Origin of the sequence: Flavobacterium sp. LC2016-23 (assembly GCF_009674775.1) — a bacterium.
GTDB lineage: Bacteria > Bacteroidota > Bacteroidia > Flavobacteriales > Flavobacteriaceae > Flavobacterium.
The window spans coordinates 57,672-115,342 of sequence record NZ_WKKE01000005.1 but is presented as its reverse complement, the minus strand read 5'-3'; the positions used below and the strand labels follow the sequence as shown (position 1 = coordinate 115,342).

General features: G+C 33.1%; 57 protein-coding genes (2 of these 57 cut by a window edge). 55 read left to right on the top strand and 2 right to left on the bottom strand.

What is annotated here, in order from left to right; genetic code table 11:
* From pseB to GJU43_RS05440, 53 genes are all read left to right on the top strand, one after another.
* Positions 1-808 carry the 3' portion of a UDP-N-acetylglucosamine 4,6-dehydratase (inverting) gene (gene pseB, locus GJU43_RS05700; protein ID WP_154339856.1) on the top strand. 203 nt of this gene lie to the left of the window's left edge, so only the last 808 of its 1,011 coding nucleotides appear in the window; its start codon lies beyond the left edge, outside the window; its stop codon occupies positions 806-808.
* Complete coding sequence (gene pseC / locus GJU43_RS05695) at positions 808-1,959, top strand: UDP-4-amino-4,6-dideoxy-N-acetyl-beta-L-altrosamine transaminase (protein WP_154339855.1); 1,152 nt, start codon at positions 808-810, stop codon at positions 1,957-1,959. Before pseB ends, pseC begins: the two co-directional genes overlap by 1 nt.
* Positions 1,952-2,644, top strand: a complete 693-nt coding sequence (gene pseF, locus GJU43_RS05690; RefSeq protein ID WP_154339854.1) for a pseudaminic acid cytidylyltransferase — start codon at positions 1,952-1,954, stop codon at positions 2,642-2,644. Before pseC ends, pseF begins: the two co-directional genes overlap by 8 nt.
* Positions 2,619-3,176, top strand: a complete 558-nt coding sequence (locus GJU43_RS05685; RefSeq protein ID WP_154339853.1) for a GNAT family N-acetyltransferase — start codon at positions 2,619-2,621, stop codon at positions 3,174-3,176. Before pseF ends, GJU43_RS05685 begins: the two co-directional genes overlap by 26 nt.
* Positions 3,173-4,039: a formyltransferase family protein gene (locus GJU43_RS05680; RefSeq protein ID WP_154339852.1), complete on the top strand. Its 867-nt coding sequence runs from the start codon at positions 3,173-3,175 to the stop codon at positions 4,037-4,039. Before GJU43_RS05685 ends, GJU43_RS05680 begins: the two co-directional genes overlap by 4 nt.
* Positions 4,036-5,076, top strand: a complete 1,041-nt coding sequence (pseI, locus tag GJU43_RS05675; protein ID WP_154339851.1) for a pseudaminic acid synthase — start codon at positions 4,036-4,038, stop codon at positions 5,074-5,076. The genes GJU43_RS05680 and pseI overlap by 4 nt, the downstream gene beginning before the upstream one ends.
* A 1-nt stretch (position 5,077) precedes the next feature.
* Positions 5,078-6,112: a hypothetical protein gene (locus tag GJU43_RS05670; RefSeq protein ID WP_154339850.1), complete on the top strand. Its 1,035-nt coding sequence runs from the start codon at positions 5,078-5,080 to the stop codon at positions 6,110-6,112.
* A 94-nt stretch (positions 6,113-6,206) separates the two neighbouring features.
* The gene (locus GJU43_RS05665) at positions 6,207-7,721 is read left to right on the top strand and encodes an oligosaccharide flippase family protein (protein ID WP_154339849.1); all 1,515 of its coding nucleotides are present in this window, start codon (positions 6,207-6,209) and stop codon (positions 7,719-7,721) included.
* 163 nt (positions 7,722-7,884) lie between these two features.
* On the top strand, positions 7,885-8,742 hold the full coding sequence (locus GJU43_RS05660) for a hypothetical protein (RefSeq protein WP_154339848.1): 858 nt from the start codon (positions 7,885-7,887) through the stop codon (positions 8,740-8,742).
* The gene (locus tag GJU43_RS05655) at positions 8,739-9,584 is read left to right on the top strand and encodes a hypothetical protein (RefSeq protein WP_154339847.1); all 846 of its coding nucleotides are present in this window, start codon (positions 8,739-8,741) and stop codon (positions 9,582-9,584) included. The genes GJU43_RS05660 and GJU43_RS05655 overlap by 4 nt, the downstream gene beginning before the upstream one ends.
* Positions 9,581-10,720, top strand: a complete 1,140-nt coding sequence (locus tag GJU43_RS05650) for a hypothetical protein (RefSeq protein ID WP_154339846.1) — start codon at positions 9,581-9,583, stop codon at positions 10,718-10,720. The genes GJU43_RS05655 and GJU43_RS05650 overlap by 4 nt, the downstream gene beginning before the upstream one ends.
* Positions 10,721-10,833: 113 nt before the next feature.
* Complete coding sequence (locus GJU43_RS05645) at positions 10,834-11,808, top strand: EpsG family protein (RefSeq protein ID WP_195760023.1); 975 nt, start codon at positions 10,834-10,836, stop codon at positions 11,806-11,808.
* A 31-nt stretch (positions 11,809-11,839) separates the two neighbouring features.
* Positions 11,840-12,919, top strand: a complete 1,080-nt coding sequence (locus tag GJU43_RS05640; RefSeq protein WP_154339844.1) for a hypothetical protein — start codon at positions 11,840-11,842, stop codon at positions 12,917-12,919.
* A 29-nt stretch (positions 12,920-12,948) separates the two neighbouring features.
* Positions 12,949-13,692, top strand: a complete 744-nt coding sequence (locus tag GJU43_RS05635) for a glycosyltransferase family 2 protein (RefSeq protein ID WP_154339843.1) — start codon at positions 12,949-12,951, stop codon at positions 13,690-13,692.
* On the top strand, positions 13,662-14,591 hold the full coding sequence (locus GJU43_RS05630) for an NAD-dependent epimerase/dehydratase family protein (protein ID WP_370455507.1): 930 nt from the start codon (positions 13,662-13,664) through the stop codon (positions 14,589-14,591). The genes GJU43_RS05635 and GJU43_RS05630 overlap by 31 nt, the downstream gene beginning before the upstream one ends.
* 30 nt (positions 14,592-14,621) lie before the next feature.
* Positions 14,622-15,740 (top strand): GDP-mannose 4,6-dehydratase, encoded by a 1,119-nt coding sequence (gmd, locus tag GJU43_RS05625; protein ID WP_154339842.1) that lies wholly within the window; start codon positions 14,622-14,624, stop codon positions 15,738-15,740.
* A 46-nt stretch (positions 15,741-15,786) separates the two neighbouring features.
* Complete coding sequence (locus GJU43_RS05620) at positions 15,787-16,719, top strand: GDP-L-fucose synthase (RefSeq protein WP_154339841.1); 933 nt, start codon at positions 15,787-15,789, stop codon at positions 16,717-16,719.
* Positions 16,720-16,799: 80 nt separating this feature from the next.
* Entirely contained in the window at positions 16,800-17,348 is a 549-nt protein-coding gene (gene rfbC, locus GJU43_RS05615; RefSeq protein WP_154339840.1) for a dTDP-4-dehydrorhamnose 3,5-epimerase, read from the top strand.
* Positions 17,348-18,196, top strand: a complete 849-nt coding sequence (gene rfbD / locus GJU43_RS05610; protein WP_154339839.1) for a dTDP-4-dehydrorhamnose reductase — start codon at positions 17,348-17,350, stop codon at positions 18,194-18,196. The genes rfbC and rfbD overlap by 1 nt, the downstream gene beginning before the upstream one ends.
* A gap of 29 nt (positions 18,197-18,225) precedes the next feature.
* Positions 18,226-19,095: a glucose-1-phosphate thymidylyltransferase RfbA gene (gene rfbA / locus GJU43_RS05605; protein WP_154339838.1), complete on the top strand. Its 870-nt coding sequence runs from the start codon at positions 18,226-18,228 to the stop codon at positions 19,093-19,095.
* A gap of 38 nt (positions 19,096-19,133) precedes the next feature.
* Positions 19,134-20,096, top strand: a complete 963-nt coding sequence (locus GJU43_RS05600; RefSeq protein ID WP_154339837.1) for a glycosyltransferase family 4 protein — start codon at positions 19,134-19,136, stop codon at positions 20,094-20,096.
* Positions 20,096-20,521, top strand: coding sequence for a WxcM-like domain-containing protein (locus GJU43_RS05595; RefSeq protein WP_154339836.1), 426 nt, complete (start codon positions 20,096-20,098; stop codon positions 20,519-20,521). Before GJU43_RS05600 ends, GJU43_RS05595 begins: the two co-directional genes overlap by 1 nt.
* A complete protein-coding gene (locus tag GJU43_RS05590) occupies positions 20,514-21,650 on the top strand; it encodes a DegT/DnrJ/EryC1/StrS aminotransferase family protein (RefSeq protein ID WP_154339835.1) in 1,137 nt (378 codons plus the stop codon). The genes GJU43_RS05595 and GJU43_RS05590 overlap by 8 nt, the downstream gene beginning before the upstream one ends.
* A gap of 192 nt (positions 21,651-21,842) precedes the next feature.
* Entirely contained in the window at positions 21,843-23,810 is a 1,968-nt protein-coding gene (locus tag GJU43_RS05585) for a nucleoside-diphosphate sugar epimerase/dehydratase (protein ID WP_154339834.1), read from the top strand.
* Between the two features lie 175 nt (positions 23,811-23,985).
* Positions 23,986-24,852, top strand: coding sequence for an ABC transporter permease (locus GJU43_RS05580; protein ID WP_154339833.1), 867 nt, complete (start codon positions 23,986-23,988; stop codon positions 24,850-24,852).
* Positions 24,853-24,885: 33 nt separating this feature from the next.
* Positions 24,886-26,160, top strand: a complete 1,275-nt coding sequence (locus GJU43_RS05575) for an ABC transporter ATP-binding protein (protein WP_154339832.1) — start codon at positions 24,886-24,888, stop codon at positions 26,158-26,160.
* A gap of 56 nt (positions 26,161-26,216) precedes the next feature.
* Positions 26,217-27,167 carry a glycosyltransferase gene (locus tag GJU43_RS05570; protein WP_154339831.1) on the top strand — a complete coding sequence of 317 codons (951 nt, stop codon included), beginning with the start codon at positions 26,217-26,219 and terminating at the stop codon, positions 27,165-27,167.
* The gene (locus GJU43_RS05565; protein WP_154339830.1) at positions 27,168-28,019 is read left to right on the top strand and encodes a glycosyltransferase; all 852 of its coding nucleotides are present in this window, start codon (positions 27,168-27,170) and stop codon (positions 28,017-28,019) included.
* A 1-nt stretch (position 28,020) separates the two neighbouring features.
* Positions 28,021-28,962, top strand: a complete 942-nt coding sequence (locus GJU43_RS05560) for a glycosyltransferase family 2 protein (RefSeq protein WP_154339829.1) — start codon at positions 28,021-28,023, stop codon at positions 28,960-28,962.
* Positions 28,938-29,993 carry a hypothetical protein gene (locus tag GJU43_RS05555; protein WP_154339828.1) on the top strand — a complete coding sequence of 352 codons (1,056 nt, stop codon included), beginning with the start codon at positions 28,938-28,940 and terminating at the stop codon, positions 29,991-29,993. The genes GJU43_RS05560 and GJU43_RS05555 overlap by 25 nt, the downstream gene beginning before the upstream one ends.
* Positions 29,990-30,907, top strand: a complete 918-nt coding sequence (locus GJU43_RS05550) for a glycosyltransferase family 2 protein (RefSeq protein ID WP_154339827.1) — start codon at positions 29,990-29,992, stop codon at positions 30,905-30,907. Before GJU43_RS05555 ends, GJU43_RS05550 begins: the two co-directional genes overlap by 4 nt.
* A complete protein-coding gene (locus tag GJU43_RS05545) occupies positions 30,908-31,831 on the top strand; it encodes a glycosyltransferase family 2 protein (protein ID WP_154339826.1) in 924 nt (307 codons plus the stop codon).
* The gene (locus GJU43_RS05540; protein WP_154339825.1) at positions 31,828-32,703 is read left to right on the top strand and encodes a glycosyltransferase; all 876 of its coding nucleotides are present in this window, start codon (positions 31,828-31,830) and stop codon (positions 32,701-32,703) included. Before GJU43_RS05545 ends, GJU43_RS05540 begins: the two co-directional genes overlap by 4 nt.
* Positions 32,696-33,379 (top strand): acyltransferase, encoded by a 684-nt coding sequence (locus tag GJU43_RS05535; protein WP_154339824.1) that lies wholly within the window; start codon positions 32,696-32,698, stop codon positions 33,377-33,379. Before GJU43_RS05540 ends, GJU43_RS05535 begins: the two co-directional genes overlap by 8 nt.
* A 26-nt stretch (positions 33,380-33,405) precedes the next feature.
* Positions 33,406-34,440: a glycosyltransferase family A protein gene (locus GJU43_RS05530; protein WP_154339823.1), complete on the top strand. Its 1,035-nt coding sequence runs from the start codon at positions 33,406-33,408 to the stop codon at positions 34,438-34,440.
* A complete protein-coding gene (locus tag GJU43_RS05525; RefSeq protein WP_154339822.1) occupies positions 34,433-35,542 on the top strand; it encodes a glycosyltransferase family 4 protein in 1,110 nt (369 codons plus the stop codon). The genes GJU43_RS05530 and GJU43_RS05525 overlap by 8 nt, the downstream gene beginning before the upstream one ends.
* A gap of 3 nt (positions 35,543-35,545) precedes the next feature.
* Complete coding sequence (locus tag GJU43_RS05520) at positions 35,546-36,601, top strand: acyltransferase (protein ID WP_154339821.1); 1,056 nt, start codon at positions 35,546-35,548, stop codon at positions 36,599-36,601.
* Between the two features lie 35 nt (positions 36,602-36,636).
* Positions 36,637-37,704, top strand: a complete 1,068-nt coding sequence (locus tag GJU43_RS05515; protein WP_154339820.1) for an acyltransferase — start codon at positions 36,637-36,639, stop codon at positions 37,702-37,704.
* Positions 37,705-37,718: 14 nt separating this feature from the next.
* Positions 37,719-38,384, top strand: a complete 666-nt coding sequence (locus GJU43_RS05510) for a cytidylyltransferase domain-containing protein (protein ID WP_154339819.1) — start codon at positions 37,719-37,721, stop codon at positions 38,382-38,384.
* A gap of 21 nt (positions 38,385-38,405) precedes the next feature.
* Entirely contained in the window at positions 38,406-39,446 is a 1,041-nt protein-coding gene (locus tag GJU43_RS05505) for an N-acetylneuraminate synthase family protein (RefSeq protein ID WP_154339818.1), read from the top strand.
* A 12-nt stretch (positions 39,447-39,458) separates the two neighbouring features.
* Positions 39,459-40,250, top strand: coding sequence for a glycosyltransferase family 2 protein (locus GJU43_RS05500; protein WP_154339817.1), 792 nt, complete (start codon positions 39,459-39,461; stop codon positions 40,248-40,250).
* A complete protein-coding gene (gene neuC, locus GJU43_RS05495; protein WP_154339816.1) occupies positions 40,250-41,371 on the top strand; it encodes a UDP-N-acetylglucosamine 2-epimerase in 1,122 nt (373 codons plus the stop codon). Before GJU43_RS05500 ends, neuC begins: the two co-directional genes overlap by 1 nt.
* A 35-nt stretch (positions 41,372-41,406) precedes the next feature.
* On the top strand, positions 41,407-42,048 hold the full coding sequence (locus GJU43_RS23200) for a CatB-related O-acetyltransferase (RefSeq protein WP_154339815.1): 642 nt from the start codon (positions 41,407-41,409) through the stop codon (positions 42,046-42,048).
* Between the two features lie 54 nt (positions 42,049-42,102).
* Positions 42,103-43,536, top strand: coding sequence for an MBOAT family protein (locus GJU43_RS05485; RefSeq protein ID WP_154339814.1), 1,434 nt, complete (start codon positions 42,103-42,105; stop codon positions 43,534-43,536).
* Entirely contained in the window at positions 43,536-44,420 is an 885-nt protein-coding gene (locus GJU43_RS05480; protein WP_154339813.1) for a hypothetical protein, read from the top strand. Before GJU43_RS05485 ends, GJU43_RS05480 begins: the two co-directional genes overlap by 1 nt.
* A gap of 65 nt (positions 44,421-44,485) precedes the next feature.
* Complete coding sequence (locus GJU43_RS05475) at positions 44,486-45,865, top strand: hypothetical protein (protein ID WP_154339812.1); 1,380 nt, start codon at positions 44,486-44,488, stop codon at positions 45,863-45,865.
* Between the two features lies 1 nt (position 45,866).
* On the top strand, positions 45,867-47,015 hold the full coding sequence (locus GJU43_RS05470; protein WP_154339811.1) for a glycosyltransferase family 4 protein: 1,149 nt from the start codon (positions 45,867-45,869) through the stop codon (positions 47,013-47,015).
* Between the two features lie 57 nt (positions 47,016-47,072).
* Positions 47,073-48,077 carry a hypothetical protein gene (locus GJU43_RS05465; RefSeq protein WP_154339810.1) on the top strand — a complete coding sequence of 335 codons (1,005 nt, stop codon included), beginning with the start codon at positions 47,073-47,075 and terminating at the stop codon, positions 48,075-48,077.
* Positions 48,078-48,088: 11 nt separating this feature from the next.
* Complete coding sequence (locus tag GJU43_RS05460; protein WP_154339809.1) at positions 48,089-49,213, top strand: glycosyltransferase family 4 protein; 1,125 nt, start codon at positions 48,089-48,091, stop codon at positions 49,211-49,213.
* The gene (locus tag GJU43_RS05455) at positions 49,203-50,066 is read left to right on the top strand and encodes a hypothetical protein (RefSeq protein WP_154339808.1); all 864 of its coding nucleotides are present in this window, start codon (positions 49,203-49,205) and stop codon (positions 50,064-50,066) included. The genes GJU43_RS05460 and GJU43_RS05455 overlap by 11 nt, the downstream gene beginning before the upstream one ends.
* Positions 50,067-51,137 carry a glycosyltransferase gene (locus GJU43_RS05450; protein WP_154339807.1) on the top strand — a complete coding sequence of 357 codons (1,071 nt, stop codon included), beginning with the start codon at positions 50,067-50,069 and terminating at the stop codon, positions 51,135-51,137. It begins immediately after the preceding gene.
* A 4-nt stretch (positions 51,138-51,141) separates the two neighbouring features.
* On the top strand, positions 51,142-52,491 hold the full coding sequence (locus GJU43_RS05445) for an O-antigen ligase (protein WP_154339806.1): 1,350 nt from the start codon (positions 51,142-51,144) through the stop codon (positions 52,489-52,491).
* A gap of 61 nt (positions 52,492-52,552) precedes the next feature.
* Positions 52,553-53,947: a sugar transferase gene (locus GJU43_RS05440; RefSeq protein WP_154339805.1), complete on the top strand. Its 1,395-nt coding sequence runs from the start codon at positions 52,553-52,555 to the stop codon at positions 53,945-53,947.
* 2 nt (positions 53,948-53,949) lie between these two features.
* Here GJU43_RS05440 and GJU43_RS05435 read toward each other — a convergent pair whose 3' ends face one another.
* Positions 53,950-55,083, bottom strand: coding sequence for a DUF4105 domain-containing protein (locus tag GJU43_RS05435; protein ID WP_154339804.1), 1,134 nt, complete (start codon positions 55,081-55,083; stop codon positions 53,950-53,952).
* 37 nt (positions 55,084-55,120) lie between these two features.
* Positions 55,121-56,188 (bottom strand): PorV/PorQ family protein, encoded by a 1,068-nt coding sequence (locus GJU43_RS05430; RefSeq protein ID WP_255473784.1) that lies wholly within the window; start codon positions 56,186-56,188, stop codon positions 55,121-55,123.
* Positions 56,189-56,379: 191 nt separating this feature from the next.
* Between GJU43_RS05430 and GJU43_RS05425 the strand changes: the two genes are divergently transcribed.
* Both GJU43_RS05425 and GJU43_RS05420 read left to right on the top strand, forming a co-directional pair.
* Positions 56,380-57,090: a phosphatidylcholine/phosphatidylserine synthase gene (locus GJU43_RS05425; RefSeq protein ID WP_154339803.1), complete on the top strand. Its 711-nt coding sequence runs from the start codon at positions 56,380-56,382 to the stop codon at positions 57,088-57,090.
* 11 nt (positions 57,091-57,101) lie between these two features.
* On the top strand, positions 57,102-57,671 hold the 5' portion of the coding sequence (locus tag GJU43_RS05420; RefSeq protein ID WP_154339802.1) for a glycoside hydrolase family 25 protein. Its footprint extends 288 nt past the window's final position; only the first 570 of its 858 coding nucleotides appear in the window; the start codon lies at positions 57,102-57,104; its stop codon lies off the right edge, out of view.

Below are 57,671 nucleotides of genomic sequence, written 5' to 3'. Positions count from 1 at the left end.
TGAGCAAAGGTTAATCAGAGCTTTTCAGGGTGTTGATTATGTGATTCATGCAGCCGCCATGAAACATGTTCACTTAGCAGAGTATAATCCTGATGAATGTATAAAAACAAACATTGGAGGTGCACAAAATGTTATTCATGCAGCAATGCAAACAAATGTTAAAAATGTGGTTGCCTTATCAACTGATAAAGCATGTGCTCCAATCAATCTTTATGGAGCAACTAAATTAACTTCAGATAAATTATTTGTTGCTGCAAACAATATCAAAGGATTTAATCCAATCAAATTTTCAGTAGTTAGATACGGTAATGTGATGGGCTCTAACGGGTCCGTAATTCCTTTTTTTATCAATAAAAAGAAAGAAGGTAAATTGCCAATTACAGATATTTCAATGACACGTTTCAATATATCGCTTCAAGGAGGTGTCGATATGGTAATGCATGCAATGGAACATGCATGGGGAGGTGAGATTTTTATTCCGAAAATTCCTTCATACAAAATTAGCGACGTAGCACAAGCAGTTGCGCCTGATTGTCCGATTGAAGTTGTAGGAATAAGACCAGGAGAAAAAATACATGAAGAAATGATTACAGCTTCTGATTCATTTTATACTTATGATTTAGGTAAGTACTATACAATTTTACCTTCTGTACCTAATTTTAAATTAGAGGATTTTTTAAAGCATTTTAACGCTAAAAAAGTAAATGAAGGGTTTAATTATAATTCTGGATCTAATGAAGAGTGGGAAACAGTAGATACTTTAAGAAAATTGATAAAAGAGCATGTTGATGTTAATTTTGAAATATAATGGAGAATAAAATTATTCCTTACGGTCGTCAAGATATTACAGAAGAAGATATTAATGCTGTTATTGAAACATTACAATCTGATTTTTTGACGCAGGGACCTAAAGTAAAAGAATTCGAAGAGAAATTTGCAAAATCAGTTGATGCTAAATATGCAATTGCAGTAAATAATGCGACAGCAGGTCTTCACATTAGTGTTATGGCATTAGGTTTAAGAAAAGGAGATAGAATAATCACAACTCCAATAACTTTTGCGGCCTCGGCAAATTGTGCCCGGTATGTTGGAGCTGAAGTATGGTTTGCTGATATTGATAGAGATACTTATTTGTTGTCACTAGATAAAACAAGAGAGCTGATAGAAAGTAAACCTAAAGGTTTTTTTAAAGGAATTATTCCGGTTGATTTTGGTGGCTTGCCAGTAAATTTGGAGGCATTTAAAAAATTAGCAGATGATCATGGCCTTTGGATTTTAGAAGATGCTTGCCATGCACCTGGAGGTTATTTTCTAGATTCAAAAAATCAGAAGCAATTTTGTGGAAATGGTGTTTATGCTGATGCAGCTGTTTTTTCATTTCATCCGGTAAAACATATTGCTTGTGGTGAAGGAGGGATGATAACAACTAATTCTGAGGAGATTTATAGAAAATTACTTCTTTTGAGATCTCACGGAATTACAAAAGAGAATATGGTTGAAAATCATGGAGGATGGTTCTACGAAATGCAAACGCTAGGATTTAACTATAGAATAACAGATTTTCAAGCAGCTTTAGGAATATCTCAATTAGCTAGAAACAACAAAGGTGTTGTAAAAAGAAATGAAATTGCACAGCAATATAAAGAAGCTTTTAAAAGTAAATTTAAGTTTCAGGTTTTACCAGATAACTCTTTGAATGCACATCACCTTTTTATTATTGAAGTTGAAGATCGTAAAGGATTATATGATTATTTGCATGCAAATAAAATCTATGCACAAATTCATTATATTCCTGTTCATCAATTACCCTATTATAAAAATATTGGATATAGTGACGTAAATTTGAGTAATTCGGAAGATTATTATTCTAAATGTATCAGTTTACCAATGTATCCGACTTTGACCGCAGAGGAACAAAATTTTGTAATCAAAAAAACCCTTGAATTTCTACATGACTAATCTTTGTATTATTCCTGCAAGGGGAGGAAGTAAAAGAATTCCTAGAAAAAATATTAAATTATTTCTGGGAAAACCAATTATAGCTTATTCAATAGAAGCAGCAATTAGTTCTGGTTTATTTGAAGAAGTTATGGTATCTACCGATGATAGTGAAATAGCTGAAGTAGCAAAAAAATATGGGGCAATAGTACCATTCTTACGATCAGATAAAACTTCGAATGATTTTGCAACAACTTTTGATGTAATTGAAGAAGTTTTAGAAAACTACAAGAAAATAGACAAGTGCTTTACAGTAGTTTGTTGTCTTTATGCATGCGCACCATTTGTTACATCGCAAAAGCTTTCAGAAAGTTTAGAGATTCTTGACAGTAATAGCTATGATAGTGTGTTTCCAGTAATTCCTTTTGGATTTCCTATTCAAAGGAGTTTAAAATTTGAAGGTAACAAAATTAATTTTTTTTATCCTGAATTTAGTTTGTCAAGATCTCAGGACTTAGAAAAAAGTTATCATGATGCAGGACAGTTTTATTGGATGAAAATTGATAAATGTTTGAAACAAAAAAAAATATTGACAGAAAATACCGGAAGTATAATCATTTCTGAGATGGAAGGTCAGGATATTGATAATGAAGTCGATTGGAAACTAGCTGAATTAAAATATGAATTGTTACAAAATATTACATAGTCAAAAATTTTCTCAAGGAGATTTTTCGATCGTTCCAATCCGCTATGAAGATCGCTTAGATATAATGAAATGGCGAAATGAGCAAATTTATCATTTACGTCAGGATAAACCCTTAACTTTAGAAAATCAAGAATATTATTTTACGTCAGTTATTAATAATCTTTTTGATCAGGAACAACCAAATCAAATATTATTTTCGTTTTTAGAAAACGATAAATGTATTGGATATGGTGGTTTAGTTCATATTAATTGGATTGATATGAATGCCGAAATTTCTTTTATAATGAATACGGAATTAGAAGAAGAATATTTTCAGTCACATTGGCTAACATATTTAGGTCTGATTGAACAATTAGCTTTTAATGAATTGAATTTTCATAAAATTTACATTTATGCTTTTGATCTTAGACCACACCTATATACTGCCGTTGAGAAAGCTTCTTTTATAAAAGAAGCAGTACTTAAAGAACACTGTAAATTTCAAAATAATTTTATAGATGTTGTAATTCATTCTAAAATAAAACAAAAGTGAAAATAGGTTTATTAGTATCCGGCGGCCTTGGATATACTATTTTGCAAGAAATGTATAAGGCTTACGAATTATCATTTGTTATGACTGATAAAGGATCTGTTTTAATTCAGGACTTTTGCGAAATTAATCGAATACCCAAATTTATTGGTAATCCGAGAAATGGAAACTCTGATAAGTTTGTATCAGAAGTATCATGTGACGTTTTGGTTTCTGTAAATTATTTATTTTTAATTGAGCAAAATGTAATCCAAATTCCAAAAATTTTAGCTTTTAATATACACGGATCTTTGCTTCCCAAATATAGAGGGCGAACTCCACATGTATGGTCAATAATTAATAATGAAACAGTCACTGGTATTACCGCTCATTTGATAGATTCAGGATGTGATACAGGAGATGTAATTGAACAGATTGAAATTAAAATAGATTCAAAAGATACAGGTGCTACAATTTTAAAAAAATATGAGTCTCAATATTTTTCTTTAGTTTCTTTAGTTTTAAAAAATATTGAAAGCAATAATTTTACAACAATTCCTCAAAACAATTCTATTGCGACTTATTTTGGAAAAAGGACTCCCGAAGATGGCTTGATTAATTGGTCATGGCAGCGAGAGCGAATTTATAATTGGACCAGAGCTCAAGCTTTTCCTTATCCAGGTGCTTTTACTTTTTATTTGAAAAGAAAAATTATAATAGATTGGATTGATTTTGATGATTATGGTTTCGATTCTGATGTTCCTGATGGTACAATTATTACAATTAATCCAGTCAGAGTTAAAACTCCTAATGGAGTAGTTAAAATAACAAAGTTTCGAGATGATATCGATGATATAAATATTAATAATAAATTTGATGATATATGAAAATTGGTTCGTTTGAAATAAATAATTCCAGTCCTGTTTTTATTATAGCTGAACTTTCAGCTAATCATAATGGAAGTATTGAAGTTGCAATAGAAACTATTAAAGCGGCTAAAAGGGCAGGTGCAAATTGTATTAAACTGCAGACCTATACCGCAGATACTCTTACTATTGATAGTAGTAAAGATGATTTTTTAATAAAAGGAACTATTTGGGAAGGTAAAAATTATTATCAATTATATAAAGAAGCATATACTCCTTGGGAATGGCATGCGGAATTATTTAAAGTAGCAAAAGAAGAAGGATTAATTTGTTTTTCTTCACCATTTGATAAAACAGCTGTTGACTTTTTAGAGAATCTTGATGTACCGGCTTATAAAATAGCCTCTTTTGAAATTACAGATATTCCTTTAATCGAATATGTAGCTTCTAAAGGAAAACCAATTATTTTATCAACGGGAATAGCTGAGGAGGAAGATATACTTCTAGCCTTAGAAGCATGCAAAAAAGTTGGTAATAATGATATTGCTTTACTAAAATGTACTTCAAGTTATCCGGCACCAATTGAAGAGGCTAATATGAGTATGGTTAAGGACCTCGCAGAGAGATACAATGTTATAAGTGGATTGTCTGATCATACAATGGGGGCAACGGTTCCAATCGTTGCGACTGCTTTTGGTGCAAAAATAATTGAAAAACACTTCATTTTAGACCGCTCCATTGGTGGTCCCGATGCATCTTTCTCTATGAATGAAGTAGAGTTTACTGCTATGGTAAAAGCAGTTCGTGAAGCTGAAAGTGCAATTGGAATTGTTAATTATTCCTTAACCGAAAAGCAAATAAAGGGTAAAGATTTTTCAAGATCTTTATACGTTGTTGAAGATATAAAAGAAGGTGAAATACTGACGGAAAAAAATGTCCGTTCCATTAGACCTGGTTTTGGAATGCATCCTAAATATTTTAATGAAATTTTAGGAAAAAAAGTTACAGTTAATTTAGAGAAAGGAGATGCATTAAAATGGGACTACATTAATAAATAATATGAAAAGAAAATTACTAAGTTTAACGTTTGCTTTATTTTTTTGTCTTTCATGTGCTTCAGAGGATATAAAGAATATTTTCCTTGGGGAAAAAATATTAATTACAAAAATTACATCAAATCAATTGCATAATGCTTTTACTGATTTAGTTTTTTTTAATAATCAATTTTTTCTTGCTTTTAGAGAATCTGATTTGCATGTTGGAGGAAAAGATGGTGTTATTAAAGTTTATAATAGTCCAGACGGGATCAATTTTAATATAATTAAAACGATTAATGTAGATGGCATAGATCTACGAGATCCAAAATTTTCAGTTAATGAAGAAAAAAATGAATTGATGCTGTATATTCATGGAGCACAGTTTAAAAATTCTAACTTTTTGGGTAGATCGGATTATGTTTTGAAATATTTGGGTGAAGATGTTTGGTCCGATTCTAAAAATGTTTTGCTCGATAATTTGAAAAAGAATACTGAAAAACTGAAAGGAAATGAAGCTTGGCCATGGAGAATTACGTGGCATAAGAATAAAGCTTATAGTGTTGGTTATGCACCTGATATTTTTGATCTATATCAAAGTGAAGATGGTCTTTTTTTTAAAGGTTTGAATGCATTTGAAAAAAGACCTGGATTTCCAAATGAAACAACCTTAAGGTTTAGAGATGATGGTGATATGTATGCCTTATATAGAAATAGTAAAGGAAATTCATTTCTCGGAAAATCTTCTTCATATACAAATAATTGGGATTGGTTTCAAGAAATTCCAATCATTAATTTTGGTGGGCCAAATTTTATATTTTTAGATCATAATAGAATCCTGATTACGGGTAGGGAATCTGATCAGGTAACTTTAAGTTTATATGATCTTATGACTCTTGAATATAAAAAACTAATAACTTTAGAAAGTGGTGGAGACTGTGGATATGCCGGAATGGTTGTAAAAGACGGCTACTTATTCCTTAGTTATTATTCTTCTCATGCAACACCTGGTGGTAGTTCAGTTTATGTAGCCAAGATGAATATCAATAATTTAAAATAATAGAATTAATAGTTATTTGAAATAGTTGTTTTTCAAATACTAAACTTCTATTTTTTTAGTTTTCTAATAATTTTTCAAAATAACAATATCAATAGTGAAAATTTTTACCTCAATCTTAACAAGTAATAAATCTCGTAAATTTATAAAGGGAGGTGTAATTCCGAAAGTTTCTAAAATTACTTCGAATAAGGTGTTGAATTACACCATTTCTACCTATTTAATATATGTGTTATATTTTGTAAATTCTATATTTATCGCTATTTACTTAGGGCCCTATTATTTAGGTGTTTGGGGGTTTATTAACTTAGTTATACAATATCTTGCGCAGCTTAATTTTGGAATAACACACTCTGTAAATTCCATAGTTTCTATTTCAAAGGATGATAAAGATTATATCACAAGAATATTAGGGATTTCTCTGACTTTACTTAGTTTATTGTCAATTTTTTTATTGTTTTTTTTCCTCTTTAGTGTAGTGTTTAATTTTGATATTGGTAATAAATTTCATTTCTATAACTATCTTCCTTTAGTTTTAATAGTAGCTATTTTGGCATTTTATAATAGTTTGATTTCTAATGTTTACCGAGCATACGGAAAGTTAAATGAAATAATTTTTAATCAGATTTTTTATCCTTTAATATCGCTATTATGTATTTTTTTTTATAGAGGAGTCGATTTGTTGTGGGCATTAGTAATTAGTAATGCAATTTCGTCGATTATTATTTTTATCGTTTTAATTGTTAGATGTCCCATTAGTATAAGACCTAATTTAGATATGAATTTGGCAAAAATGGTCGTAAAAAGAGGGTTGTATTTGTTTTTGTATAATACTTCTTTCTATCTTATTATAATAACAACCAGATCATTTGTAAGTGCTTATTTTTTAGTGACTGAATTTGGTTATTTTACATTTGCTTTTACTCTTGCAAATGCTGTTTTGCTATTACTACAATCATTTTCGTTCTTAATTTACCCTAAACTATTAAACCGATTTTCTAAGTTCTCAAACGAACAAAGTTATTTGTTATTAAAAGAAGTAAGAAGCGCTTATTTAACAGTTTCTCATTTTATTATCCATTTTGCAATTTTGCTAGTACCCGTTTTTTTATTGTTTTTTCCTAAATATGAATCAGCCCAAAAGGCTTATCCCATTATTGCACTAACAGTTGTATTGTTTTCAAATTCTTTTGGTTATCAAGAACTTTTGATTTCAAAAAGCAATGAAAAAAAACTTGGTTTTTTAGCGTTTTGCTGTTTAGGATTAAATCTTGTTTTATGTTACATCATGATAAAGGTTTTTAATGTTCCTTATTACTTACTTTCTATAGGTACTATGATTACTTATATGGTTTATGTTTTCTTTGTAGGAAAAAGCGGAATTAGGTTGCTGGATCTGGATTCCAACTTTAAAACAATAATAAAAGACATTTACCCAGCAAGGATTATGATTCCTTATTTTATAAGCATATTAATTTTCTTTACTTATAATGAAAGTATTTATTTAATCATACCCATAGTAGTTTTTTTAATTCTCAATTATAAAACGATATTAGGATTTAAGAAAATAATTAAATTGATTTTGTTCAAGCCGGATATAATAAATATTTAAAGTATTTAGTAAACGAATTAATAATTTTTTGGATATAACAATGATAATAAATGTATTAAGAAAAACAAGGCTATATTTTATTTTATCAGTTATAAAATCGGCAATAATTTATTATTACTATTTTATAGTTAATAGGAATATATCTTATTTCGATTATAAAAAATTGGCTAAATCTTATCCCATTTTTTCTACGTCTAAAAATCCTGGAGTGATAGGAAATAAATGCTACGGGAATTTATGGGCAGTAAAAAATGCTATGTCTAATGGATTTACTGAAAATTGTATAATTGAGCATGGCTTATATTTTGGTGAATATGTCTTATTGGAGGATTTGAGGTTAAACAAACCTGAGGTTATATATACGTATGGAGATTATCGAAAAAATGTTTTAGAAAATTGTGATCACGAGTTTTTAAAAAATGTTAGAATCGAAACAGTTGGACCATATATTAATTATGTACCAAATTTTGCTAAAAAAGATACTCTAGGACAGATCAAAAAAAAGTATGGAAGCATATTGCTTGTTTTTCCTACTCATGCTTCTCCTGAGGTAGATTTAAATTATAAAGAAGATGACTTCTTAGAAGAAATAAAAGCAGTGTCAAAAAATTATGACACTGTTTTTATTTCCTTATTTTGGCTGGATATATTAAAAGATAAGCATTTGATTTACGAAAAACTGGGGTATAAAGTTGTTACTGCCGGGACAAGGAATGATCCAAGATTTTTAAATAGATTAAGAGATTTAATTGAATTGTCTTCTATGACCATGTCAAATGATATTGGTACACATATAGGTTATTGCATATCTCTAAAAAGGCCTCATTATTATTACTACCAAAAAATAGAAATGAAAATTATACAGCCATTTTTTAGTAGTAATATCGATGTAAATCGTCAAGTTTTGATTCAAGAAGAAAAGAAAATGTTTTGTAATATATTTTCCTCCAAAGAACAAATAATAACCGAAGAACAAATAAAATTAGTTGAAAATTATTGGGGAAAAGAAATTTATGTATGATTGTAGCAATTAATTATTCTAACGAAACTTTTAAAAAAGCAGCAAAATTAAATGCGTTTACAGCAAAACATTTTGGAAAAGTTGATAAAGTAATATCTTATTCTCCTAATGATGTAGATGAATATTTTAAAATAAAAAATTCCAAAATATTTGAGAATAAACGAGGTGATGGTTGTTGGTTATGGAAACCTTACTTTATAAGTAAAACTCTTTCAGAGCTAAATGAGTTTGATTATCTTGTTTATGTAGATTCAGGTATTTGTTATTTAAATAAGATTGATTATTTGATAGATAAAATGAATGGGGTCAAGCAAGATATTTTTTATACTCAAACGCCCCTTTTAGAAGTACAATACACTCACCCAGAGGTTATAAAAGCACTTAATGCAGAACCATATAAATTTACAAATCAGGCACAGGCTGGTTTAATGGTTATAAGAAAAACTGATTTTAGTGTGAAGTTTATTCAAGATTGGTTAGACTTGTGTCAAGATTCTAATCTTTTGACTGGTAATTTTGATGATTGCAGCTCTGAACCATTTTATATTTCACATCGTGAGGATCAATCTTTGTTTAGTGTTTTGACTAAAAAGCATGATTTGAAACCATTTATGGATTGTACAGACTATGGACGATTTCCTGTAAATTATCTACATAACGATATTCTGTTTAAAATTACTCACTATGAATCAAATTATAAATTAGATAAGACAGTTTTTCTACTTTTTAGAAAAGCAAATCCTTTTATTTATTTTTTAAAGTTTATACTTAAAAAAATATTTGCTTCGATTGGTTTTACCAGGCATAAATTTTTAACGGATTTAGCTAATTTAAAAATATGAATAAAGTAACTATTGTTTTTGATTATTCTGTGGATGGACATCACTTAGAATACCTTAATCATATTTATAATGATTGCATAAATAAAGAATCAGAAAAATTTATTTTTATAGTTCCAGAAGCATTCAAATTAGTTTCAAATAAATTAGTTTGGCCCACATCTCAAAATGTAAAAATTGTTTTTATAGATAGTGTGAACTTTCAAAAGTTCAAAGAAAATGGCATTAAAAGGTCTTTTTACCTTTGTCAGTATCTTAAAACTCAAATAAAAAAATATGACGCTACGGATGTTTTTTTAATTTCCTTAATGGAATTTATGCCTTTTTTATCAATATTAATTAATAAAAAAACTAAGATTTCAGGAATAATTTACTTAATTTATTTATATCGATGGAAGGGCTCAACAATGCTTTCAAAAATAAGTGATGCTTTTAAATATATTTTATTTTCTAGATCAGGTGTTTTTAAAAATATTTTTTTACTAAATGATACCGTTGCCCCCATTTATTTAAATAGAAAATTTAAAACTTCAAAATTTAAGTACTTACCAGATCCTTTTATGCCTCTCTCAAATACAGGGGCAGTAGATTTGCGCAATGAGTTGAATATTAGTAAAGAAAAAATAGTTTGTTTGCATTTTGGGGCATTAACAGAAAGAAAAGGAACCTTAGGGATTTTGCAAAGTATTCTAGAAATGAATCCCGAAAAAGCAAAGAGATATTCTTTTATTTTTGCAGGTAAAGTTAGTCATGATATCAAAGATGTTTTTTATTCTTTAGTAGATGATACTTCTAAACTAACAGAAATAATTATATATGATGAATATGTAGATTATGATTTTTTAGGGTCATTATGCTTAATCAGTAATTATATATTAATACCGTATAAAAATACAGAACAAAGTAGTGGTGTGATTTCTTATGCGGCACAGTTTAAAGTTCCTGTTGTAGCTCCTAGATTAGGATTATTAGGAAAAATTATAAAACGCAATAAATTAGGAATTTTACTAGATAATAGTTCCTCTGAAAGTATAAAAGAGTTTCTTAATAATTCTGAAGATTATAATTTTTTTATGAATACCAATTATCTCGAGAATAATCAGGTTTCTAAGTTTGTCAATTTAATTTTTAAGGAATAATTTTCATGAGATATGTCTTTTCTTTCGTCGACTTATGGCCTTATTTATTAATTGCTTTTGTTTTTCTATTATGTTTATTTCTAGAATCGAAAAATAATTCCAGAATAATTTTTTTGACATTATTCATCTTTTGTGCACTTCGATATGATGTAGGCTGGGATTATATGTCATATATAGAAGATTTGGACACAGGTTTTGATGAGCTTTTAGATTCGAGGTATGAATTTTTAAGTAAATGCGTTTTTTTGCTTGGAAGTTTTTTGAATTTTTACCCTCTTGTTTTTATTATTTTTGCATACTTAACATTGAAAATAGTTTATGATGGAATTAAACAATATTCAATAAATCCATTATTGTCGTGGGTAGTTTATTACTCTATGCCACTTTTCTTTTTTTCTGCTTTATCTACAATAAGACAATCTCTAGCAACCGTTATTGTATTTTATTCTTATCGATTTGCTAAAGAGAAAAAGTATCTATTTTTTTTATTGACAATTTTTATTGGAAGTTTATTTCATATTTCGTCAATTATTGGACTTCTGATTTTACCATTGGTACTATGGCCATTAAATAGAACAAAAAATATTATATTCTTTATTTCGTCATTCTTTATTTCAACATTGCTGTATAATTACCTGATAAACTTAAATGCAGGAATTAGTAGTTTGACAAGATTGCAAAGTTATATTTTAAATGATGAGAATGTTAAGCCTAATATGATAACTTATTTGTATTATGCTATTGGATTATTTAATCTTTTGTTTTATGAAAAATTAGTAAGTTTTAATGCTCGTAATAAAGACTTTATAACACTTTTTAATTTTGGTTTAATAATGCTTAATTTACTATCATTCGAGCCTATTAGTTCTTTAAGAATTAGCGCATTTTTTATGTTGTATTTAATATATCTAGTGCCATATTATGTTAAGTTCTTTATTTCAAGCGACCGAATGATTGTACAATTTTCAATTATTACAGGCTTTCTTTTGTTGTCTTTTTTTTATATTTATTTATATATTAAATCTTACAATGAATTTTTATTGGCAAAAACTTCTTTTGTGCCCTATAAATTTTGGTTTTTACAATAAATACATAAATTTTTTTAAATCACGTTAGTTTATGAAAATTGGCATTATACTGTCAGGAAATATTGAATCTCAGCCATATCTAAGTTATTATACAGATGTTTTTGATGAAATGAATATTGATTATGATTATATTGGATGGGACCGAGATAATGAAAATCCGCAAACATATAATAATCATAAAGTAATTTCGATTAACGTAAAGGGATCAATTAAAAACAATAATTTTAGAAAAATATATGATTATTGGATTTTTGCAAAAAGAGTAAAAGAGCATTTGAATAAAAATAATTATGATTTTTTATTAGTGCATACAATTGTTAATGCTGTTTTTCTAAAAAACTATTTGTTGAAAAAATTTAGCAGCAAATTTATTTACGATATTAGAGATTACTCACCTATATATCCTTTTGTTAAAAAAAGCGTAAAGAAACTAATTAATAAAAGTCTTTTCACCGTCGTCTCATCTGAAGGTTTTTTGGAATGGCTTCCAATAAATAGTCAGATAATTTTAAGCCATAATGTTGCGAAAAACAATCTTTTTGTACCTGTAGAAGAGTGGAAATCACTAAATAAAAATTCGTTAAAAATTCTAACAATTGGAAAAATTAGAGATTTTTATTCAAATCAAAGGGTTATTTGTGATCTAGGTAATAAAAATGGTCTTGAAATGATATTTTCAGGAGCAGGAATTGAAAGCGAAAAATTAAAGACTTTTGCTCTGGAGAATTATAACAATGTGGTTTTTACTGGAAGTTATGAAAAAAAAAATGAAACAGATATAGTAAAACCTGCTAATATGATAAATATAGTATTGCCAATAAATATTTTAAGTAATACATTAATAAGTAATAGATTTTATTTAGCAATAACTCATAAAAAACCCATTATAGTAAATGAAGAAAGTTTCCAGTCAACTTTCATTGAGAAATATAATTTAGGCTTAATTGTAAAATCTCAAGAAAATATCTACGAGAAAATAGAAGAATATATTGATCATTTTGATTACAAATCATTTAATAAAGGTTGTGAGGATCTCATTTTAATAGTCAAAAAAGATATTGAAATTTTTGAAAATACAATTAAAGAAAAATTAATTCAAAATAAAAAATAAGAATATTTAAAAATAGTAATTAAACTTAAATGAAAATATCAATAATTACAGTTTGTTACAATAGTGCCGCAACCATAGAAAAAACAATTCTTTCCGTTGCAGAGCAGACTAATAAAAATGTAGAATATATAATTGTAGATGGTAATTCTAAAGATAATACTTTAGAAATTATAAAGAAACATGAGAATAAAGTAACCAAATGGATATCGGAGAGAGATAAGGGGCTTTATGATGCAATGAATAAAGGGATTGAGATGGCAACCGGTGATTTGATTGGTATTTTAAATTCTGATGATGTGTTTAATAATGAGTTGGTTTTGGAACAAATAGCAGCATTTCATAAAAATAATGAAATAGATGCTTCTGTTGGAAATATTCTTCAGCATAAAGAAAATGGTAAAATTTTAAGGCTATACTCGTCTAAATTTTGGAGTCCAGAGAAATTAAGAATTGGTTTTATGCCGCCTCATCCTTCTATTTTTTTTAAAAAAGACCTCTTTAATAAATTTGGAAATTATGAGTTAGGATTTAAAATTGGAGCCGACTATGAGCTTATTACCCGATTCTTTTTGAAAAATAATATAACTTGGAAATACTCTGGAATTACTACTACAGCAATGTTGGTTGGAGGATTAAGTAGTTCCGGATCATCATCATATTCGTTGATTACAAAGGAAATTCAAAAGGCGCTAAGCATGAATAACATTCGGTTTTCTCCTATAAAAATAAAAGGGCGTTTTTTATGGAAAATAATCGGATTTTTGAGGAAATGAAGGTAGCAATTACAGGAGCCTCAGGTTTTGTCGGTTTAAATCTTCAGGATTATTTAAAAGAAAATTACGAAATAAAACCTTTAAGTGTTCGTTTTTTGCCTGATCAGGAATTTAGGTTAGAATCAGATGCTATAGTTCATTTGGCTGGTAAGGCACATGATTTAAAAAAAGTTTCAAAACCAAAGGATTATTATGATGCTAATTTTGAGTTAACAAAACAATTATTTGATGGTTTTTTAAATTCAGATGCTCAGGTTTTTATTTTTATGAGTAGCGTTAAGGCTTGTGCAGATAAAGTTGAGGGGGTTTTAATAGAAAATACTAATTCTGATCCTAAAACACATTATGGGATTTCTAAATTGCAGGCAGAACAATATATTCTAGATAAGAAATTGCCTGACGGAAAAAGAGTTTATATAATTAGACCTTGTATGATTCATGGCCCTGGAAATAAGGGAAACTTAAATCTTTTGTATACACTTGTTTCACAAGGAATACCTTGGCCATTAGGAGCTTTTTCAAATCAAAGATCTTTTTTAAGTATTGAAAATCTTTGCTTTGTAATCAAAGAGCTGATAGAAAATGAAGGCATTGATTCAGGTGTCTATCAAGTTGCAGATGATGAAGCAATTTCTACCAATGATTTAATTCTGACATTAAACAAGGCTTTGAATAAAAAGACTATTGCCTTGCAAATTCCAGTGACGGTAATAAAAAGAATATCAAAACTTGGAGATTTTTTACACTTGCCTCTTAATTCAGAAAGACTTCAAAAGCTTACAGAAAATTATGTGGTAAGTAATGAAAAAATTAAGAATGCAATTGGAAAACCACTTCCAGTTTCTGTTTATGAAGGATTATTAAAGACCTTCAAGTCTTTTAGTACACTAAAAAAATAAATTAAAGTAAATAATATTAAAGAAGATAAAATGAAAGTAGCGCTTATAACAGGTATTACAGGACAAGATGGTTCGTACCTGGCAGAATTATTATTAGAGAAAGGTTATATGGTTCATGGTGTTAAAAGAAGAGCATCTTCCTTTAATACACAACGTATTGACCATATTTATCAGGATCTGCATGAAGTGCATGTGAATTTTAAATTGCACTATGGTGATTTAACGGACTCTACTAATATTATTCGAATTATTCAAGAGATACAGCCAGATGAAATTTACAACTTAGGAGCAATGAGCCATGTAAAAGTTTCTTTTGACTCACCGGAATATGTTGCAAATGTTGATGGTATTGGTACATTAAGAATTTTAGAGGCGGTGCGTATTTTGGGTCTGGAAAAGAAAACGCGTATTTATCAGGCGTCAACGTCTGAATTGTATGGTGGTTTGGCTGAAAACAAAAACGAGAAAGGATTTTATGACGAGAGTTCTCCTTTTTATCCGCGTTCGCCTTATGGAGTGGCAAAAATTTATGGTTTCTGGATTACGAAAAACTATCGAGAAGCTTATAATATGTTTGCCTGTAATGGAATTTTATTTAACCACGAATCGCCGCGTCGAGGAGAAACTTTTGTAACTCGTAAAATAACTATGGCGACAGCAGCTATAGCTTTGGGCGAACAAGATTGTATATACTTAGGAAATTTAGATGCACAACGTGATTGGGGACATGCTAAAGATTATGTAGAAGCCATGTGGCGTATTCTGCAACAAGATGTTGCTGAAGATTATGTGATTGCTATGGGAGAAACTACCTATGTCCGTGATTTTGTTAAAATGTCATTTGGAGAAGTAGGAATAGAAATCGAATTCAGAGGAGAGGGAGTAAATGAAAAAGGATTTGTTGCTTCTTGTAGTAATCCGGACTATCAGATTGAAGTAGGTAAACAGATTATTGCTGTTGACCCTCAATATTTCCGTCCAACAGAAGTAGACTTGCTTATTGGAGATCCTACGAAATCAAAAACACAGTTAGGCTGGGTTCCAAAATATGATTTGGCAGGATTAGTAAAAGAAATGATGGCATGTGATCTTGACAATGTTAGAAGAGAAAAAATGCTAAAAGAAGTACGGTCATCAATTAGATATTAATTTAGATTGATCAAAAAAAATATTCTTACATTAGAAAGCAACAATTATGAATTTAAATGATAAAATATATATAGCTGGGCACCGCGGAATGGTGGGGTCAGCTATTTTACGGCAATTAAAAGCGGAAGGATATACGAATTTTGTTTTAAAGACTTCATCTGAATTAGATTTGCGAAACCAGCAAGCGGTAGCAGATTTCTTTGAAAATGAAAAACCAGAATATGTTTTTTTAGCAGCAGCAAAAGTGGGGGGAATTATTGCCAATAATACCTATAGAGGAGATTTTATTTACGAAAATTTGATGATACAAAATAATATTATTCATCAGTCTTATTTAAATAAAGTAAAAAAATTAATGTTTTTGGGATCTTCTTGTATTTATCCAAAAATGGCCCCTCAACCATTAAAGGAAGAATATATGCTTACGGGTGAATTAGAACCTACAAATGAACCTTATGCAATCGCTAAAATTGCAGGTATAAAAATGTGTGATGCTTACAGAGATCAATATGGTTGTAATTTTATCTCGGTAATGCCTACTAATTTGTATGGACCAAATGATAATTATGATTTAAAAAATTCTCACGTATTACCTGCAATGCTCAGAAAATTCATTATAGCCAAACGCAATGGAGATTCATCGGTAACAATATGGGGAACAGGAAGCCCTAAAAGAGAGTTTTTACATGCAGATGATCTTGCTGAGGCATGTTTGTTTCTAATGAAAAATTATAATGATTCCGGTTTGGTAAATATTGGTGTTGGTGAAGATATTTCTATCTTGGATTTAGCGATTTTAGTAAAAAAGATTGTTGGATTTGAAGGTGAAATTGTAACCGATACTACAAAACCAGATGGTACACCGCGCAAATTAATGGATGTTTCTAAATTAAATGGTTTTGGATGGAAAGCTAAAACAACTTTAGAAGAAGGTATTCAGAGAGTTTATGAAGAAATAAAAGATAATGTTTGGGATTAATGAAAGGAGTATTTGATTATGTAAAAATGCAGAGAGTTAATTATTAATGTGTTTTTAATAATTTAAATATAAAAATGATTATGAAAGTTGAAAAAACATTTATAAAAGATTTAGTAGTAGTGGAACCAACAGTTTTTGGGGACGAAAGAGGTTATTTTTTTGAATCCTACAGCAAAACTAAATTTGAAGATTTAGATATTAATATTGAATTTGTACAAGACAATCAGTCTTTTTCAAAAAAAGGAACTTTAAGAGGCCTTCACTACCAGAATCCTCCTTTTGCACAAACCAAATTAGTACGTGTGTTGGAAGGCGAAATTATTGATGTTGCGGTAGATCTTAGAAAAGATTCACCCACTTATGGCAAAGCGTTTAGTGTTTTGTTATCGGCAGAAAATAAAAAACAGTTATTAGTTCCGCAAGGTTTTGCACATGGTTTTTCAGTAATAAGCGAAACGGCCTCTGTCATGTATAAATGCGATCAGTTTTATAATAAAGCTTCTGAGGGTGGAATTAAATTTGATGATCCCTCTCTAAATATTGATTGGGGAATGGATTTGGAGAGCGCCATTGTTTCTGAAAAAGATCAGATACTTCCTTTTATTGAGAACTGTAATAGCTTATTCTAATGGAAAAAATTTTAGTAACAGGTTCAAATGGCCAATTAGGTTCTGAATTAAGATTGTTATCTGCAAATTATCCTCAATTTGAATGGATTTTTGCAGACAGAAATCAGATTTCTTTAGATAATTTATCCGCTTTAGAAAAACAGTTAGAACAAATTCATCCAAATGTAATTATTAATTGTGGCGCTTATACAGCTGTAGATAAAGCAGAGTCTGAAAAAGAACTTGCAGATACTATTAATCATTTAGCGGTTGGTATTCTGGCAGGCTGGTCTTCAAAAAATAATTCGAAATTAATACATGTGTCTACTGATTATGTGTTTGATGGAACATCATCTACAGCTTTGACAGAGAATGCACCAACAAATCCCATAAATGTTTACGGAGAAACCAAACTGGCAGGGGAACATTTGTGTATGCAAAATAATCCGGAAGCCATAATCCTGAGAACATCATGGGTATATTCAGGTTTTGGAAACAATTTTGTAAAAACCATGTCGCGATTAATGAGTGAAAGAGATACGATTAGTGTGGTAAATGATCAGACAGGAAGTCCTACTTATGCTGCTGATCTGGCACAAGCTATTATAACAATAATTACACATTCGAATTGGACGGGTGGAATTTATAATTTTTCAAATGAAGGAGAAATTAGCTGGTACGAATTTGCATTGGCAATAAAGGAAATTGGAGGTTATACGTGTGAAGTAAGTGGAATACCTTCGGCATCTTATCCAACTCCGGCAAAAAGACCGGCATTTTCTTTGCTAAATAAGTCAAAAATCAAACAAATTTATAATGTTGATGTTCCGGAGTACAAAGAAAGTTTGAAAAAAATGATGAGTTTGTAAATGGCAGATGTCACAATAAAAATAAAAATATGAAAGGAATTATTTTAGCTGGTGGATCAGGAACGAGATTACATCCTTTAACTTTAGCAGTGAGCAAGCAATTAATGCCGGTCTATGATAAACCGATGATTTATTATCCACTCTCCACTTTGATGATGGCAGGGATTAATGAGATTTTAATTATTTCGACACCTCATGATCTTCCTCACTTCAAAAAGTTATTAGGAGATGGGAAATCTATTGGATGTAAATTCAGCTATGCTGAACAGCCTAATCCAAATGGACTAGCTCAGGCATTTGTAATTGGTGAAGAATTTATTGGTAACGATAAAGTAGCATTAGTTTTAGGCGATAATATCTTTTTCGGAACTCATATACAGCAATTATTGAAAGAAAATGTGAATCCGGAAGGTGGAGTTGTTTTTGCATACCATGTGGCAGACCCTGAACGTTACGGAGTTGTGGAGTTTGACGATAATAAAAATGCAATTTCTATTGAAGAAAAGCCACTAGAACCAAAATCAAATTTTGCAGTACCTGGACTTTATTTTTATGACAACTCTGTTGTTGAAATCGCAAAAAATATAAAGCCAAGCGCGAGAGGTGAATATGAGATTACAGATGTAAATAAAGTATATCTTGAACAAGGGAAATTAAAAGTTGGAATACTAAGCAGAGGTACCGCCTGGCTGGATACAGGAACTTTTAACAGCTTAATGCAGGCCGGGCAATTTGTTCAGGTTTTAGAAGAACGTCAGGGACTAAAAGTAGGCTGTATCGAAGAAATTGCCTGGAGACAAGGTTTTATAACTTCTGAGGAGTTAAGAAGTTTAGCTGAACCTTTAAAAAAATCTGGTTACGGTGAATACCTTTTGAATATTTTAAAATTTAAAATTTAATCTGCGAAATTCAATTTTTTGAAGTTCTTTTTTAGCTTATGATTTATACCATAATATTTCTTATCTTATTTATAATTGAATTGTTATATTTTAAAGTGGCCGATCGCTTTAATATTATTGATAAACCAAACTTAAGAAGTTCTCATAGCGAAATTACATTACGGGGCGGTGGCATCATTTTCTGGTTTGCAGCATTGCTCTATTTTGTTCAAAATATATCCTACAACTATTTTTTCTTTACGGGAATTACACTGGTAACCCTGGTAAGCTTTTGGGATGACATTCAGAGTTTGTCCACTAAAATCAGAATATCGGTTCACTTTCTGGCTATTAGCTTAATTTTTTATGATTTAGGGGTGTTTATTAATTTACCTCCAATCGCCATTGTTTTGGCCTATATTTTTGCTATCGGGATTATCAATGCGTACAATTTCATGGATGGTATCAATGGCATAACAGGTTTGTATACGTTAGTGGTTATGGGATCTTTATGGTATGTAAATAAAAATGTGCAGCTTTTTACAGATGCAAGTTTCATAATCTATGCCATGCTGGCTAGTCTTGTTTTCTTATTTTTTAATTATAGAAAAAGAGCAAAATGTTTTGCCGGTGATGTTGGGAGTATTGCCATCGCTTTTTGGGTTATTTTCCTCATCCTGAAATTGATATTAATTACGAATTCAATTATTTGGCTTTTGTTTTTAGCAGTTTACGGGGTTGATGCAATTTGTACAATTTTACATAGATTACACCTGAAACAAAATATTTTTGAAGCACACAGGCTGCATTTTTACCAGATATTAAGCAACGAATATAAAATCCAGCATCGTATTGTATCTTTAATTTACGCCATAACCCAAAGTGTTATTTCAGCCATAGTTATATTATTCTATGATAAACTGGAAACAGTTACACTTTTTGTTGTAATTATCGTACCACTCATTTTGGTGTATTCATTGAAATTCTACCTGATTCGTAAAGCAAGTTTAAAAATTAGCTAATGGAACCCAAAATAATTCAGGGAGGAAATTTTTCAGACCATAGAGGAACTATTTCATATGTAAATGATTTTAGTTTCAAAGACATTGAAAGATTTTACATAATAAGTAATTCTGATGCAAATCCTTTAAGGGCCTGGCAGGGACATAAGCTGGATGCTAAAAACTTCTATTGCCTAAGCGGATCTTTTAAAATCCATTTTGTAAAAATTGATAATTGGGAAGAACCGTCAAAGGACTTGGTTATTGAAACGGTATTTGCAAGTGCTTCAGATAGTAAAATTATTCATATTCCCGCAGGATATGCGAATGCTATAGAGTCTTTGGAAAGTGACTCTAAATTAATTTCATTTTCGACTTTACCTTTATCAAATGTGAGCGAAGATGATGTTAGATATGATTCAAATTATTGGAAAATTAATGACTGATAAAAGAATTTTTTTGTCATTGCCACAATTAAGCGGAGAAGAATTAAAGTATATTCAGAAAGCTTTAGATGATAATTGGATTACCTCCGGTGGCCCAAATGTGAATGATTTTGAAAATGATTTGCAGGAATTTCTACAGGATGATGTTTCGGTAGCGGCTTTAAATTCAGGAACGTCTGCGATTCATTTAGCATTAATTCTACTCGGTGTTAAAGCAGAAGATGAGGTAATTTGTCAAAGTATGACATTTTCGGCATCTGCAAACCCTATTTTATATCAGAAAGCAACTCCTGTTTTTGTAGACAGTGAAGCGGAGACCTGGAATATTTGTCCGCAAAACCTCGAAATTGCAATTAAAGACAGAATAGCCAAAGGCAAAAAACCAAAAGCCATTATAGCAGTTCATTTATACGGAATGCCTTATAAGGTGGATGAAATTCATGCTATTGCAGATAAATATGAAATTCCTGTTATTGAGGACAGTGCTGAAGCACTGGGAAGTTATTACAAAGGTAAAAAATGCGGTACTTTTGGAATCTTTGGAATTTTTTCCTTTAACGGAAATAAAATTATAACTACCTCCAGCGGCGGAGCCCTTATTACACACTCTAAGGCTTTCAAAGAAAAAGCAATTTTTTATGCGACCCAATCGAGAGATGAGGCTATTCATTACCAACACAGCGAAATTGGATATAACTATCGGATGAGTAATGTTTGTGCCGGAATCGGAATCGGGCAAATGAAGATTTTGAACTCTAATTTAAAAGTTAAAAAACAAATTCACGATTTTTACGTTAATGTATTTAAAGATATAAATGGAATAACTGTTTTTGAAAATTTAAATGCCGACTATGATTCAAACTATTGGCTGACCACTGTTTTAATAGAACCTGGTTCAAATATAAACAGAACGATCTTATTGCAGGCCTTTGAGGAAAATAATATAGAATCAAGACCTTTGTGGAAGCCTATGCATTTACAGCCCCTGTTTTCTCAATATCCTTATTATGGTACGACCGTTTCTGAAGATTTATTTGAAAAAGGTTTGTGTCTTCCATCAGGCACCAGTTTAACTATTGGTGAACAAGCAAGAATTAAAGAGGTAATAAATCAATTATTTCAGATCTAAGAATAGAATTGACTGAATTTTCATAATATATCAATAGTATTTACTTTTAATTATGAAAATACACTTTAATTCAATTTTTATAACATATGAGTAGGGACTACGCATGTTATTTTTAAAGGAAAAGAAATTTTTAATATCTTTAATTTGTATTTTTGTAATAAGTACAATTAAAGATTATCAAAGCAAACCACGTTGAATACAGATAAACAAACCAAAGTCACTGATTTACTGCATACTTTTTTTTCGCCAAGAAATTTAAGAGCCAATATTAATAACCTTAGTTATTTGCCAAGGTGGATTATTGTTGGAATAGATGTAATGGTCCTGATTTTTTCTTTTACGTTTACCTATATGTTGTTTGAAGGTACGGCATTAGGCTATATTATAACTTCACATCATTCTTATTTCGTTGGCAGTCTCATTTTTGTAAATGTATTTTTCTTTTGGTTGTTTAGAACCTATTCGGGTATTATCAGACATTCTTCTTACATTGATGCGATAAAGCTATTGTTTTCGCAGATGTCGGTTTTAGTGTTTTTCTTATTTATAAATTTAGTTTTTGAATTATATGTCGGGCACAAGGCCTTCTTGAATACAGCCCTGTTCATTAATTTGGTGTTGTCATTTTGTGGATTGTTTTTGTATCGTGTAATTGTAAAACAGACTTTTGAATTATATTTCTCGGAGAAAACAAATTCTAAACTAATCAGAACCGTTATTTACGGAACGGATGCTAATGCTATTTCCGTAGCGAATGCTTTGAAATTTGAAACGCCGTCAAGATTTAAAATTGTTGGTTTTGTAGATAAAAACAATCAGAATGCCTCTAAGCGAATGCTCGATCTTCCAATTCTGATCTTACGAAAAAAATTGCCTGCATTAATGCGATCTGTAGCTGCAGAGGGTGTCATTATAGCAGATAAAAGTTTGTCTAAAGAGGAACAATTAATTATTGTTGACCAATGCTTAGAGTTTAACTACAGAGTTTATACAGTACCATTGATCTCCGACTGGGAAAATCAAAAAGAGATTTCCCAAAAAGTAAAAAACATACAAATTGAAGATTTATTGGAAAGAAAGCCAATAGTTTTAGATAGTAAGTCAATTTCAAAACAATTAAAAGACAAAACAGTACTAATTACAGGAGCAGCAGGATCAATAGGAAGCGAAATAGTAAGACAGGTGTTAGGATTCAATCCTAGAAGGATTATTATTTTAGATCATGCCGAAACACCGCTTCATAATTTATGCCTGGAAATTTTAAGTGTCGATTCTGAAACTAAAATTGTGGCCGTAATTGCAGATGTGAGAAGTAAAAAAGCACTGGAAAAGGTTTTCAAAACTTACAGTCCTCATGTTGTTTATCATGCAGCAGCCTACAAACACGTTCCTTTGATGGAAGAAAATCCGGCACAAGCTATCCTGACCAATATTAAAGGTACCAAAAACTTAGCCGATTTATCCTGCAAATACAATGTTCGAAAATTTGTGATGGTATCCACTGATAAAGCAGTTAATCCCAGCAATGTCATGGGAGCCAGTAAAAGGATTGCAGAGAAATACGTTCAGTCTTTATTCTTAAAAAATCAACAGGAGAATTTTGAGGTAGTAACTAAGTTTATTACCACCCGTTTCGGTAACGTTTTAGGTTCGAACGGATCAGTGGTTCCTTTGTTTACCAAACAAATTGCTGCCGGAGGACCTGTTACCATAACGCATCAGGACATTATTCGTTATTTTATGACTATCCCGGAGGCATGCCAGTTGGTACTGGAAGCAGGAGCAATGGGTAACGGAGGAGAGATTTATATTTTCGATATGGGGAAACCGGTAAAGATTATTGACTTAGCCAAAAAGATGATCAAACTGGCAGGTTTTATTCCTGACAAAGAAATAAAAATAAAAATTGTCGGATTAAGACCGGGAGAAAAATTATATGAAGAATTATTAAATGATACTTCTAAAACATTACCAACCTATCATAATAAAATTATGATCGCTCAGGAGATACAGGACGAGTATGAAAACCTGCACGTTGAGATTGATGAACTCATCGGGATTGCAGATTTCTATGATAATGACGATATTGTGGCCAAAATGAAAAAAATTGTTCCGGAATTCAAAAGTATGAATTCGGCTTTTGAAGTTTTGGATAATTAATTTTGAATAGTAAGTTTTGATTGAAATAAGATAAAAGGGTGTTTTTTAAAACGCCTTTTTGCTTTTTAAATAATTTTTAAAAGACTAAAAATCTTGTTAATTGCGTGTGATAGTAAGGAAGCCCCCTCTCTATTTTAAATAATATTATTGCAATTTAATTGTAATACAACTGAAAATGAACAATACAAATACTACAAATGACTGGTTGTTTGAAATAACACCAAAGAATAAATTCTTCTCCCTAAATCTTAAAGAAGTCTGGCAATATCGGGATTTACTATTCCTGTTTGTAAAACGAGATGTTATTACTGTTTATAAACAAACCGTATTAGGACCCTTATGGTATCTTATTCAGCCTTTGTTTACAGCAATAACCTTTACCATAATATTTAATAATGTTGCCGGAATCAATACCGGTAATGTACCTCCGTTCCTGTTCAATCTGGCAGGAATAACGGTTTGGAATTATTTTACAGCTTGTCTTAACGGTACTTCTGATACTTTCAAAGCAAATGCCGGGATATTTGGCAAAGTCTATTTCCCCAGAATTATAACGCCTCTTTCAGTTGTCATTTCTAATCTGATTAAATTCGGGATACAGTTTTTTATTTTCATTGCCTTTTATTGTTACTATTATATTCAGGGGAAAGACCTGAGTTTAAATGGTTCCGTATTGCTTTTTCCACTTCTTATTTTGGTGATGGGAATTCTGGGTTTGGGACTGGGAATGTTTATTTCTTCCCTGGTTACAAAATACCGTGATTTTAGCTACCTGATTGGTTTCGGAATACAGCTGCTTATGTATTTATCAGCAGTAATGTATCCAATGGAATTAATTAAACAAAAACTACCGGGTTATGGCTGGATTGTAGAATATAATCCCCTGGCTTACATTATAGAAACCTCCAGATATATGCTTTTAAATGTAGGCCAAATATCTATTTTAGGACTGTGTTACACTACGATTATTACCATAGTAGTATTTTTTCTTGGTCTTTTAGTTTTCAATAAAACGGAAAAAAGCTTTATTGACACTGTTTAAATTTTTACAAATACAAAACTTATAATTTTTCAATTGGAAAAAGATATCATATTAAAGGCCGAAAATATTTCTAAACAATATCGTTTAGGTCAGGTTGGTACCGGAACATTAAGTCACGATTTAAACAGATGGTGGCATCAGGTGCGCGGAAAAGAAGATCCTTATCTTAAAATTGGGGATACAAACGACCGTTCTACCAAAGCAGTTTCCGAATATGTCTGGGCATTGCAGGATATAAATTTTGAAGTGGAGCGTGGACAGGTATTGGGTATTATCGGTAAAAACGGAGCAGGAAAATCGACACTTCTAAAGATATTATCAAAGGTAACCGCTCCAACCACAGGGAGTATAAAATCACGTGGACGTATTGCTTCACTTCTTGAAGTGGGTACTGGTTTCCATGGCGAAATGACCGGTCGTGAGAACATTTTCCTAAATGGTGCCATTTTGGGGATGACCAAAAAAGAAATTGCTTCAAAGCTGGATGAAATTATAGAATTCTCCGGTTGCGAACGTTATATAGACACGCCTGTAAAAAGATACAGTTCCGGAATGACCGTTCGCCTGGCTTTTGCGGTAGCAGCTTTCCTGGAACCTGAAATTTTAGTAATTGATGAGGTTTTAGCGGTAGGTGATGCAGAATTCCAAAAGAAAGCTATCGGAAAAATGCAGGACATTTCGAAAGGACAGGGACGCACCGTTTTGTTTGTGAGCCATAATATGGCAGCAGTAAAGAGCTTATGTAACAAGGGAATTATTCTAGAGCATGGAAAAGTAGTTTTTGAAGGGGATATAGAAAATGCCGTAAGTTATTATCTTGGGGGCGATCCTGAGGCAATGAATTTAAAAACGTTCGGAAAAGAACATGATTTTCCCATCTTTAAACTAAATGAAATTTCCTTAAATAATCCCGGCAGAACTTCGCATGAACTACTGCAGGAAAAAGAAATAATCACCCTTACCACGAAATTAGACTTAAAAGTTAAAGATGCAGAACGCTATCATATAACCTATCATTTATATAATGAAATGGGCGAGGCGATGTTTTCCTTTTCGAATGCCGGATCATTTTCTTTGGAAACCGGAGTAAACAACATCAGCTGTAATTTTCCGGCCTCTTTTTTTCAATCGGGACAATATTTTTTATCGCTTTTTATCATTGAAGATTCAAGACAATTACTTTTTACCGAAAGTGATATCATTTCCTTTACAGTTGTGGATTCCGGAAGGGAATTAGGAACGTATATGGGCAGGGAACCGGGCTACATTAAACCGCAATTTGAATGGAAAAATGAAGTCGAAAAATAAGCTTAGTCTTATTGAATGTCTAATTTGTGTTATGATAAAATTTAACTCTTGTAGCAATGGAAAATAATGAATTGACTGTTTCAGTCAATATGATTACGTTTAAGCATGAACTTTATATAAAGCAAGCTATAGAAGGAGTTTTAATGCAGCAGACGAATTTTGATTTTGAATTAATTATTGCGGATGACTGCTCACCCGACAGCACACCGGAAATAATTAATGACATCATCAAAAACCATTCTCAGGGCCATAGAATCAAATATTTCAGGCAGGAGGCAAACATCGGAATGCAGGAAAACGGTATTTTTGCTTTTAATCAATGCCTGGGAAAATACATTGCCCTGTGTGAAGGAGACGATTATTGGACAGACCCGTTAAAACTACAAAAACAGGTTGATTTTTTAGAAGCAAATCCGGATTATGTCCTGTGCTTTCATCCCATAAAAATTTTAAGACCAGACGGAACAATTGACGATGATTTTATTACAAAGGTTCCGGAAAACCATGAAACCATAGAAACTTTAGCAAGACTTGGGAATTATATCCACACGCCTTCTGTAGTTTTTAGAAATGTATTCAGAACTCTTCCTTTTGAGTTTCGATTATCTCCAATAGGGGATTATTTCCTTTATATTATTCTTGCGGGTTATGGTAAACTGAAATATTTAGAAGATAAAATGGCGGTCTACAGATTTAACGTTGGAGTGATTTCCAGAATGTCAGCTTTAGATATTGCTAATAATAACGTCAAAATGTATTCCTGCATGATTGGATACCTTAAGGATGAAAATATTAAGAGAATTATTTTAGAGAAACAAATACGGGTTGTGACCGAGCATTACAATATGATGGAGTCCTATTATCAGGAAAAGATCGAATCAAATTACAAAGATGCTTTTGTTTCCCGTCATTTTATTTTCATGAAAATAAAAAGGCTTGGTTTTTATTATAAAAATCCCGGGAAGTTTTTAAAAAGAATAAAAAAGACACTTTCAAAGCTAAAATAAATGCTGTCAATAATCATTTGTTCCCGGACAAAACAAATCGCTCGGGAGTTTCAGGAGAATATAAAAAATACAATTGATTCTGAATGTGAGTTACTTGTAATCGATAACTCGGAAAACAACTATTCTATTTTTGAAGCTTATAATTTAGGGATCCAAAAAAGTTCCGGAGCTTACCTGTGTTTTATTCATGATGATATTGTATTCCGTACTCCGGGTTGGGGAAAGGTGATTGAAACTATTTTTAAATCTGACGAAACAATAGGACTAATTGGTATTGCGGGAGCTACAGTAAAAACCAAAATGCCTTCTGCCTGGTGGGATTGTCCTCTGGAAAACAGGATCATCAATATAAGACAGCATCTTACTAGCGGGGAAATCGAAAATTGGCAGGTTGGCTGGAAAGATAAAGCTGTAGAAGAAGTGGTAGCCATTGATGGTGTTTTTATGGCGATGCGTAAAGCTGATGCATTTTTGTTCAATGAAAAGCTGGGCGGTTTCCATAACTATGATTTAGATCTTTCGTTTAATGTGAAACGGAACAATAAAAAGATTGTCGTTACCAACCAATTTTTAGTAGAACATTTATCCGAAGGCCAACTAAGCGGCGATTGGGTACAATCAACTTTGAAAATACATCGTTTATATAATAGGATATTGCCTCTTGGAGTCGGTAATATACAAAAAGAAGAACAGAAGGTTCTTGAGATTGAAAATGCTAAGAAAATAATTTACCTGTCTTTTAGGTATAAAAGGCCTTTCCTTGCCCTAAAAGTCTGGCTTAAACTATTTTTAATAGCTCCCAAAAATAAATATCACACCGTTTTTTGGAAAGAATTCCTAAACTTAAAATAGCATGCTGGCCATCATAATTCCGTATTACAAACTTACTTTTTTTGAGGCTGCCTTAGAATCACTGGCCAATCAAACGGATAAGCGTTTTAGGGTTTATATCGGTGATGATGCCAGTACAGAAGATTGTTCGGTTTTATTAGAACGATACAGACCTAAAATTGATTTGGTTTACCATCGTTTTGAGGATAACCTGGGCAGTATTTCGTTAACCCGACAATGGGAACGCTGCATTGCACTTGCAACAGAAGAAAAATGGCTGATACTGTTAGGAGATGATGATGTTTTAGGGACTAATGTAGTTGAAGAATTTTATGCTTTCTTAGAGCTGAAAAAAGAAAAAGTCGATTTAATCCGATTTAATCTTAGCATTATAGACAAGGACGGACAATTGCAGGGCACAAATTTTGAGCATGAAGTTCATGAAAAAGCAGAACAATTACTGGATCAGATGCTCCTCATGAAAGAAACGATCACCGCAAGTGAATTTATCTTTAGCCGAAATATTTATAATGATAATAAGGGCTTTGTAGATTTTCCGCTCGCCTGGTTCTCGGATTATGCGACCTGGCTTGTTTTTAGCAAAAATAATGGAATCCATTATATCAAATCGGCAAGTGTTTACTGGAGACTCAGCGGAATCAATATATCTTCTGAACCTTCGAATCTAAAAAACATAAGGCTAAAAGTAAAGAGCCTTTTTCTATTCCTGTATTTCGTACAGGTTAATTTTAAGGTTGAAAACAAAAGACTAAAACAATATGCTCATTCGCAGCTAATCAATATTTTTGGCAATATTTCTGACTTCACTAAAATAAATTTTTTAAGTAAAGAATGTTTTAAATTCAAATTTAAATCAACAGAAATAATTATAATCGAGTTTATTTACAGCAGAATTAAACGAAAAAAAATTAAAAATTTATGGAAGTATTTGTTCCCCATCTAAAGGATAGAAATATTTACCTGGATGAAATTATTTTTTTTTCAGCATGTAATTTTATTTTTGGTGATTTTAAGGAGTATAAAAACACTTACGAAATTGTAAATATCCAATTTCCGGAAGCGATCTTTAATTGGGTTATTCCAACAGAAGAACAATTAACAGATTTTGAAAAAACGATACTAGTATGGAAACAGCATTCAAAAATTGTTTTCACTTTAAATGACATAGAATCGCACTACGACGAAGAGAATCAATTCATCGATTTGTTCAAACTGATTCAAAAACATGCCGATGGCATCATTCATTTAGGAAATTATTCTTTAGAAAAATACAAAACTCTCTTTTCTGTTAATTGCAGACACACCGTCATATATCATCCCTTATATAAGAGTCTTACGGGAGACTACCAAACGGCAGATTTTAAAGCCAGGTTTCAGTTAAATTTAGAAGATAAATATATAGTTTCAGTTATTGGAGCCATCAGATCTGATGAAGAAGCCAGGTTGATTTTAAAAATTTTCAGGAAAATCCCTCTAAAAAATAAATTTCTGATTGTTCCGAATATGTTTCAATTTGTAAACAGGCCGTCTTATTTTCCGTATCGTTTCCGAAAAATATACAAAAGGATTGCTGAAAAAATATATTGTTACCCGCTTCGTAAAAATCAATACTTTTTTGGATATAAATTTTTAGACTACGATTATATGGTTGATCTCATAAAAGACTCTTCCCTGATTGTAATACCCAGAATCAGAAATCTGAATTCGGGAAATTTATATCTGGGGCTCACTTTTGATAAACCAATGATCATTCCTAAAGTGGGTAATCTCACAGAAGTGGCTCGTTTTTTCGATTTTCCGCTATTAGATCTGGAGAAAAAAAATTACGATGAGGTGATTAAAAGTGTTTTAGATTCCAAAAAAAAAGCCTTCTTTAAGACGAAAGAATATACAGAAAAGAAGAATTTATACCAACCGGAAAAGATTGCCAAAGAATACGATCTTTTCTTTAATCAATTGAAAACTAATCAATGAATCCATTAGTTTCTATTATTGTTCCCTGCTATAATCAGGGGCAGTATCTGGGTGAAGCGCTAGAGTCTGTCAGTAATCAGACGTTCTCCAATTGGGAATGTTTAATCATTGACGACGGAAGTATCGATAATACTGCAGCAGTTGCAAAAACCTTTGCGGCCAAAGATTCCCGTTTTGTTTATTTATTTAAAGAAAACGGAGGGGTCAGCAGTACCAGAAATTTCGGAATTGAAGCGGCGAAAGGAGCTTTCATCCAATTTTTGGATTCAGATGATATTTTAGAAAAGACAAAACTGGAATTATCATTACTTCAATTAGAAGTACCCGAAAATAAGGATGTCAGAATTGTTATCTCCAATTTCAGAATGATTGTTGACAACCAGGAGGCTTCCTTACCGCCATTTTGTGTTTTGGATGAATCCTTTTTCAATGTGGAAGGCTTTTTATTTCAGTGGAATGTTTCTTTTTCGCTTCAGATGCAATGCGGTTTTTTTGATGCAGCTTTATTTAAAACCATTCGTTTTCCCGAAAATCTGTCGGCACAAGAAGATTGGGTCGTTTGGGTCAGTCTTTTTAAAGCGTCAAATAAAGCCGTTTTTATAGACAAACCTTTAGCATTTTACAGAATTAATCCTTCGAGCAGGATGATGACGCTTGGAATTGACGATAATAAAATAAAGGTGTTGGAGTCTTTTAAAGCAATATTGAGTTACGACGAATATTACAGGTTTTCTTTTGATCTAATTTCAAGATGTTACGATTCAAATGAAAAATTCAGGATTAAATTAAATGAAATCAAAAAGTCAAACAGCTACCAGACCGGTTTAATGATAAAAAAGGGACTAAAAAAAATAGGCCTTTTAAAACCGGCCAGGTCTTTTTTTAAACTAATAGTACGACTTAAGGCAAAATAAATGGCAAAGCTTTCCATCATACTACCAAGTTATAATCACGCTGCGTTTTTAAAGGACCGTTTAGAAAGTATCTCTAATCAAACCTACAAAGACTGGGAAGCGATTATAATTGACGATAAATCGACCGATAATAGTGTTCAGATCATCACTGATTTCCTGAACAGCAATCCGGATTTTAAAGTCAGGCATTTTATTGTAAATGAATCAAACTCGTGCAGTGGCTATTTTTCCTGGCAAAAAGGAATTGAACTGGCCAAAACACCATACATCTGGATTGCCGAAACCGATGATTATTCCGAACCCAATTTTCTGGAAGAATTAGTGAACATTTTAGAGGTGAATGATACTGCCTCATTGGCCTTTTGCAGTAGTAAATATGTTGAAAATGGGGCTGTAATTTACGATTCAGCAAACAGAACAAAAGACCTGAATACACCGGAAGGAGAATATAGAATCATAGACAAGGAAGTTTTTTTAAAACAAATGCCTTTTGATACTTATATTACCAATGGAAGCTCCGTTGTTTTCAGAAAGCCTGAAACTGAAATTCCGGCCGTACTTTTTCAGAACAGATTGTGTTCCGATATTTTTTTATGGTCCTATTTAGTACAAAACAGTTCCTTCGCTTTTTTAAATAAGAACTTAAATTTTTTCAGAAGACATGAAGGATCAACCTCGTCTTATTTGCAAAAAAATAAATTAGAAAGCGTTTACCATGAAAAAGCCGGATATTTAAATTATTTCGGGCAAACGGAAAAGTATGGCCAGTTTATAGACCATTATATAAAAAATTATATCCGGACCAATAAGAAAGAATTTTTAAATATTTCAAGTATTCAGAAGATTCAGTCAGGCAAAAAATTAAGAGGACTATATTTTTATAAATTAGCTCAGTTTATCATTTCAAAAATTTTAAACAAATGACTCCTTTAGTAACTGTTATTATACCGACGTACAACCGTAGCGAATATCTTAAAAATGCGATTCAGTCTGTAGTCAGTCAATCCTATAAAAATATTGAAATTCTGGTAATTGATGACGGATCTTCTTCGAATTATGCGGAAGCAATCTGCGCCGAATTCCCGAATTGTATTTACCATTTCAAAGAAAACGGAGGGTTATCATCAGCAAGAAATTTTGGGATTAAGTTGTCAAAAGGAGCATATATAGCCTTCCTGGACGATGATGATTTTTGGGAAACTTCTAAAATTGAAAAGCAGGTCAGCGTACTATTAGAGAACTCTTCCATTGATTGTGTGCATTCTTCTGTTGCTGTCGTGGATGAAAAAGGAAAAGTAACAGGAAAATATTTTGGGGCTTCACAGAATAAAATCCATAAACGTTCCGGTGATGTTTTCTGGAATGCATTAGGAGTTTGGGTGGTTAAATCGCCTACTCCTTTAATCAGAAAGACGGTATTTCAGCCGGATTTATTATTTGACGAGAGCATAAAAATAGGAGAAGATGTTGATTTTTACCAGCGTATGTTTTACAGACATAAAGTGCATTACATCAATGAACCATTAGCCTATTACAGAGAATACGATAATGCAGACAGACTTTCGCTCCAGCGAAAAAAATACATAGGCCTTCACGAAAAAATGTTTTTCAATTTTAAAAAAATGGGCATAAAAAACCCGTTTCTGCTTCATAAAATTGCAAGGAGATTATTGGTAAGTGCTGCCGGCATGTGGAATGAGATTTACCCTCAAAATCCCGTTAAAATAAATAAGATCGATTTATATCTCAGACCTGTTTATTGTCTGTGTCACTGTTTTACTGAAAAAGATGAATAATTTTATTAAGAAAACTATTTTTTTGTCCAAACATTTACTGAAGGAAAATTTTAAAACCATCTATTTTAATTTTAAATATTTTCCCTTTAATGAGGCCATTATGTTTCCGGTGCTGATTTCCAAAAATGTAGTTTTTAATGAACTGAAAGGAAGCATCAGGTTCGAATGCCCTTTACGGTACGGTTTGGTGAAAATAGGTTATGGAAAAGTCGGTATATTTGATGAGAAATTTTCCCGATCAATTTTACAAATCTCGGGAGAGCTTGTTTTTAGAGGAAGTGCCGGTTTTGGGCAAGGTGCCAAAATTAGTGTAGCTAAAAATGCAAAAGTAATTTTTGGAAATAAATTTACAATCACTGCCGAAAGTTCGATTGTTTGTTCTAAAGGAATTGAATTTGGTACGAATTGTTTGTTATCCTGGGATATCCTGATTATGGATTCTGATCATCATACCATTTGGGATGAAAATGGTAGTGTTGTCAATCAGCCGGAAGAAATATTTATAGAAGAGAATGTCTGGGTCGGATGCCGGGCATTAATATTAAAGGGCTCCAGAATACCTTCAAATTCCGTAATTGCTGCCAATACTGTAGTCAATAAAAATCTGGAAGATCCGAAATCCCTGTATGCCGGGATTCCGGCCAGGATTATAAAGAAAAATATAACATGGGGATAATTTGCGCTTAAAAATACAGCTATACTATGCGAATCGGGTTCAATCCAAATAAAGATAAGATAAAAGAAGCAGCTAAATTCTTTCATCAGGTTGTCATTCCTGTGTACATACCGGATCAGGAAGGTTATTTTAAAGACAGTTTTAAGATTTTAGAATATTGTCTTGAATCCCTGTTTAAAACAATTCATCCCAAAACATATATTACTGTTGTCAATAACGGAAGTCATACTCTAATTAGTGATTACCTCAACCGGCTTCAGAAAGACGGAAAAATTCAGGAAGTGATCCATAGTACCAATATCGGAAAACCTAATTCTATTATAAAAGGTATAGCAGGACATAATTTTCCTTTTATTACCATTGCAGATTCCGATGTACTTTTCTTAAACGACTGGCAAAAAGAGAGCTATGATATTTTTGAAAAATTTCCAAAAACAGGAGCAGTTTGTCCCACTCCTTCTTCAAGATCTTTGAAAAATCATACCTTCAATATTTGGTTCGAATTACTGTTTTCGAAATCACTTTTTTTTACAAAAGTCAAAAATCCTGAGGCCTTAAAAGCCTTTGCAGCAAGCGTTGGGAATCCGAAAATATATAGTGATATTCACCTTCAAAAATACCTGACTGTTTCTAATAGCGATTTTAAAGCGGTTGTGGGTGCCGGGCACTTTATCACTACGTACAGAAAAGAAGTTTTTGAAAAAAGCGATATGAAACATTCGGATTTTATGCTGGGTGGTGAAACCGAAGGGAAATTACTGGATTTTCCCGTAGTAAAAAAAGGAATGTGGCGACTTTCCACAGCAGATAATTTTGCGTATCACTTAGGAAATGTCGAAGAAGACTGGATGCGTAAAACTTTTCAAGAAATAAAACCAAATGACTTTTTTCCTCAGGAACCGATTGTTTTAAAAAAAATAAAATCGTCAAAAATGGCCTTTTTATTAAAATATAAATTATTCGCCAGGATCATAACACAAAAAAAAATATGGTATTATTGCCTCAAATTAAAAGGGCTTTCTCTGGCAGAGGCAATACAATACGATCAAAAACATGGATAATGCTATTAAAGTAATCCTTATTTCTCAGGCACCGCTTCCTTTTTCAAAGATTGGAAGCTGGACTACCCTTTATAAAAATTATCTGGAAGGGAAACATAAAATTGATGGTATCGTTTGCCCGAAACCAGAAAACTCATACAAGACAATACAATATAGTTTTGTCAATTTTACTTTCTGGCACAAATTGCAGCGTAAATTTTTAAAGAAAAAAAATCAGGAATATTTTCAGGCGCTTAATAAGCTGATCGTTCCTAATGAAAAATACATCATTCAGATTGTAGATAATTACGGGATGGTGAAACCGCTTAAAAATTATCTGGTTTCAAAAGGAATTGCTGACCGCTGTTATATTCAGTTTTTCTATCACGGGTATTTACCCTATACACAAAAAGATTCGAAGGATTTTTATGAGGCCATCGATGAAATGGTTTTACTTACTCACGATAGTTACAGGCAGCATAAAAATCAGGTTAGTATTTTGCCGGGTTATTTTTCGGTACTGCACAACGCTATTGATACTCAAAAATTCACTAAGATTTCCGAATTAGAAAAAACAAAACTAAAAAGAGAGTTAGGTTTCAATGCTAAAAAAGTGTTTGTCTGGTGCTCGCAGGACAGGCCGAAAAAAGGTCTGAATTTAATTTTAAATGTCTGGAAGGAAATTTACGGGCTGCACAAAAATATCGTTTTGGTAGTGATAGGCTCTGATCCGCGCGAAGAAACTGAAGGCGTATTATTTTTAGGCAGAATCCCCAACGATGAGCTTCCTAAATATTACCAGGCTTCCGATTGTTATCTTTTTCCAACCTTATGCCAGGAAGGTTTCGGGCTTAGCCTGATAGAAGCTTTACATTGTGGTAATTATTGCATTGCATCAGCCCTCGGAGGTGTTCCCGAAGTTTTGCAATATGGTAAACTTGGAAAATTAATCGAAAATCCTCATTCCATTGCTGAATGGGAAAACGCCATAAACGAATTTCTGGAAGGAAACTTTGAAACCCCTAAATTTCCGGATGATTTGTATGCGATGCAAAACTGGAATGAAGGCATGAATGAAATTATTGAAAAAGCTAAAAACAAATTAAAAAATAAAGAAAATTAAAGCATGAGATTAGACCAGTTGACTTTTACAAGATTTCTTGCCGCCATTTCCATTGTTGCATTCCATTACGGCGGAAAAAGTTTTGTGTTTAATAATGATTATGTTAGTTTCATCGTCAATAATGCCGATCTATGTGTAAGCTACTTTTTTATCTTATCGGGTTTTGTAATGATGATAGCTTACGGAAACAAATCAGCTATTTCCGCTAAGGATTATTTCAGAAACAGGTTTGCCAGAATCTACCCGTTGTATTTTTTGGCGCTGCTAATGATGCTTTTTCTGCAAATTCGAATCCAAAGTGTAGACGTATCAGCTTTCTTGTTAAACTTTTTTATGATTCAGTCCTGGGTTCCGGCTAAAGTTTTAACAGGTAATCCTCCCGGATGGTCATTATCTGTCGAATTGATATTCTATCTGATCTTTCCTTTTGTTTTGAACTGGCTTTTTACTAAATTCTCCTTTAAAAGAATTTCGGTATACATCATTTCGTTTTGGATTTTAAGTCAGGTCGTTTTCAATGTATTTTTCTCTCTGTACGGACATGGTGAATCTGAAAGCATATCCAGATTTTTAAAATTCAATCCTGTAATGCACCTAAATGAATTTTTGATTGGAAATCTTGCCGGTTTCTTTTTTGTCAAAAAAATGCAGCATAAGGAAAAAAATTATGATTTCCAGATTTTGGGATTAGTGGCCCTGATTATTCTGGCCCTGAAATTCCCCTTAAGCTTAAATTTTCATAACGGATTACTGGCCGTGTTTTTTATTCCCCTGATATTTTGCATCGCACTAAACAATGGATTTATAACGCAACTGTTCAAAAAAAGAGCCTTTGTTTTTTTAGGTGAGATCAGTTTTGGAATTTATATTTTTCAGCATCCCATCTATTGTTTAATAAGCGCCTATACCGTAAATAAATATTTGCACCTAACCGATCCGACAATCGTCTTTTTTATCAGATTTTTTATTTTAATTATTTTCTCTGCAGTAGTTTATATCTATATCGAGAAACCTATTCAGAATAAAATAAAAATTAAAAATAAACCCGTACTGGCCTAAATTAAAGAAGAGCAATAAAAGAATGTAAACAGAATATGAGAATAGACCAATTAACCTTTACCAGATTTCTGGCTGCAGTTTCAATTGTTATCTTTCATTATGGTGGCGGAAGCATTTTTACAGAGAATCCGCAGCTGGCATTTATTTTTCAGAATGCAAACATCAGTGTGAGTTATTTTTTTATACTCTCAGGATTTGTGATGGTTATTGCATACGGGAATAAACCTTTTGTTCCCTTCATAGCGTATTTTAAAAACAGGTTTGCAAGAATTTACCCTTTGTATTTTTTGGCTGTAATCCTGGTAATTTTTGTACAGTTAAAAGCTGCCGAATTTGATTTCTCCGGATTTTTTTTAAATATTTTCATGGTTCAGGCCTGGATTCCGGGAAAAGCGCTTTCGTTTAATTTTCCGGCCTGGTCCTTATCCGTCGAAGTGTTGTTTTATGCCATTTTTCCTTTTGTGTTTAATGAAGTGTATAAAAAAATAGCTTTGAAACGAATTTCAATGGCTATCGTTTTATTTTGGATCTTTACTCAAATAGTAACAAATGTATTATTTGTAAATTTTGGAGCGAGTGATTCCATGTATATGAAGGACTTTATACTCTACAATCCGTTATTACACCTCCACCAGTTTTTAGCAGGGAATCTGGCCGGACTGCTTTTCATAAAGTATCTGAATGAAAAGAAAAGAAATTACGATTTGTTAATTCTTGTGTTTGCTGCTTTGGTCATTTTAGCCCTAAAATTTCCATTTGGATTCAACCTGCACAGTGCATCGGCTTTACTTTTTGTTCCATTGATACTTTTAATCTCACTTAATACAGGAGTAATTACCCAATTATTTCAAAAGAAACTATTTGTATTCTTAGGGGAGATTAGTTTTGGGGTCTACATTCTGCAATACCCGGTTTGTTTTTTTATAAGCAATTACAGGATTAAAAAATACCTGCATATTGAGGATTTGAACGTTTCTCTTCTGATAAGAGTGGGTATACTGATTCTGATTTCTTCCATAACATATATTTATATTGAAAAACCGATTCTGGAGAAAGTGAAAGGAAACAAAAAAAGTCTGACGCTATCTGAAAATCCCGTTTAATAAAAATAAAAAAAATGAAAACGATAGCACTAATACCGGCTCGTGGAGGTTCCAAAAGAATTCCCGATAAAAATATCCAGGTTTTGGGAAGCCTGCCTTTGCTGGCACATTCTATTTTATATGCGCAGCAAAACAGCGACATAATTGATGAGGTATATGTTTCAACAGATAATGAAGAAATAAAAAAAACAGCACTGCAATTTGGCGCAAAAGTAATTGACAGGCCAGCCGCTATTTCGGGTGATTTAGAGCCTACGGTTTCTGCTTTGAGACATGCTTTGGAAGCTATTCAAAGTAATGCTATTGAAAACGTGATTTTGCTTCAGGCGACCAATCCGTTACGGCCAAAGAATCTGATAGCCGAAACTTTTGAAGCCTATCAAAAAGGAAACTTTGACAGTTTATTTACCGTTACCCGGAACCATCAGAAATTCGGAAAGATCATAGACCGGAAATTTATTCCGTTTAATTATACCATTGGCCAGCGAAGCCAGGATTTAGAGCCGCTTTTCTTTGAAAACGGATTAGTATACATCACAAAAGCATCCTTAATTAGGAATGATATTATTATTTCAGAAAATGCTTTTCCATTCGAAGTAAATCATATTTTTGCACAACTTGATATTGATACCCCGGAAGATTTTGACTATGCGGAGTATCTATTTCAAAAACAGTTATAACATAAAAATACCATTCCTTTTATGAACCCATTTATAGAAATTGCCGGTAGAAAAATCGGACCCGATTTTCCACCCTTAGTTATTGCCGAAATAGGAATTAATCACGAAGGTTCTCTTGTAGTTGCCAAAGAAATGGTTGATGCAGCACACAGAGCAGGCGTTGAGGTGGTAAAGCACCAGACACATATTGTGGAAGACGAAATGAGCGGCGCCGCAAAAAAAGTAATTCCCGGTAATGCAGATGTTTCTATTTATGAAATCATGGAACGCTGTTCCCTTAATGAAGCTGAGGAGTTGGAACTTAAAGAATATGTGGAAAGTAAAGGAATGATCTTCATCTCGACACCATTTTCACGCGCAGCAGCAGAACGATTAAAGAAATTTGATATTCCCGCTTACAAAATTGGTTCCGGAGAATGTAACAATTACCCTTTATTAGAACATATCGCTTCTTTTGGCAAACCTGTCATTTTAAGTACCGGTATGAATACCATAGAAAGCATTCAGAAAGCAGTAGCGATTTTCGATAAACATCAAATTCCTGTTGCTTTACTGCACACTACAAACCTGTATCCAACACCCATACATCTGGTGCGTTTTGGCGCGATGACCGAGCTGCACCAGGCCTTTCCCGATAAAGTATTCGGACTGAGTGATCATACCCTAAATAACAATGCCTGTCTTGGTGCTGCTGCTCTTGGAGCCAGTATTTTAGAGCGGCATTTTACAGACCATATGCAACGAACTGGTCCGGATATTGTTTGCAGCATGGATGAAAAAGCCTGCGGAGAATTAATTGTATCCAGTGCCGAAATAGCCTTAATGCGCGGCGGGACAAAAAAACCGGCATTAGAAGAACAAGTCACCATTGATTTTGCCTTTGCAACAGTTTGCGCCATCGCATCCATTAAAGAAGGAGAAAAACTATCTAAAGAAAATATTTGGGTAAAACGCCCGGGTACCGGTAAAATCCTGGCGGAACATTTCAATGATCTAATTGGAAAAGCAGCCACGAGAGATATAGAAAATGATGAGCAATTAGATTTTACTGATTTTCAATAATATAATTGTAGTATGATATCTATCGTTATTAGAAATAAAAATGAAGCCAGAGCTTTAGAAAATATTTTATCAATAATCACAAATGTTTATTCAGGAGATTATGATGAAATTATTATAGTCGATAATAACTCGACTGATGATAGCGTACAGATTGCCTCAAGGTACAAATGCAGAGTAGTGACCATAGAGAATTTTAGTTATGGACGGGCGACCAATGTTGGTATTGAAGCTGCGGTGTCAAAGTATGTTTTGCTTCTCAGTTCTCATGCGATTCCAATAGGGAAGAGTTTTTTTAGAAATACACTGGAAGCTTTAGAGCATAACGAAAATATTGCCGGAATCCGATATATAAACAGCATTGAAAATTATAAAAGAGCTGTTGAAAATAATTTTAAGATAGTAGAACCTTTAAAATATGGTTTAATGACCGGTTGCGCTTTAGTGAGCAAAGCGGCATGGGACCAGTTCAAATTTGATGAAGAACTGCTATTTAGCGAGGATAAAGAATGGTCAGAAAGAGTGGTCAACAATGGATTTCAACTTTTAGATTTGAATGAGACTTTTTTTTATTTTATAAAAAGAAGTGAAAAATCAAATGCTTTACGATATAAAAATGAAACGATCTCAGAATACCTTCTGCATAAAAAGAAGTTCCCGGGCCTCGTTACCATTATTCTTTCGTTTATAAAAAAAATTACCATTGTAAACACCAAAAGATATTGGAAGTTGGTAAGCTATGATTTTCTAATTTTAAAAGCTAAAATTGAAATCCGTAAAGAGTTAAAAAAGAAAGTCTCCAATTAATGAAAAAAATTCTTTTCCTAACCGGAACACGTGCCGATTTTGGCAAAATAAAATCTTTGATTTCAATTCTGGAGCAACAACCGGATTTTGAAGTCTTTGTATTTGTAACCGGTATGCATCTTCAGGAAATTTATGGCTATACCTTAATCGAAATTGAGCGTTGCAATTTTAAAAACGTATTTACTTTCGAAAATCACACGCACGAAACCACAATGGATCTGACTTTGGCGAAAACCATCGAAGGATTATCCCATTATTGTAAAATTATAAATCCCGATATGATTGTCGTACATGGTGATCGTGTCGAAACCCTCGCAGGTGCCATTGTGGGATCTTTGAATAATATTCTGGTAGCCCATATTGAAGGAGGAGAAGTTTCAGGTACCGTAGATGAATTAATCCGTCACAGCGTTAGCAAATTAAGCCACATTCATTTTGTGTCGAATAATGAGGCTGCGAAAAGGCTGATTCAGATGGGGGAAATAAAAGAATCTGTTTTTACCATTGGTTCACCCGATATTGATATTATGTTTTCGGATAAACTTCCTGATTTAGAAACCGCAAAAAAATATTATCAGGTTCCTTTTGAAAAATTTGCGATCGTAATGTTTCATCCCGTGACAACTGAATTTCAGGCCATGGAGGAATATACGACAGCTTTTGTCGATTGTTTGCTGCAGGACAACCATAATTATCTGGTCATTTTTCCTAACAATGATTTAGGAAGCCAGTTCATTCTGGATTCTTATGAAAGATTAAAACAAAATACCAGATTCAGGGTTTTTCCATCGCTTCGTTTTGAATATTTTCTGACCTTATTAAAAAACAGTCAGTTTATAATAGGTAACAGCAGCGCCGGAATTCGCGAAGCGCCGTATTATGGCATCCCTATCATTAATATCGGAACCCGTCAGCAGAACAGAGCCGTTCATGCCGATATTATCAATACTGATTATTCACAGGAAAGTATAAAAGAAGCCCTTTCTGTTATAGATTCGCACAAAGTTCAGGTAGCAACCAATGATTTTGGACAGGGAAACAGCAGCGAATTATTTTTGGATTCCCTAAAGAAAAACGATATTTGGCAGCTGAATCACCAAAAGCAGTTTAAGGATTTCTAATTTCACTTACATGAACGAAGTAAACGAAAAGTAAAATGAAACAGTTTCTGCGAAAAATAGCTTGGGTAATTCTTGGAAAAGGACATCTGGACTTTCTAAAAGGCCAAAATAAAACCTATTTGCATCAGGCAAAAAATGTATCCATTGGCTATAAAACCTATCACAATGGTGCGTTTGTGTGGCAGTGGCATCAAAACTCGGGATTAGAAATCGGGAAATACTGTTCTATTGCCAATGATGTTCATTTTATATTAGATTCTGGACATCATACGTTAAGTGAAGTGACAGCCTTTCCTCACTTTAATCATCTTGTCAATAAAGATTTGCCTATTGGTTCACAAACGCAGTCTGATTTTAAAAAAAATATAAAAACAGAGGAAAGTAAAACGATCCTTGGCAATGATGTGTGGATTGGAATGAATGCCATAATTTTGCCCAACGTAAAAATCGGGGATGGCGTTACCGTCCTTGCAGGTTCAGTGGTCACAAAAGATGTTCCGGATTATGCCGTTGTCGGAGGCATTCCGGCAGCAATTGTAAAAATGAAATACGATCTGGATACCATCGACAAAATGAAAAAAATACAATGGTGGCACTGGAGCCCGGAAAAAGTAGAAGAAAATGTGGGAGATTTTTATATCCCGATTCATGATTTCATTATCAAATGGCTTAAGTAATCCGGTTTTGGCAATAAACAGATTGCCGCTGTACTTTAATAATTAATTTAATTTATGTTTTTTAACTCCCTGGCGTTTGCTGTTTTTTTACCAGTCGTTTTTTTTCTCTATTGGTTTGTTTTCAATAAAACCAAAAGCACACAAAATGCTTTATTGATTGTTGCGAGTTATTATTTCTATTCCTGCTGGGACTGGAGGTTTTTATTCTTACTTGTTTTTTCAACTTTTCTGGATTATTATACCGGTATTCAGATTGAAAAAGGGAGGTCTGAAAAAAGCCGTAAATTTTGGTTTTGGCTGAGTATTTTAGTCAATTTAGGATTTCTGGGAATTTTTAAATACTATAACTTTTTTGCCGCTTCTTTTTCAGAATTATTAGGCTCAGTGGGAATTAAGGCCAGTCCGGTTTTATTGAATGTAATCCTGCCGGTCGGAATTTCATTTTATACGTTCCATGGATTATCCTATGTTATTGATATTTATTATAAGCGAATAAAAGCCGAATACAATTTTGTAGATTATTCGCTCTTTGTAAGCTATTTTCCACTTCTGGTGGCAGGTCCGATCGAAAGAGCGACACACTTATTGCCACAGGTAAAAGTAAAGCGGGAGTTTAATTTTCAGGTGGCGAAAGAAGGAATTTATCAAATCATCTGGGGATTGGTCAAGAAAGTAGTTATTGCAGATACCTGTGCTGTTTATGCCAATGCTATTTTTGATCATTATACTTCCATGAATACGTTCTCTCTTATTTTAGGGGCGGTATATTTTGCCTTTCAGATTTATGGTGACTTTTCAGGGTATTCTGATATTGCATTAGGCGTTTCGAAATTGTTTGGTCTGGACTTGTTGCGAAATTTCAATTACCCTTATTTCTCAAGAGATATTGCCGAGTTCTGGCGTCGCTGGCATATTTCGCTATCTTCCTGGTTTCGCGATTATCTTTATATTCCGTTGGGTGGCAGCAAAGGCGGTCTTTGGATGAAGATCAGAAATACCTTTATCATTTTTGTGGTCAGCGGATTCTGGCACGGAGCCAATTGGACCTATGTAGTATGGGGATTTATAAATGCTGTTTATTTCCTTCCCCTGCTTTTATCCAACAGCAACCGAAACAATATGGACGCTATTCAGCTGAAATTTAATTTCGATTCGGCAAAAGTACTGCTGAGTATTCTCTATACCTTTTCGCTGACCTGCATAGCCTGGATCTTTTTTAGGGCTAAATCGATAACAGATGCTGTTCTGTATTTAAAACGTATGATTACCAGCAGGGATTTTAGTTTCCAGTATTTAGACAACGGACGTTACAGTTATGAACTGCTGCTAATGATTGTTCTGTTTGTTTTGGTGGAATGGAACAACAGAAATAAAATCGAACCGCTATCGGGCAAAAGAAGCCTTTTGAAACTGTCACTGGCGATAGCAGCAATACTCGCTCTCGGAACCTATTCAGATTATAAAGAATTTATATATTTTCAGTTTTAATGAAGAAATTTTTAATTTATACGGTTAAAATTATAGTCATAACCGCTTTGTCAGCCGTTGTACTGGACGGGCTGTATACAGCCATTTATATGCAATCCAGAAACCGTGGTAAGGTGGAGACGGTTGTCAATTCAACAGCTAAAAAATACGATGTCGTAATTCTGGGCTCGTCACGTGCCAATAATCATTTTGTATCACAAATGTTTGAAGACAAAGGGTTAAAAACCTTTAATTACGGAATGAGTGGCGGCCATCTGTTTGAAGCTTCACTGATGCTGAAATTAATGATTGAAAGAAAATATCAAATTAAGAATATAATTCTGGAAGCCGATTTAAATCTTTCCGGTGAAAAAAAGTCAGAAGGAATCTCAGCCTTATTTTTACCTTACATCCATAACTCTGAAACAATCAGGAAACACTTTGAAAACGAAGAGGATTTCTGCGAGTTGTATTATATTCCGTTTTACAGATATATAAAATATGATGAAAAAATCGGATTTAGAGAAGCTCTGTTTACGGTAATTCATAAAAAGACTTCCATGCTCGATAATTTAGGCTACTACCCCCTTTTTAAAACGAAAGGCGCAAATATGAAAAATAACATTGTTAACCTGAATCCGCTTCCGCATAACAAATACTATGAAGAAATTAAGAGTCTCTGCAAAGCCAATAATATTAATTTTATAGCCGTAATGACACCAATGTGTGAGAATGTAAAAGGAATCAACTATTTTGACAAAGTAAAAAAAGCCTATCCTGAAATTCTTAACTATGAAAATGTAGTGGTCGAAAATAAATATTTTTCTTCCTGCGGGCATATGAACGATACCGGAGCGAAGCTTTTTACGGCGAGAATTATAAATGACTTTTTTGTCAAAAAATAATTCAGCCCGATTTTAGGAATTATAAGTTAATGATGGAATTTATACTGTCTTTTAGTAAATTTTAAATGGAGAAAAATAAAATTTTATTGCTCTTTCCGGATGGAGTCGGAATTAGAAATTACCTGTATGCTGATGTTTTTAAAGACATGCAGGAGGATTTGGTGTTGTTCCATAATTTTGATCCTGAAACCGTAAATGCGATTAAAGACAATGTTATCCTTGATGACGAAATCACTATTCCTGCTTACAAAGAATCCGCCAGAGAGAAATTTTTAAGAGAATTGATTTGTCTTTGCAGATTGTATCACAATACCCAAAAAGTAAAAAATACCTCCCTGCTCACCAATTGGAACTGGAACCAAAATACATTTTCGAAAAAAGTTTTTTATAAGCTTATTGAAGCAGCAGCTCCGTTTTTCAGGAAATATTCCAGTATTCTCAAATTAGAAAAACACTATCAGAAAGCCATCCGTCAGAATGTTTTTTATGATGAGGTCAAAGGGATTTTAAAGAAAGTGCAGCCCGGTGTTGTTTTTTGTTCCCATCAGCGCGCTTTAAAAGTAGCCGGCATTTTTGCAGCCGCAGCAGACTTAGGAATTAAAACAGCAACGGTAATTTATTCCTGGGATAATTTACCTAAGGCCCGAATGGCCCTAAGGGCAGATCATTACCTGGTCTGGTCGGATTATATGAAAGCGGAATTACAATTGTATTATCCGGAAATTCCGGTAAAGAGCATTAAGGTTACGGGAACGCCTCAGTTTGAGTTTTATGCAGCTGAAAAAAACAGAATCGATAAAGAAACGTTCTATAAGAGCTATAATTTAGACCCAAAGAAAAAAATTATTTGTTTTTCCGGTGACGATACTAAAACATCTCCCGATGATCCGGCCTACCTGAATGATATTGCAGAAGAACTGACAAAAGCCAGTCTGCAGGAGGAATATCAGATTTTGTTTAGAAGATGTCCTGTAGATTTTTCGGGCAGATATGATGCGGTCGTAAAAAAATATAAAGATCTGATAAAAGAAGCCGCGCCTTTGTGGTATTTTAATACCGCAAACGAATGGAATACTGTTTATCCATCCATTGAAGATGTAAAACTACTGATTAGTACTGCTTTTTACTCAGACATTGTGGTAAATGTGGGCTCGACTATGGCCTTTGATTTTGCCATGTTTAATAAACCATGTGTGTTTATCAATTACGATCAGGAAAAGAAAAAGGTGAAAGACTGGTCGGTAAACACGATTTATCAATTTCAGCATTTTAAAAGTATGCCTGATCAAAGTGCCGTTATCTGGCTGAACAATAAACAGGAAATTGTAGAAAAGGTAACGCTGCAAAAGAGTTGTAGTCCGGCTATGATCGAATGGAAAAATATTGTGCTGGAAGATTATCAAAATGCCTCGGTAAAAATAAAGGAAATCATTAAAGCCAATTAAAATGCACATCTGCTTCTTAACAAACGAATATCCAAAAGAAGGATTTCCACATGGCGGAATAGGAAGTTTTGTAAAAACTTTAGCGGTGGCGCTGGTTAAAAACGGAATTAAAGTTTCTGTAATTGGCTTGAACTATACTTCAGAGAATCAGGAGGAAACTATAGACGGAGTTCCTATTTATCGTTTGAAAAGAAGCAGCGTAAAAATAATTTCCTGGTACTTTAATTTTAAAGCCATTAATAAAAAGATAAAGGAAATTCATAAAGAAAATCCAATCGATATTGTTGAAACTTCCGAACTGGGCCTTGCGTTTATAAAAAAAATAAAAGGGATTAAATACAGTATCAGACTTCATGGAGGACATCATTTCTTCGCTGAAAGTGAAAACAGGAAAGTGAATAAATGGAAAGGATTTCAGGAAAAGAGGTCTTTTAGTAAAAGTGATGCTTTTATTGCCGTTTCACAGTTCGTAAAAAAGCATACTGAAAAATATTTAAGCTATCATAATAAACCATTGGCCTATATCAATAATCCGATAAATACGGAATTATTTCAACCGATTAAAACAGAAGTGTCCGAAACCAGAATTGTTTTCGTGGGTACAGTTTGCGAAAAGAAAGGAATCCGCCAGTTAATACAAAGCTTTCCTTTCGTAAAAAAAGCTTTTCCTGACGCGATATTAGACATTTATGGCAGGGATTGGTTTTTTCCCGATGGAAGTTCCTATGTGGAAATGCTGAAAGAAAAAGAGTTGCCTCTTTTAGGGAAAGCAATAGTAAAAGATATTCATTTTCATGGGGCAATACCCTTTACCGATATTCCACTCGTATATGCAAATGCTTCAGTATGTGTATTCCCATCACATATGGAAACGCAGGGCCTGGTAGCGCCGGAAGCCATGGCGATGGAAAAAGCAGTTATCTTTACCAAATTAGGCCCGGGACCGGAAACGATAGAGAATTATAGAACAGGATTATTATGTGATCCGCATGATCCTACCGATATTGCTGAAAAAATCATCTGGGTTTTTTCTAATAAAGAAAAGGCAAAAGAAATAGGCCAGGCAGGAAGGCAATCGGTTCTTGCAAAATATGGATTGGAGCATATAGTGCATCAGAATATCGATTTTTTCAAGTATTTACTTCAATAAAAATAGTGCAATGCAGGAGCTGCAAAAAAGTTTACCTATAATTTTAATTTGCTTTAAATGAAACTGGAATTACCGTACTGGACTTCTCATCACAACATGATACTATATTCATTACTCTATTTTTGTGAGCAAAATGATCAGGTTTTTGATGTTTCTTTTAATGCAAAAATTGCTACGGGCGGCGCTATACTGTACAGCAATAAGCAGATGATTTTTTTAGATTATTCAGATAATATGCTATTCATTGATAATCCTGAAAAATATGATTTTTATTTTAAAAGATCATTGCTGTTTCAGGACTATAAAGAAAATGTACATCCGCTCAATCTTCAGGTGAACTTTTCGTATAAAGCGCTAAAACTTTTAATGAAGTTCAACTTTAAGGATCTTATAAATAAAACAAACCGAACAGAAATTGTGCGTGCCATGGATTATTTTAACCTGGTTACCAATTTATCGCATAATGCAATGGATGTAAGGAGTTTTCCGAAAAAGGCAGCAGACAATAACGGGAAAATCATTTTTCATTCGAGACTATGGAATCCGGATAATAATGCTGACCTGGATGAAAAAATAAGAAGACAGAGCCAGAATGAATTTCGTATTGAAGCCTGCAGGATTATAAAAAGCAATTTCAAAAATGTTTCAGTAGGTATATTTCCCGATGAATTAGCAAAGAAAATTGCCCCGGAACTGCTTTTAGATATAAAAAGTACCTCTAAAAAAGAATATTTTAAATCTTTACGAAATGCAGATATAGGGATTGCAGATGACGGATTGAAAGATACTCCGGGATGGAAAATAGGAGAGTACCTATTGTTTGGAAAAGCAGTTGTGACCACTCCATTAAATACAATTGTAGATGATTTTAAAGAGCATATTAACTTTGAAAAGGTTCAGAATCGCAGTGCCTATTCAGAATTACCGGAAAAAATCGAATACTTACTCTCAGGTAAAAGATATTTGGAAGTAGCAGAAAATAATCTGAAATGGAGTGAAAGCTACTTGCATCCAAAAAATTATATCAGTAGAATATTGACCATTACAAAAAATACGCTTTAGTGCCAAAATCAATGAAATTTACCGTAATCACACATGTCAGCCATACCAAAAAGGACAACCAGTATTTTGGTTATGCGCCCTACGTGAGAGAAATGAACGTTTGGCTGAAAAATGTTGATGAATTAATTCTTGTTGCGCCGATAAGCCCTAAAAGCCCAACCTTGATTGATTTGCCGTATGAACATGGTAAAATCGATTTTAAGGAAGTCCCCGATTTTAGTCTTACGAGTTTTAAGGAGATCTTAAAAACCGTATTTAAATTGCCCATTATTTTCTGGAGGGTTTTTTGGGCGATGAAAAAAGCCGATCATATTCATTTGAGATGTCCCGGAAATATGGGCCTGATGGGCTGTCTGGTTCAGGTTTTATTTCCACATAAAGAAAAGACCGCTAAATATGCCGGGAATTGGGATCCGCAAAGCAAACAGCCCTGGACTTATAAATTGCAAAAGTACATTTTAAGCAATGTTTTTTTGACCCGAAACATGAAGGTTTTGGTCTATGGCGACTGGAAAAATAAAACCAAAAACATAGTACCGTTTTTTACGGCTACGTATTTAGAATCAGAGAAAACTGTCGTTCAGAAAGAACCTTTTACTACAGGAATAGAATTTGTTTTTGTCGGAAGCCTGGTGGAAGGTAAAAATCCTTTATATGCGATACAACTGGTGGAGCACTTGGCAAAAAAAGGATTTGATGTAAGTTTAAATGTATACGGCGATGGCATTCTAAGAAATAGTTTAGAAGCATACATTAAAAATAAGCAATTGGAAAATACGGTCTTTTTACATGGGAATCAAAATCAGGATACGATAAAACAGGCCCTTCAGAAAAGCCATTTTGTGGTACTGCCCTCTAAAAGCGAAGGCTGGCCCAAAGCGATTGCCGAGGGAATGTTCTGGGGATGTTTTCCCGTTGCAACAAAAGTTTCCTGTGTTCCCTTTATGCTTGCTGATGAAGAACGGGGTTTGTTGCTGGAAATGAATGTAGAGCAGGACGTTCTTAAACTGGAAAAAGTAATAAAAGACGAATCGGACTATACACTTAAAAGCCAAAAGGCGATGGTTTGGTCACGAGAATATACTTTAGAGGTCTTTGAAAAAGAAATAAACAAAATATTACATCATGAAGCATAGCTTAAAAACCAATATCTTTAAAGTTCTTTCCGTGTTGCCTGATCGTCTTGGATATGGGGTATATCATTTTTTGCAAAATATTGGAGGCAAATTAACGCTGGATGATAAAATTCGTTCTACAAACGATAGCTATCAAACGATATTGAGAATCTTGCGTGATAATAATATTAGTGCTGAAGGGACAAAAATTGCGGAACTAGGTTCAGGCTGGGTGCCTATTTTTCCATATCAGTTAATTTTGGATGGAAAAGCCAGACAGGTAGATACGTATGATATAAACGAGCACTATAGTGTAAAAGAAGTGGAGAAACTGAATAACTATTACAGCTCAAAATATACTATTGAAACAGAGCGTAAAAGTAAATACCCGCTGCTTAAAAACATTTTTTATTATCCTAAAACCGATATTTGCAACGGAGATCTTAAAGAGGTAGACCTGATAGTATCGAGATTTGTTCTGGAACATGTGCCTCCGGGTGAAATTACCAGAATGCATCAGTTTATGCTGGCTAATTTAAAATCAGGCAGCCATATCCTGCATTTGATTTCTCCCAGTGATCACAGGGCATATCAGGATTCGTCATTGTCATTACAGGATTTCCTGAAATACAGTGAAGCAGAATGGAATCAGATACAGACTAAATTTGACTACCATAACAGACTGAGGCTTCCGCAGTATTTAGCGCTTTTTCAAAAGGATTTTGAAATCACTTTTTTTGAACACAGTAAGATCAATACGGAATCTGAAAGTTTTAAGAAATTCAGTAAATTAAAAATACATGACGATTTTAAAAATTTTACTGATGAAGAACTAATGGCAGGAAATATCAATATTTTACTGAAAAAGAAATAAATGAGGATTGTTCAGATTATAGATTCACTTGAAGCTGGCGGTGCTGAGCGTATGGCCATCAATTATGCCAATATTCTCGTGGATAAAATTGAATTCTCCGGGTTAGTGGCGACCAGAAAGGAAGGACAACTATTGAATCAGATAAATGAAAAAGTTTCGTATCTCTTTTTAAAAAAAGAAAAGAAAATCGATTTTAAAGCTGTTTTCAGATTAAGAAAATACCTGAAAAAGAACAAAATTGATACTATTCATGCGCACAGTTCTTCTTTTTTTACAGCTGTTTTGGTGAAGTTCACAATGCCGGGAATCAAAATAATATGGCACGATCACTATGGAAGCCGTCAAAAGGAATCAAAAAAGCAAAACCGGATTTTAGTTTTTGCGTCCTTCTTTTTTCATTCGATTTTTGTGGTGAATCTTCAATTGCTGGAATGGAGCAGAAAGAATATGAACTGTAAAAAAGTAATTTTTGTTCCTAATTTTGTTTTAGAACGAAATGAAAACCCGCAAATAACACAACTGAAAGGCGAAAATGGAAAAAGAATTGTTTTTTTGGCAAATCTTAAAAAGCCAAAAAATCATATTTCTATTGTTAAAGCTTTTAACGATTTGAAATTAAATGAATCCGGCTGGAGTCTGCATTTGATTGGAAAAGATTATTTTGATCCCTATTCTAAGGAATTAAAAGACTTTATAAAATCTAATTCATTAGAAAATCATATACATTTGTGCGGAGAAAAAAAGGATGTAAAATATATTCTCTCACAAGCGTCAGTGGGTGTTTTAGCTTCTACTCAGGAAGGATTTCCGGTAACATTACTTGAATATGCTGCTGCTAAACTGGCAGTAGTTTCCACAAATGTGGGGTATTGTTCCGAGCTTATTCAAAGTGAATTTAACGGATTGTTATTTAATCCTTTAAGCGATTCTGAAATAAAACAACAGTTAGAAAAAATAACCGGAAGTGAAGCACTTAGAGCAATTTTAGCTAATAACTTAAATGAAACACTGGTTAAGGAATATTCGCAAAAAAACATAGTTGAAAAGCTTATACAGGCTTATAAAAAATAAATAGATGAAAAAAACCTCATTATCTTATGTTCACTTAATTGCATTTCATGCGTTTATAGGAGTGTTGGTTTTTGTTTTGCCTTTTATGGCTAAAATTTACACCATAGCTATTTTTGTTTTTGGCCTTTTTTATATTGTTAAAAACAGGAATACAAATAATGAAGTTCTGGTCATGTCGGCTTATGTAGTAGGGGCAGAGGTACTCTTAAGGATGACAAATGGAGTGCTTTTAAATGAATTCGGTAAATATGCCGTAATGACCTTTATGTTTATCGGCATTGTTTATTCTGGTTTTTCCAGGAAGGCAATGATATACTGGATCTTTTTTTTACTTCTTATTCCGGGAATTATAATATCTGTTTTTTCTTTAAACTTTGATACTGATATCAGGAAAGCAATCGCTTTTAATATCTCGGGCCCGGTTTGTCTGGGAATTTCTGCTATTTATTGTTATCAGAGAAGAATAACTTTTGACAGATTGAAAACAGTCATATCGGCTTTTTGCTTTCCATTGATTTCTATTGCAGTTTATCTTTTTTTGTATTCTCCAAGTGTGAGGGACGTTGTTACAAGCACAGAATCTAATTTCGCCACTTCAGGCGGATTTGGTCCCAATCAGGTATCTACCATTTTGGGATTGGGAATTTTTGTCTTTTTTGTACAGTTATTATTAAATTCGAAAGGCAGATTTTTGATCGCGTTGAATGCTATCCTTGTTATGGTTTTTGCTTTTAGGGGAATTGTTACTTTTTCCAGAGGAGGAGTAATGACAGGCGTTGTTATGATTATTTTGCTTTTAATGATATTGTATTATCAGGGAAATGCTGTAGCTAAGTCAAAAATTGGATTGATTATGTTAATGACATTTTTGGCAGGAATCGGGGTTTGGGGATATTCTTCGTTTCAAACCAGCGGATTGATCAATAAAAGATACTCCAATCAGGATGCTTTAGGAAGAGTTAAAAAAAGTAAATTATCAGGCAGGGAAACCCTTATCGCTTCAGAACTTCAGATGTTTGTGGAAAACCCTGTTTTTGGTGTAGGTGTCGGAAGAAACAAAGAGATTAGAAAAGAGGAAACGGGAATTGAAGCAGCATCTCACAATGAAATTACGAGAATGGTGGCGGAGCACGGAACTTTGGGTATAATCAATCTAATGATTTTATTATTTACGCCATTATTGTTATTTGTGAATAACCGTCAAAATATATTTGCCCTTTCTTTTATGGCTTTCTGGCTGTTAACCATTAATCATGCCGCCATGAGAATGGCTGCTCCTGCGTTTGTTTATGCTTTGGCACTTCTTTTGGTCCAAATCAAGATTCCTGAAAAACCTGAAAATTCACTTGATTAAATCCTTTTTTTTATAATACATTTGCTTCGAGTTAATTACCCCAAATTAAACTGTAGAACTAATGTTTTTAAATAAAAAAATTCATTTCGAGATATCGGAACGGAAAGTACTGCTTCATATATTAGATGCAGTATTTGTCCTCGGTACACTTTTTTTGCTAAGTGTAACCACTGATTTTAAATACTTTATATTTTCAAATGCCAATTATTATTGGGAAATCGTATTGATCTTTTATATATACATGTTCGGATCTATTTTCGAAATGTATAATTTACAGGTCGCCAGCAATCAGTTTCAAATTCTTAAAAGCACCATCTTTACGGTAAGCACAACCGTAATTTTTTATTTACTGACGCCCATTTTATCACCGGAATTGCCTAAGCACAGAAGTGCAATTGTGATATTTTATTTTACGGTTCTTTTTTCCCTGTTAATCTGGCGATACTTGTACGTCTATTTCCTGGCTTCTCACCGGTTTATCCAAAATGTTGTTTTAATATGTAATCAGAATCAGTTGGAAGAATTGGTTTTGGGACTTGAAAATGTAGATCCGCATTATAAAATAGTGGGATTTGTAAACTCAGATTCCGTTTCTAATGAAAACTTAGATTTTCATTATATAAAAGAAATCAAAAAGGAAGATCTGGAAGATTTTGTTTCAAAAAACAGCATCTCGGAAATTGTAATTGCTTCCCAGAACACTGATGGGATCACCACAGATTTGTATCAGACCATATTACATTTATTAGAATCCGGAAACGTAATTAGAGAATATACGCAGGTTTACGAAAGTAAAACACAACGTATTCCCGTACACTATATTTCACGCGATTTTTATCGGTTTTTCCCTTTTAGCCGAAGCAATAACAATAAATTATACCTGTTTTTAGTACGCTTTCTTGAATTCCTGTTTTCATCTATTGGTTTGTTAATCTGTTTAGCCCTTATTCCTTTTATTTTTATTGGAAATAAAATCGGGAATAAAGGAAGCTTGTTTTACACGCAGGAAAGAGTAGGTAAAAACGGAGTTATTTTTAAAATCTATAAGTTTAGAACAATGGTTGAAAACTCGGAATCGGAAGGAGTGGTTTTTGCAACTTCAAATGATAAACGAATTACGCCATTTGGAAAATTTATGCGTAAATCCAGAATAGATGAATTGCCGCAGTTTTTCAATGTCATTATTGGAGATATGGCCGTAATCGGACCAAGGCCCGAGCGTCCGTTTTTTGTTCAAGAAATTGCGCAGCGAATGCCTTTTTACGAAACAAGACACGTTATAAAACCAGGCCTTACCGGCTGGGCACAGGTTAATTATTCGTATGGTGAGTCCATAGAAGAAAGTCTGATAAAATTGCAGTATGATTTGTATTATATCAAGCACAGAAGTGTTTTTCTGGACGTGAGTATTACTTTTAAAACCATCACAACAATTGTATTCTACCGGGGACAATAATTTTAGATAATAATCGGAATACGCTTTTTATTTCGAATCGCGACTCTTACCAGAACAAAACCACTTGTAATTATCATGGGCAGGACAATTAAAAAGTGTGCCTTATTAATCATAAAGATGGCATAAACGACAAGGAAAATTAAATGTAAAACAGAAAAACGGTACGTCCATCTTTTGTTTTTTGCAATAGAAAGAAAAATTAAGATCAGTAAAAAAGGACTCAATAAAAGCGTGTTGTAATTCATCGAAAGTTCGAGGTGAAGCGAATAAAATCCGACAATAACAAAAAGGATTCCGATTAACGACAAGATCAAAAGGTAAATCTTGTCTACTGTTTTATTATGAGCTAAAACAACAAAAGCCAGTATAAAAAGATATGTATACACATTATTCCACCAGGAGGAAGGCGTTTCTTTTTCGAAACTTAAAATAGTCTTGCTTTTGCTCACCAAAGGCTGGTTTTGGAAAGTAGTTTTTTCTAAACTGTTCTTTAACTCAAAAGGTAAAAATATTTTCGTTCCCAATTGATCGACTTTTGTACCAAAAATAATGCTGGTGCCCAGTTTTTCATAAAAATGCCCGTCAAAGTACGGGTATAAAATAGATCGGTACGTGATGTCTGTGTCTCCCTTTTTTACAACTGCATCCTGTCCTAAAGTAGAATTGATCACATCTACTACCATCGAAGTACAGTTCTTGTCAATAAATTTATAAGTATAATAACGATCTTCAGAAAACAGAGTGCTGTTTAATTTATCAAAAAGAGCTTGTTTCAAATCAGGAGAAATCAGTAATTCCTGCTCATAAACGCTTCTTTTTTCATAGGTATAATCACTTAAAAATTCAGGAAATGAGCGTGCACTTACAAAATATTGTAAGTCACCTTTTGCAAATTTTGCCACGAAATTGGGAGTCCTGAAATCAAAATTGCCATAATTATAAACGACATCAATATTATTTACCGGATCAGCTACGCGAATAGCAGTATGACCAAAAAAGGAATAGCTTTCGTTGCCGAGACCACAGGTAATAACGCTTATTTTAGCTTCTTTTGATAAGGGTAAGTTTTGGCTGAAACCACTAGTAAAACTTAATAATAGAGTAAAAAGTGTTATTTTGAAAATGACTTTTTTCATGATTTAAAATTTTAAGAAGTTCAATGGTTTGTAATTATTATCTAAAGATACCTAAATCTACTTTTAATGAAAAAATATTAGAGTACAAAGCAGTGCTCTGATTGCCCAGATCGGTCAAAGCATAATCGACCTGAATGCCTTTGTATTTGAAACCCAAACCAATATTGGGTTGAAAATTTATTTTTTCACTGTTGTCTAACTGCGTCACATTCTGGAAATTTCCTGCTCCTGCCCTTAAAAAAACTAAGTCAGTATAACCAAATTCAAAACCCACAGCAGGATCTATACTGACCACTTTTGATGAAATAATATCGTTCGTCTGTTCAAAACGCATGTTCAGGTTTGTTGCAACCAAAAGGCTGTAATCATTATGAAATTCAATTTTTCTGGATACGCCCAACTGTGCTTTTGGTAAAGTGATCTCAGTGCTTTCCGGCAACTCATTATTTTCTCCCGGAATAGCATTGGATATTTTTTTATATTCCTCCTCATCAATATTCCATACATTATAAGTCGTGGTAATATCGCGAAGCATCAAGCCAAATTTCCAGTCGTTTTTTTCGAATTGTAGGCCAAAATCAAAACCAAATCCCCAGGAATTGGCAAACTTTCCAATGATACGGCGAATCACTTTTGCATTTACACCATATTGAAATCCTTCTACAGGTAATTTCCTGGCGTATGAAAATGTAAAACCATAATCGGCCGTTGAAAAAAGACTAATTCGGTTGTAATCAATATTTCCCTGATTGTCGATTAATTCGGTCGTGTCCATAATATCATCAACCCCAAAACGAATCATCGAAATTCCCCAGGCACTTCTGTCATCAATCGGACTTGCATAGCCTATATAGTCATATTGCGCGATGTTGGCAAAATAATTGGCATGCATTAGTGAAATCTGATGATCTTCAAGATGTGTCAGACCCGCAGGATTCCAATAAACGGAGTTTACATCGTTTGTCGAGGCAACAACAGCGCTCGACATTCCAAGGGCAGCAGCGTCAACACCAATATTCATAAACTCATTCGAATATTTTCGAACAGCCTGCGCATATTGTGCGGTACAACTCCCTAATAATAAAAGCACGAAAAGTTTTTTCAACGGATATTTTTTTGTAAACCGGGGTCTGTTTTAATTTTTACCAAAAATATAATATTTTACGCATCTAAATTTATGGATTTTGATAAATATTGCGAAAGTCGGAATCTCGGGTAAAAAACTCCGTAAAAAAGATATTTTAGATTCACTTATTGTACTAAATTTGTTGCTCACCATTATCAAAATTTATAAAGATGAATATTAAAAAACACATTCCTAATTTAATTACATTAATCAATCTTTTTTGCGGTTGCATAGCAGTTGTTTATGTTTCTGAAGCCAATTATTTAATGGCTTTTTACATGGTTTGTTTAGGTATCTTTTTTGATTTTTTTGATGGGTTTTTTGCCAGATTGTTTAAAGTTTCCAGTCCGCTTGGACTGCAATTAGATTCTCTGGCGGATATGGTGACCAGCGGAGTAGTGCCGGGTTATGTAATGTTTAGCTTGTTTTCGAACAGCGCACATGAATTGGGTACAAATCCTTTCATTCCCTTTTTAGGTTTCATCGTTACACTGGGTTCCTGCTACAGACTGGCTAATTTTAATATCGATACGCGTCAGACAGATTCTTTTATCGGTTTGCCGACACCGGCCAATGCCTTGTTTATTTTAAGTCTGCCTCTGGTGATCGAATTTTCAGATTCTTTAATAATGCTTGAAATTTTAACGAACCAATGGGTTTTACTTTTTATTACATTGCTAAGCGCTTATATTCTAAATGCTGAAATTCCCTTATTTTCATTGAAAATTAAGAAGTTTAATTTTAAAGACAATGCTTTACAAATGTCTTTCTTATTGATTTCTTTTGTTTTGTTGGTATTGCTTCATTACATCGCGGTTCCTGTAATCATCGCTTTTTATGTGTTGTTGTCGGTAGTAAATAATATGTTTCTGAAAAAGTAGTTTTTTGTTGAATGAAAAGAAAATCTGTTACAAGAAAACAAAGCTATAATCGAAAAACGAGCTCAGGCTCTTCGATTGGTAAAATTTTCCGATACCTGACTTTTATTGTTTTTATCGGTCTTTTTTTGGGAACTGCTTATCATTATCGAAGAGGATTAGCGTATTACTTAGGTTTTAAAAGTGAAAAACTTTCCGAAAAGGAAATTGAAGACAAACGACTTTCCGATGTGCGAAACTTTCAGGTTCTCGCAAAACATGAAGGGAAATCGATTGGTTTGGATGTATCCGAATATCAGGGAAAAATCAGTTGGTCGTATGTTGATACTCTGGAGCAAAAATATCCACTGGATTTTGTGTTCATCAGGGCAACCGTAGGCCGGGACAGAAAAGATTTTCAGTTTAAACGAAACTGGATTGGTGCCAAAGAAAATAAAATGATCCGTGGGGCGTATCATTATTATCGCCCAAATGAAAATTCCATCGAACAGGCGGATCTTTTTATTAAAACAGTGAAATTAGAAAAAGGTGATTTGCCGCCGGTTCTGGATATCGAAAAATTACCCAAAAATCAATCGTTAGAC

What these genes read in the sequence shown, in the direction of transcription:
- pseC (WP_154339855.1), top strand. Translation starts at nt 808, where the DNA reads ATGGAGAATAAAATTATTCCTTACGGTCGTCAAGATATTACAGAAGAA.
- pseF (WP_154339854.1), top strand. Translation starts at nt 1,952, where the DNA reads ATGACTAATCTTTGTATTATTCCTGCAAGGGGAGGAAGTAAAAGAATT.
- GJU43_RS05685 (WP_154339853.1), top strand. Translation starts at nt 2,619, where the DNA reads ATGAATTGTTACAAAATATTACATAGTCAAAAATTTTCTCAAGGAGAT.
- pseI (WP_154339851.1), top strand. Translation starts at nt 4,036, where the DNA reads ATGAAAATTGGTTCGTTTGAAATAAATAATTCCAGTCCTGTTTTTATT.
- GJU43_RS05670 (WP_154339850.1), top strand. Translation starts at nt 5,078, where the DNA reads ATGAAAAGAAAATTACTAAGTTTAACGTTTGCTTTATTTTTTTGTCTT.
- GJU43_RS05655 (WP_154339847.1), top strand. Translation starts at nt 8,739, where the DNA reads ATGATTGTAGCAATTAATTATTCTAACGAAACTTTTAAAAAAGCAGCA.
- GJU43_RS05650 (WP_154339846.1), top strand. Translation starts at nt 9,581, where the DNA reads ATGAATAAAGTAACTATTGTTTTTGATTATTCTGTGGATGGACATCAC.
- GJU43_RS05640 (WP_154339844.1), top strand. Translation starts at nt 11,840, where the DNA reads ATGAAAATTGGCATTATACTGTCAGGAAATATTGAATCTCAGCCATAT.
- GJU43_RS05635 (WP_154339843.1), top strand. Translation starts at nt 12,949, where the DNA reads ATGAAAATATCAATAATTACAGTTTGTTACAATAGTGCCGCAACCATA.
- GJU43_RS05630 (WP_370455507.1), top strand. Translation starts at nt 13,662, where the DNA reads ATGGAAAATAATCGGATTTTTGAGGAAATGAAGGTAGCAATTACAGGA.
- gmd (WP_154339842.1), top strand. Translation starts at nt 14,622, where the DNA reads ATGAAAGTAGCGCTTATAACAGGTATTACAGGACAAGATGGTTCGTAC.
- GJU43_RS05620 (WP_154339841.1), top strand. Translation starts at nt 15,787, where the DNA reads ATGAATTTAAATGATAAAATATATATAGCTGGGCACCGCGGAATGGTG.
- rfbC (WP_154339840.1), top strand. Translation starts at nt 16,800, where the DNA reads ATGAAAGTTGAAAAAACATTTATAAAAGATTTAGTAGTAGTGGAACCA.
- rfbD (WP_154339839.1), top strand. Translation starts at nt 17,348, where the DNA reads ATGGAAAAAATTTTAGTAACAGGTTCAAATGGCCAATTAGGTTCTGAA.
- rfbA (WP_154339838.1), top strand. Translation starts at nt 18,226, where the DNA reads ATGAAAGGAATTATTTTAGCTGGTGGATCAGGAACGAGATTACATCCT.
- GJU43_RS05600 (WP_154339837.1), top strand. Translation starts at nt 19,134, where the DNA reads ATGATTTATACCATAATATTTCTTATCTTATTTATAATTGAATTGTTA.
- GJU43_RS05595 (WP_154339836.1), top strand. Translation starts at nt 20,096, where the DNA reads ATGGAACCCAAAATAATTCAGGGAGGAAATTTTTCAGACCATAGAGGA.
- GJU43_RS05590 (WP_154339835.1), top strand. Translation starts at nt 20,514, where the DNA reads ATGACTGATAAAAGAATTTTTTTGTCATTGCCACAATTAAGCGGAGAA.
- GJU43_RS05580 (WP_154339833.1), top strand. Translation starts at nt 23,986, where the DNA reads ATGAACAATACAAATACTACAAATGACTGGTTGTTTGAAATAACACCA.
- GJU43_RS05570 (WP_154339831.1), top strand. Translation starts at nt 26,217, where the DNA reads ATGGAAAATAATGAATTGACTGTTTCAGTCAATATGATTACGTTTAAG.
- GJU43_RS05565 (WP_154339830.1), top strand. Translation starts at nt 27,168, where the DNA reads ATGCTGTCAATAATCATTTGTTCCCGGACAAAACAAATCGCTCGGGAG.
- GJU43_RS05560 (WP_154339829.1), top strand. Translation starts at nt 28,021, where the DNA reads ATGCTGGCCATCATAATTCCGTATTACAAACTTACTTTTTTTGAGGCT.
- GJU43_RS05555 (WP_154339828.1), top strand. Translation starts at nt 28,938, where the DNA reads ATGGAAGTATTTGTTCCCCATCTAAAGGATAGAAATATTTACCTGGAT.
- GJU43_RS05550 (WP_154339827.1), top strand. Translation starts at nt 29,990, where the DNA reads ATGAATCCATTAGTTTCTATTATTGTTCCCTGCTATAATCAGGGGCAG.
- GJU43_RS05545 (WP_154339826.1), top strand. Translation starts at nt 30,908, where the DNA reads ATGGCAAAGCTTTCCATCATACTACCAAGTTATAATCACGCTGCGTTT.
- GJU43_RS05540 (WP_154339825.1), top strand. Translation starts at nt 31,828, where the DNA reads ATGACTCCTTTAGTAACTGTTATTATACCGACGTACAACCGTAGCGAA.
- GJU43_RS05535 (WP_154339824.1), top strand. Translation starts at nt 32,696, where the DNA reads ATGAATAATTTTATTAAGAAAACTATTTTTTTGTCCAAACATTTACTG.
- GJU43_RS05530 (WP_154339823.1), top strand. Translation starts at nt 33,406, where the DNA reads ATGCGAATCGGGTTCAATCCAAATAAAGATAAGATAAAAGAAGCAGCT.
- GJU43_RS05525 (WP_154339822.1), top strand. Translation starts at nt 34,433, where the DNA reads ATGGATAATGCTATTAAAGTAATCCTTATTTCTCAGGCACCGCTTCCT.
- GJU43_RS05520 (WP_154339821.1), top strand. Translation starts at nt 35,546, where the DNA reads ATGAGATTAGACCAGTTGACTTTTACAAGATTTCTTGCCGCCATTTCC.
- GJU43_RS05515 (WP_154339820.1), top strand. Translation starts at nt 36,637, where the DNA reads ATGAGAATAGACCAATTAACCTTTACCAGATTTCTGGCTGCAGTTTCA.
- GJU43_RS05510 (WP_154339819.1), top strand. Translation starts at nt 37,719, where the DNA reads ATGAAAACGATAGCACTAATACCGGCTCGTGGAGGTTCCAAAAGAATT.
- GJU43_RS05505 (WP_154339818.1), top strand. Translation starts at nt 38,406, where the DNA reads ATGAACCCATTTATAGAAATTGCCGGTAGAAAAATCGGACCCGATTTT.
- GJU43_RS05500 (WP_154339817.1), top strand. Translation starts at nt 39,459, where the DNA reads ATGATATCTATCGTTATTAGAAATAAAAATGAAGCCAGAGCTTTAGAA.
- neuC (WP_154339816.1), top strand. Translation starts at nt 40,250, where the DNA reads ATGAAAAAAATTCTTTTCCTAACCGGAACACGTGCCGATTTTGGCAAA.
- GJU43_RS23200 (WP_154339815.1), top strand. Translation starts at nt 41,407, where the DNA reads ATGAAACAGTTTCTGCGAAAAATAGCTTGGGTAATTCTTGGAAAAGGA.
- GJU43_RS05485 (WP_154339814.1), top strand. Translation starts at nt 42,103, where the DNA reads ATGTTTTTTAACTCCCTGGCGTTTGCTGTTTTTTTACCAGTCGTTTTT.
- GJU43_RS05480 (WP_154339813.1), top strand. Translation starts at nt 43,536, where the DNA reads ATGAAGAAATTTTTAATTTATACGGTTAAAATTATAGTCATAACCGCT.
- GJU43_RS05475 (WP_154339812.1), top strand. Translation starts at nt 44,486, where the DNA reads ATGGAGAAAAATAAAATTTTATTGCTCTTTCCGGATGGAGTCGGAATT.
- GJU43_RS05470 (WP_154339811.1), top strand. Translation starts at nt 45,867, where the DNA reads ATGCACATCTGCTTCTTAACAAACGAATATCCAAAAGAAGGATTTCCA.
- GJU43_RS05465 (WP_154339810.1), top strand. Translation starts at nt 47,073, where the DNA reads ATGAAACTGGAATTACCGTACTGGACTTCTCATCACAACATGATACTA.
- GJU43_RS05460 (WP_154339809.1), top strand. Translation starts at nt 48,089, where the DNA reads ATGAAATTTACCGTAATCACACATGTCAGCCATACCAAAAAGGACAAC.
- GJU43_RS05455 (WP_154339808.1), top strand. Translation starts at nt 49,203, where the DNA reads ATGAAGCATAGCTTAAAAACCAATATCTTTAAAGTTCTTTCCGTGTTG.
- GJU43_RS05450 (WP_154339807.1), top strand. Translation starts at nt 50,067, where the DNA reads ATGAGGATTGTTCAGATTATAGATTCACTTGAAGCTGGCGGTGCTGAG.
- GJU43_RS05445 (WP_154339806.1), top strand. Translation starts at nt 51,142, where the DNA reads ATGAAAAAAACCTCATTATCTTATGTTCACTTAATTGCATTTCATGCG.
- GJU43_RS05440 (WP_154339805.1), top strand. Translation starts at nt 52,553, where the DNA reads ATGTTTTTAAATAAAAAAATTCATTTCGAGATATCGGAACGGAAAGTA.
- GJU43_RS05435 (WP_154339804.1), bottom strand. Translation starts at nt 55,083, where the DNA reads ATGAAAAAAGTCATTTTCAAAATAACACTTTTTACTCTATTATTAAGT.
- GJU43_RS05425 (WP_154339803.1), top strand. Translation starts at nt 56,380, where the DNA reads ATGAATATTAAAAAACACATTCCTAATTTAATTACATTAATCAATCTT.